Here is a 57,671-nt window from a genome sequence, read left to right as displayed (position 1 = left end):
CATGGCCGACCTGATCCCGCTCGCCGAGGCGTCCCGCGCCAAGGCGGAGGAAGAGGCCCAGCGGAAGGGCAAGGCGCTGGCCGCCCGCCTCGCCGCCTGAGCGCACGGCCCTCGCCGCCTGAGCGCACGGCCCTCGCCGCCTGAGCGCACGGCCCTCGCCGCCTGAGCGCACGGTCCCCGACGCCTGAGCGCACGGCCCCCGAGGCCCCCGAGCATCACATCGCCCACGCACACCACGCGCACAGCGCGCACCAAGGCATGCCTCCCATGGGAACCCCGCCCGCGGGAGGCATGTCTCACACGGTCCTCGACCGGCATGAAGCGGATGCGGATGGCGCGGCCGGTCGCACAGCCGATCTCCCCAGTGGCCCATGACACGAAAAGGTGCCTCTGACCAGTGACTTCCATCACTGGCCAGAGGCACCTTTCGTCGGTGCTTCTCTGTGCGCGAGGGGGGAGTTGAACCCCCACGCCCTTTCGGGCACTGGAACCTGAATCCAGCGCGTCTGCCTATTCCGCCACCCGCGCATTGGGTGTGTCGTTCGGTGCCTCACCTGCTGGTGTGTGCTCCTGGCGACATCGAGAAGATTAGCACGGTGCGGAGGGTGGGTTCACATCCGTTTGTTTCGACGACCCCGCCGCGGAACAGGGAACCGACAGCGGCCGCCCCCCATCCCCCTGAGTGCACCCCGGGTGCGGGACACTGGCGTCAGGCCGCCTCTACGATCCGTGTGAGAGGTGACACTCATCGACGGGGCAGACAAGGGGAACCAGCCGATTTCCCGACGCGTGGATACGATCAGTAAGCAGTACCAGGACGGCCACTACGGAGGAGGTGCCCCATGGGAGTCATGAAGCGTTTCGAACAGCGTCTCGAAGGTTTGGTCAATGGCACCTTCGCGAAGGTGTTCAAGTCCGAGGTCCAGCCCGTCGAGATCGCGGGTGCCCTCCAGCGCGAGTGCGACAACAACGCGACGATCTGGAACCGCGAGCGGACGGTCGTCCCCAATGACTTCATCGTGGAGCTGAGCACGCCCGACTACGAGCGTCTCAGCCCGTACTCGGGACAGCTCGGCGACGAGCTGTCCGGGCTCGTCCGCGACTACGCCAAGCAGCAGCGCTACACCTTCATGGGCCCGATCAAGGTCCATCTGGAGAAGGCCGAGGATCTCGACACCGGCCTGTACCGTGTCCGCAGCCGCACGCTGGCGTCGAGCACGTCCCAGGCGCCCGAGCGCGGTCCGGCGGGCCACGCGGGCCACCCGGTGCCCGCCTCCCCCCAGGGCGGCGGCGTGCCAGGGGGCGCTCGGGGCGGCTACGGGTACCCTCCTGCCGCCGTCCCCCCCATGCCGACGGCTCCGCCACCCGGCGGCGGCCACGCACCCGCGGCGCACCGGCCCCCGGCCCCCGGTCCCGGCGCGTCGTCACACGGCCAGGTGCGCCGCTGGATCGAGATCAACGGCACCCGCCACCAGATCTCCCGCGCGACGCTCGTCCTCGGCCGCAGCACCGACGCGGACGTACGGATCGACGACCCCGGTGTATCGCGCAGGCACTGCGAGATCCGGACCGGAACGCCCTCGACCATCCAGGACCTCGGGTCGACCAACGGCATCGTGGTAGACGGACAGCACACCACCCGCGCTACGCTCCGCGACGGCTCGCGGATCGTCGTGGGCAACACCACCATCGTTTACCGGCAAGCCGAAGGGTGAAGCGGGGGCAATGTCAGAGCTGACCCTGACGGTCATGCGGCTAGGTTTCCTGGCCGTTCTGTGGCTGTTCGTGATCGTGGCCGTACAGGTCATCCGCAGCGACCTGTTCGGAACACGCGTCACGCAGCGCGGCTCGCGCCGCAACGCCGACGCCAGATCACAGCAGGCACGCCAGTCACCGGCGCCGCCCCAGCAGCGCCAGCAGCAGCAACAGGGGGGCCGTCAGCGCCGAGGTGCCCCCACCAAGCTCGTCGTGTCCGAGGGCAGCCTCACCGGCACCACGGTGGCCCTCCAGGGGCAGACCATCACGCTGGGCCGCGCGCACGACTCGACGATCGTGCTGGACGACGACTACGCGTCCAGCAGGCATGCCAGGATCTACCCGGACCGCGACGGCCAGTGGATCGTCGAGGACCTCGGCTCCACCAATGGCACGTATCTCGACCGGACCCGGCTCACGACCCCGACACCGATCGCGCTTGGCGCTCCGATCCGCATCGGCAAGACCGTCATCGAGCTGCGGAAGTAGTACGACAATGAGCGAGCGGAGCGAGCGAGCCGCGGCGGTACCGACGGCGGACCGCGGCCGACTCCCGACCGGAGGGTGGGCAGTGTGGCTCGAGACCGGCTGGCGCGACAGTCGACCGGCGAGCCGACGGGCGAGGTGCGCATGAGTCTGTCTCTGCGCTTCGCCGCCGGATCGCACAAAGGCATGATCCGGGAGGGCAACGAGGACTCCGGTTACGCCGGTCCCCGGCTGCTGGCCATCGCCGACGGCATGGGCGGCCAGGCCGCGGGCGAGGTCGCCTCCTCCGAGGTGATCTCCACCCTCGTACAGCTCGACGACGACGTGCCGGGGTCGGACATCCTCACCTCGCTCGGCACGGCGGTGCAGCGCGCCAACGACCAGCTGCGCGTCATGGTCGAGGAGGACCCGCAGCTGGAGGGCATGGGCACCACGCTCACCGCTCTGCTCTGGACCGGCCAGCGCCTCGGCCTCGTCCATGTCGGCGACTCGCGCGCCTACCTCCTGCGCGACGGCGTACTGACCCAGATCACCCAGGACCACACCTGGGTGCAGCGGCTGGTCGACGAGGGCCGGATCACCGAGGAAGAGGCCACCACCCACCCGCAGCGCTCCCTGCTGATGCGCGCGCTGGGCAGCGGCGACCATGTGGAGCCCGATCTCTCCATCCGTGAAGTCCGGGCCGGTGACCGCTATCTGATCTGCTCCGACGGCCTCTCCGGCGTCGTCTCCCACCAGACGATGGAGGAGACGCTCGCCAGCTACCAGGGCCCTCAGGAGACCATCCAGGCGCTCATCCAGCTCGCGCTGCGCGGCGGCGGCCCCGACAACATCACCTGCATCGTGGCCGACGTCCTGGACGTCGAGTCCAACGACACCCTGGCCGGTCAGCTCAACGACACCCCGGTGGTGGTCGGGGCGGTCGCCGAGAACCAGCTCCCGCTCAGCTCCGCCGAGAACGCCGCCGCGATGCAGACCCCGGCGGGCCGCGCCGCGGGCCTCGGCCGTGCCGTACCGCCGCAGCCCGGCGGAGGCGGCTTCGGCCCGCCCGGCAGCGGCGACAGCGCCGGCTATGACGGAATGCCGCCCGGAGGCGGCTTCGGGGCCTACGACGACGAGGAGTTCGTCAAGCCCCGCCCGCGCCGCCGGTGGCTCAAGACGTCCTTCTACGCCATCCTCGCGCTCGCCGTCGCCGGCGGGGGCCTGTACGGCGGTTACTACTGGACGCAGACGCAGTACTACGTCGGCGCCAACAAGGACCACGTCGCGCTCTACCGGGGCATCAGCCAGGACCTCGGCTGGGTCTCCCTCTCGAAGATCGAGAAGGAAACCGACATCGAACTCAAGTACCTTCCGGACTACCAGCGCAAGCAGGTCGAGGCCACGATCGCGGAGAGCAGCCTCGCCGGTGGACGCGACAAGATCGATGAGCTCGCCGTCCAGGCATCGGCCTGCAAGAAGGACGAACAGCGCCGTCAGGCCGACCGCGAGGCCAATGTGATCACCGGCGAAGGAGAGGCCGGCGGCACGACCGGTACGAACACCTCCGCGGTGACCACCGACATCAAGCCGAAAGCAGCCGCTCCGAGTCCGGGCCCCAGCCTCTCGGAAGAGGAGCAGAAAGTGGCCTCGAACTGCGGTAAGCAGTAGGAGCCGGCCGTAGGGGGCCCTTCACCACCATGAGCGTAGTCACCAACACGACCACCATCGGCGCCATCGAAGCACCGAGCCGTCGCAACACCGAGCTTGCCCTGCTCGCCTTCGCCGTCGCCATCCCGGTGTTCGCCTACCTGAACGTCGGGCTCGCGATCGACGGCAAGGTGCCCACCGGCATGCTCGGTTACGGCCTCGGCCTCGGCCTGCTCGCCGGCGTCGCCCACCTCGTGGTGCGCAAATTCGCCCGCTACGCCGACCCGCTGCTGCTGCCGCTGGCGACGCTGCTCAACGGCCTCGGGCTGGTACTGATCTGGCGCCTCGACCAGTCACCCCGGCTCATCCGGCTCGCCGAGCTCAGCTTCGGCGCGTTCAGCCCGTCCGCGACGAAGCAGCTGATGTACTCGGCACTGGGCATCGCGCTCTTCGCGGCCGTCCTGCTGCTCCTCAAGGATCACCGCATCCTCCAGCGCTACACGTACATCTCGATGGCCGTCGCGCTGTTCCTGCTGATCCTGCCCATGTTCTTCCCCGCCAGGAACGGCGCCAAGATCTGGGTCAGCATCGCGGGCTTCAACGTCCAGCCCGGAGAGTTCGCGAAGATCATCATCGCGGTCTTCTTCTCCGGCTATCTGATGGTCAAGCGCGATGCCCTGGCCCTCGCCAGCCGCCGCTTCATGGGGCTCTACCTGCCCCGCGGCCGCGACCTCGGACCGATCCTCGGCATCTGGGCCCTCTCGATCCTCATCCTGGTGTTCGAGACCGACCTCGGTACCTCACTGCTCTTCTTCGGCCTCTTCGTGGTCATGCTCTACGTCGCCACCGAGCGGACCAGCTGGATCGTCTTCGGCCTGCTGATGTCGGTCGGCGGAGCCGTCGGTGTCGCCACCTTCGAACCGCACGTCCAGGCCCGCGTGAACGCCTGGCAGGATCCGTTCTCCTGTTACGCGACCGACGGCGCCTGCCAGCAGATCGGCGACGCCCTGCTGTCCTTCGGCTCGGGCGGCACGCTCGGCACGGGGCTCGGCCAGGGCAACTCCGACCTCATCGGCTTCGCCGCCAACGCCGACTTCATCCTCACCACCGTCGGCGAGGAGCTCGGCCTCGCCGGCACGATGGCGTTCCTGCTGCTGTACGGGCTGATCGTGGAGCGCGGCGTACGTACCGCCCTCGCCGCCCGCGACCCCTTCGGCAAGCTCCTCGCCATCGGCCTCTCCAGCGCCTTCGCCATCCAGGTCTTCGTGGTCGCCGGCGGCGTCATGGGGCTCATCCCGCTGACCGGTATGACCATGCCGTTCGTCGCGGCCGGCGGCTCCTCCGTACTCGCCAACTGGGCCCTGATCGGAATCCTGATCCGTATCAGCGACACCGCGCGCCGGCCCGCACCGGCTCCGGCTCCCTCACCCGACGCCGAGATGACCCAGGTGGTCCGACCGTGAACAAGCCCCTGCGCCGAATCGCGATCTTCTGCGGGCTGCTCGTCCTCGCGCTGCTCCTCCGGGACAACTGGCTCCAGTACGTCCGCGCGGACGAGCTGAACTCGCACAAGAACAACCGTCGCGTCCTGATCGAGCGGTACAGCAACGAGCGCGGCAACATCATCGTCGACGGCAAGCCGATCACCGGCTCCGTCAAGACGGACGACACCGACTTCGTCTACAAGCGCACCTACACCAACGGACCCATGTGGGCGCCCGTCACCGGCTACGCCTCGCAGGCCTTCGACGCCAACCAGATCGAGAAGATCGAGGACGGCATCCTCACCGGCAACGACGACCGGCTCTTCTTCGACCGCACCATGGGCATGTTCACCGGCAAGGAGAAGAAGGGCGGCAACGTCGTCACCACCCTCAGCGGCGCCGCCCAGAAGGCCGCCTTCGAGGGGTTGGGCGACAAGAAGGGCGCCGTCGCGGCGATCGACCCACAGACGGGCAGGATCCTGGCGCTGGCCTCCACCCCCAGCTACGACCCGGCCACGTTCGCCGGGAACAGCAGCAAGGACACCAAGGCCTGGGTCGGCCTGGACAAGAAGAACAACCCCGCCGACCCGATGCTCAACCGGGCGCTGCGCCAGACCTACCCGCCCGGCTCCACGTTCAAGGTGGTCACCGCGGCCGCCGCCCTGGAGCACGGCACGGTCACGGACATCGACGCGAACACGGAAACGCCGCTGCCGTGGATCATGCCCGGGACGACCACCCCGCTGAAGAACGAGGGCAACATCCCCTGCGAGAACGCCACGCTGCGCACCGCGCTGCGCGTCTCCTGCAACACCGTCTTCGGCAAGCTCGGCTCGGATCTCGGCAAGGACAAGATGCTGGAGACCGCGAAGAAGTTCGGCTTCAACCAGGAGCAGTTCATCCCGGTGCGCGCCGACGCCTCGATCTTCCCGGAGGAGCTGAACGAGTCCCAGACCGCGCTGTCCTCGATCGGCCAGTTCGACACCCGTACCACCCCGCTCCAGATGGCCATGGTCACCGCCGCGATCGCCAATGACGGCAAGCTGATGAAGCCGTACATGATCGACCGTCTTGAGTCGCCGGATCTGGACGTGCTCGACAAGACCGAGCCCGAGGAGCTGAGCCGCCCCCTCAGCCAGGAGAACGCGCAGAAGCTCCAGAGCATGATGGAGACGGTCGTCAACGACGGCACCGGCAAGAACGCGCGCATCCCGAACGTGACGGTCGGCGGCAAGACCGGTACCGCCCAGCACGGCGAGAACAACAGCAAGAACCCGTACGCCTGGTTCATCTCGTACGCCAAGGCGGACAACGGCTCCCCGGTCGCCGTCGCGGTCGTCGTCGAGGACAGCAACGCCAGCCGCGACGACATCTCCGGCGGCGGCCTGGCCGCCCCCATCGCGAAGAGCGTGATGAAGGCGGTTCTCGACAGCAAGAAGTGACGCCGGTCACGGCTCACGTCCATTCCTGCACATTGCGATACCGGTCGTATATCAGGTGACCGTTACGGGCCAACCGCATGCGGCGTGCCCGGTAGCGTAGGCGCGAACAGCACACCGCCGGACCACACACGGGTGCGGTCGGGACTGACGGAGAGGGCTGGAACGTTATGGAAGAGCCGCGTCGCCTCGGCGGCCGGTACGAGCTGGGCTCGGTGCTCGGCCGTGGTGGCATGGCGGAGGTCTACCTCGCGCATGACACCCGGCTCGGCCGCACCGTCGCCGTGAAGACGCTCCGGGCGGATCTCGCCCGCGATCCGTCTTTCCAGGCCCGGTTCCGCCGAGAGGCCCAGTCGGCCGCCTCGCTCAACCACCCGGCGATCGTCGCGGTCTATGACACCGGCGAGGACTACGTCGACGGGGTGTCCCTCCCGTACATCGTGATGGAGCACGTCGACGGCTCGACCCTGAGAGAGCTGCTGCACTCCGGGCGCAGACTCCTGCCTGAGCGCACGCTGGAGATGACGGTCGGCATCCTCCAGGCACTGGAGTACTCCCACCGCAACGGCATCGTCCACCGTGACATCAAGCCGGCCAACGTCATGCTGACGCGCACCGGCCAGGTCAAGGTCATGGACTTCGGCATCGCCCGCGCCATGGGCGACTCCGGGATGACGATGACGCAGACCTCCGCCGTCATCGGCACCGCCCAGTACCTCTCCCCCGAGCAGGCCAAGGGCGAGCAGGTCGACGCGCGGTCCGACCTCTACTCCACCGGCTGTCTGCTCTACGAACTGCTGACGGTCCGGCCGCCCTTCATCGGGGACTCCCCGGTCGCCGTCGCCTACCAGCACGTACGGGAAGAGCCGCAGACGCCCAGCGTCTTCGACCCGGAGATCACGCCCGAGATGGACGCGATCGTGCTGAAGGCCCTCGTCAAGGACCCCGACTACCGCTACCAGTCCGCCGACGAGATGCGCGCCGACATCGAGGCGTGCCTCGACGGCCAGCCCGTCGCCGCCACCGCGGCCATGGGCGCGGTCGGCTACGGAGGCGGCGGATACGGCGGCCCGCCGGACCAGCCGACGACGGCGATGCGCCAGGGCGACCCGGGCGGCCAGACGTCCATGCTCCCGCCCGTCGGCCCGGACGACGGCTACGGCGGCTACGACGACCGCCCGGCCAGGCGCCGGCAGAAGAAGTCCAACACCTCGACGATCCTGCTGGCGGTCGCGGGCGTCCTGGTACTGGTCGGCGCCATCCTGATCGGCAAGTCGGTCTTCGGCGACAACGGTGGCGGGACCAGCCGGCTGGACGTCCCCCAACTCGTTGGCAAGACGCTCACCGAGGCCCAGGAGCTCGCGGACAACGCGAGCGTGAAGGTCACGCAGTCAGGCTCGGAACGCTGCGACGTGCCCAAGGGCTCCATTTGCAGCCAGATCCCGGCCAGCGGCCAGATGGCCCAGGGCGAGACCATCCAGGTCGTCGTCTCGGAGGGTGCTCCGCAGGTCAAGGTCCCTGATGTCGTCGACAAGCAGAAGCAGAGCGCGACGGACATCCTGGAGGCCGAGAACTTCAAGGTCGACTACAAGCAGGAGGAGTCGGACGAGGATCCCGGGACGGTGCTCTCGCAGGACCCGGCGGGCGGCTCCATGGTCGAGAAGGCGTCGAAGATAACGCTGACGATCGCCACGCAGAGCCAGATTCCGGTCCCGGACGTGACCGGCCTGCTGGTGGACAACGGCGAGGCCCAGCTGAAGACGCTCGGATTCACGGTCGCACGCACCGACGTGGACTCGGCGCAGCCCCTGGGCACGGTTGTTGAGCAGAACCCGCAGGGCGGCACCAAGGCGGCCAAGGGCGAGCAGATCACACTGAAGGTCTCCAAGGGCCCGCAGCAGGAGAAGGTCACGATCCCCGGTGACATCCGCGGCAAGACCTTCGGAGAAGTCCAGGGCATCCTCCAGGGCCTGGCGCTCAATGTCGCGCTCGCGCCGAACTCGCCGAACGACCCCAACGCCGTGGTGATAAACAGCGATCCCCAGCCCGGCGCGCAGGTCAACAAGAACGACACCGTCACCCTGACCACCGTGGGCGGCCAGGGCAACAACAACGGCGGTGGCAACAACAACGGAGGCGGCTTCTTCGGCGGCCCGGCCGGCGCCAACTTCCGTAACGAGGGCTGACAGCAGAACAAGCGGAACCGCGAACAGCCCCGGCCCCCTCCGAGAGGGCGCCGGGGCTGTTCCGTATCTATCGTCCTTGGGCCGGTCTCAGCCGAGTTCGGGCGGCGGCGTGCGGTTCTTGTCGACCTTCTCCGTGCGCTCCAGCTCGGCCCAGACGATGTAGCGGTAGTCCGAGGTGTAGATCGGCGTGCAGGTCGTCAGGGTGAGATAGCGGCCGGCCTTCTTCTTCCCCGACTCCTTGGGGACCGGCTGGAGTACGTCCACGTTGTACTTCGAGGTCTTCGGGAGCTCCTTGAAGACCTTGTAGATGTACCAGGTGTCGCGAGTCTCGAAGACGATGGGATCACCGGTCTTGAGCTTGTGGATGTTGTGGAATCTCGCGCCGTGGCCGTCCCGGTGCGCGGCCAGCGTGAAGTTGCCCGTCTCGTCCCAGGGGAGAGCCGACTTGACGGGCTCGGTGTAGTAGCCGGCGATTCCGTCGTTCAGCGACGAGGTCGAGGTGCCCTTCTTGACCAGCACCTCGCGGCTGTCCATCGCCGGAACGTGCAGAAAGCCGACGCCGTCCTCGGAGTCGTAGGTCCGGGGCGTTCCGTCCGGCTTCTTCTCCTGCGCCCAGCCATGACGTACGTCGTCGCCCTGCTTGGCGGCCTCGCGATCGGCCAGGACGTTCGTCCACCACAGCGAGTAGACGACGAAGAGGCCGAGCACCAGGCCCGCGGTGATGAGCAGTTCGCCGAAGACGCTGACCGCGGACGCGAGCGGGCTCCTGGAGCGGCGGGCCCGTACCGGAGCCGAGGCGGTGGCCGCGTCCGGCGGCGGCGGCGGTGCGTCGGCCTGCTCGTCGTGCTCCGTACTGGCTGCCACCGCACCCGTCCCCAAAAGTCCCTGAAGTCTGTCCGCGCGCGGACCGGGCGTCAGCCGACGAGAGCGTCGGGCTTGCCCTTGCTGCGCGGCCGTTCGTCCACCATCTTGCCCCACACGATCAGCCGATAGGTACTGGTGAATTCCGGCGTGCACGTCGTCAGCGTGATGTAGCGACCGGGCTCCGTGAACCCCGAACCCGGCGGCACCGGACCGATCACGCTCACATTCGACGGCGCCGTCTGCGGCAGGATGCTGGCCATGTCGTACGTGTAGTACGCGTCGCGCGTCTCGACGATGATCTCGTCGCCGGGCTTCAACTGGTTGATGTAGCGGAAGGGTTCGCCATGGGTGTTGCGGTGGCCCGCCACCGCGAAGTTGCCCTGCTTGTCCGCGGGCATCGCCGTCTTGAGGCGGCCCTCCGCGTAATGGCCGACCATGCCACGGTCGAGGACCTGCGACTTGCTGATGCCCTCGGCGATCGGCACGACGACGTCCAGCTTCGGAATATGCATGATGGCGAAGCCCTGCCCCGGCTCGAAGGCGCCCGGCTGCCGGTCCTTCGTCCAGCTGTCCTGGATCTTGTTCGTCTCGTTGCCCGCGTACTGGTCGGCCCGCACGTTCGTCCACCACAGCTGGTACGTGACGAACAGCAGCATCAGGACGCCGAAGGTGATGAACAACTCGCCGACGGCCCGGCTGGCGATGACGGCGGGGCTCTCCTTGAGGGCACGCGCCGCACGCCGCGCCTCGACCCGGGAGAGCGGCCTGGCGGGCGCCTGCTCCTCGGAGGCGCCCCCGGCGCCGGTCCCGGGGGCTCCGGCGGGCTCTGCGCGTCGACGGCCCCGCCCACCGCCCTTGGCGGCCCTGCGCCGCTCGGCCCGGCCCCCCGTCACGGGCTCCGGCTCGACCGCCCGGCGCGTGTCCGCCGTCCGGAGTCCGACGGTCTGATCATCCAACCTGGGCTCGGGTACGGGTACGGGTCTGGACACCGGTATCCGGGCCGTGTCGGCCATCGGCGCCGTACCGTCCGCGTAGTACGAGGGGGTGCCGGACTCCGGTCCCCGGGGTGCCTCCGTCGCGTACTGGCGGTAGTAGTCACCGGACCACTCGGGCTCGGGGGCCGCGGCTTCCGGGACGGGCTCCGGCTGCCGGGGTCCCCGGTGCCGCCCCTGCTTCCGTACCGGCTGCTGTCCTTGCTCGTGGCCCTGGGTCTGTCCGCGTCCCTGGCCCCGCCCCCGCGCTTCTCCCGGGTGCCCCGATTGCCCCGATTGCCCCGGTCGTCCCGGGAGCGGATCCTTCAGCGGGTCCGCCGGACCGTCCACGGCCGCCTCGAACGCTCCGGAGACCTCGTACCCGCCCTGCTCGTACGAGGCTCCGTAACCCGCTTCGTGTTCGGGGCGGAGTGCCGTCACGCGAGCGCCTTGCCCACCACCGGCGCCAGCCCCGTCGACCGGCCCACCGCGCCCGGATCGCCGCACTGCGCCAGCCAGTTGGCCAGCATCAGATGCCCATGCTCGGTCAGGACCGACTCCGGGTGGAACTGCACACCCTCGACGGCCAGTTCACGATGGCGTACGCCCATGATGATGCCGTCCGCGGTGCGCGCGGTGACCTCCAACTCGGCCGGCAGCGTGGCGGGCTCCGCCGCGAGGGAGTGATACCGGGTCGCGGTGAACGGCGAAGGCAGCCCGGCGAAGACGCCCTTGCCCTCGTGCGTGACGAGGGACGTCTTGCCGTGCAGCAGCTCGGGGGCGCGGCCGACGACACCGCCGTACGCGACCGCCATCGACTGCATGCCGAGGCACACCCCGAAGACGGGCACCGCGGTCTCGGCGCAGTGACGCACCATCTCGACGCAGACACCGGCCTGTTCGGGTGTGCCGGGCCCGGGGGAGAGCAGAACGCCGTCGAAGCCGTCCTGGGCGTGAGCTGTCGTCACCTCGTCGTTGCGCAGCACCTCGCACTCGGCGCCGAGTTGATAGAGGTACTGGACGAGGTTGAAGACGAAGCTGTCGTAGTTGTCGACCACGAGAATGCGCGCACTCATCCGGCCGCCCCCGATCCCTCTCCGTCGACCGTCACATCATTGAACGGAAGCAGCGGCTCCGCCCAGGGGAAGACGTACTGGAACAGCACATAGACGACGGCGAGCGCCAGCAGGAGCGAGATCGCCGCCCGCAGCCACACGTTGCCCGGCAGATGCCGCCAGATCCAGCCGTACATGCTGTCCCTTCCGTCCGGTACCGCGCCAGGCGGTACGGCACCAGACTAAAGGGCTCCACCGACACTTGGGCGGTTCATCGGTCAGCTGCACAGAGGTTCGGGCTTGCTCTTCGTCACAGGAGGCACGGCACCCCGCTGCCCGCCCCTGGGACAGGCCCTAACCGACCGGCTTCGCGTAGTGCAGATCCACCGTGCCCGTGTAGCCCGGCAGCGTCTCCTTGTCGCGCTCGTCGACCTTCCAGCCCAGGCCGTACGCCTTGACGTACAGCTGGTAGTTCTGGACCGCCGGGGAGTCGGCGAGTGCCTCTCGGAGCTTGCCCTGGTCACCAACAGCGGTGATCTTGTAGGGCGGTGAGTAGACGCGGCCCTGGAGGATCAGCGTATTCCCCACGCACCGCACGGCGCTGGTGGAGATCAGCCGCTGGTCCATGACGCGGATGCCCTCCGCGCCGCCCTTCCACAGGGCGTTGACGACGGCCTGAAGATCCTGCTGGTGGATGACGAGGTCGTTGGGCTGCGGCTCGGGATAGCCGGGGTTGGCCGTGGCGTTCGGCGGCGCGTCGTCGAGCGTGACGGTGAGTGACCGGCCGGTGACCTTCTTGGTGCCCGCGCCCTCCTCCAGGGCGTTCAGCCTGTCCTCGTCGGCCGCGGTGGTGCCGTGGTCACGGCTGACGAGGGTGTCGATGTCATGCCGTACCGCCGCGTTGGCATCGCCCAGTTCGGCGTTCTTACGGTCGCGTTCGTGGATCAGATCGGAGAGCTTGAGCAGCGAGGTGTCGGTACGGATGTTGGTGCCCTTGGCCGTGTTGAAGCTGGTCACGAAGATCAGCCCGGCGAGGGCGAAGACGGCAGCCGTGAGCAGCCGGACGGGCCGCCTGTTCGGTCGGCGGACCGGCCCTGGGGGAGAGTCGGCGGAATTGCTCAACGTACCCTTATCTCCTTAGGCGCCACGGAAGCACTACGCTAACGGACGCCCGGGGGCGGCGGTGTTCCCCCTGCTCTCCGCCCCGGCAACACCGTTCAGTCCCCCTGCGCGGTCACGCAGCGCATCGACAGGAGAGTCCCTCGTGCCGAAGTCACGTATCCGCAAGAAGGCCGAGTTCACGCCGCCTCCGGCCGCGAAGCAGACGGTCAACCTCAAGCTGACCAACCGGAGCTGGGTGGCCCCGGTCATGTTGGCCTTGTTCCTGATCGGCCTGGCCTGGATCGTCGTCTTCTATGTGACCGAGGGCGATCTTCCGCTGCAGAGCTTCGGGAACTGGAACATCGTGGTCGGGTTCGGCTTCATCGCCGCCGGCTTCGGTGTCTCGACCCAGTGGAAGTAGCGGGTCCACCGCTCCGCCGTCAAGCCCTGCCCCCACTTATCCACAGCGTTGTCCACAGCAGGGGAAAAGGTCAGACGATCTGTGGATAACCCCACGGGACGTTGACGCCGGTGTGACTGCGTCCGCCATTCTGATGACGTGCCCGCCCCTTGTCGCTGCTGGTCAAACCCACATCAGCGACAAGGGGCACGCACGTTCCCCACAGGATGCACAAGATCCGCCACACACTGTGGACAACTGTGGAGTACGGGCCGTTCTCACAGGGTCACGCTCAGCTGAGCCGGGCAAGAAAGCCGAGCCGGGCGGGAAAGCCGAGCCGACCGAGTCCGACCGGTGGGACGAGCGAGCGAGCGAGACGGCTCAGGTGAGTGAGGCCGTTCTCGCCGCGATGAGCGCGACCGTCGCCACCAGCACCAGCGCACAGGTCCCGTACTGCACGAGAGCCCGCCGCTCGCGAGGCGCGTGCACCATCCCTATGGCGATCACCACACCGGCCACCAGCCCGCCGACATGCGCCTCCCAGGCGATGTTGGACCAGGTGAAGGTGAAGACCAGGTTCAGCGCCAGCAGGACGAGGACCGGCCGCATGTCGTAGTTGAGCCGCCGCATCAGTACGACGGTCGCGCCGAGCAGCCCGAAGATCGCGCCGGACGCGCCCAGCGAGGGCTGGTTCGGTGCGGCGAGAAGATACGTGAGGGCGCTGCCGGCCAGTCCGGAGAGCAGATAGAGCGCCAGAAAGCGGACGCGGCCCAGCGCCGCCTCCAGCGGCCCGCCGAGCCACCAGAGCCCGAGCATGTTGAAGGCGATGTGCCAGATCTCCTGGTGCAGGAACATGGCGGTGACCAGCCGGTACCACTCGCCGTCCGCGACGCCGACGACCCGGTTGAGGTCAGGGCTGAACGCATAGCCGATGAGGTCGAGGTCCTCGACGAGCCGGTGCCGGTCGCCCACCGCGAGAACGGCGACGAACAGCGCGACATTGATGCCCAGCAGGATCTTGGTGATCAGCCGGGGGTCGGCCGCGACCGTGCCGCCGGCGAGAGTGCGCGGCCGGTTCGCGGTCGCCCCGTGCCCCGTACCCGAACCCTGCCGGACGCATTGCGGGCACTGGAAGCCGACGGAGGCGCTGATCATGCACTCGGGGCAGATGGGGCGCTCGCAGCGGGTGCAGCGTATGCCCGTCTCCCGGTCAGGATGCCGGTAACAGCTGGGCAGGCCTTCGGTGACGGCAGGCTGATCCTGGCCTCCGTGGCCGCCTGGCGGGTGGTCCATCGGTCCCCTCGGTCCTCGTGACGGCGGACGGTGCCCGGTACGCCACAGCGCACCGCCCCGCCCGTCCGGTATGTAACCACTACGGACGGGCAGGGCGGGATGGTTCCCCGAACCGGGGAACCGGACACTGTGCGAGTGATCAGCGCGTCTCGATGACGACCGACTCGATCACGACGTCCTTCAGCGGGCGGTCGGTACGCGGGTTGGTCTGGGTACCGCCGATGGCGTCCACGACCTTCTTGCCGGCCTCGTTGGAGACCTCGCCGAAGATGGTGTGCTTCCGGTTCAGCCAGGACGTCGGCGCCAGGGTGATGAAGAACTGCGAGCCATTGGTCCCCGGGCCCGCGTTGGCCATCGCCAGCAGGTACGGCTTGTCGAAGCCGAGGTCCGGGTGGAACTCGTCCTCGAACTGGTAGCCGGGGCCACCGGTGCCGTTGCCCAGCGGGTCTCCGCCCTGGATCATGAAGCCGCTGATCACACGGTGGAAGACGGTGCCGTCGTACAGCCTGTCCGTGGTCTTCTGACCGGTCTCCGGGCTGACCCACTCCCGGTCGCCCTGCGCGAGCTCGACAAAGTTCTTGACCGTCTTCGGCGCGTGGTTCGGCAGGAGCCGGACCTCGATGTCGCCGTGGTTGGTCTTCAGGGTGGCGTAAAGCTGCTCGGCCACGATCTGCCTTCCGTAAGTCTTCTCTGACCCTCACGATCCTCGCACGGAAGGCGCGATCGCCGCCCGGCCGCTGCCCTCGAACGCGCTTTACGCCCGTCTTGGGGCGTTTTCGAGGCCGGATGGAGGCGCGAGAGAGACAAGGGAGGCGCCAGTTCAGGGCAGCCGAAAGCGAACATTCGCGGAGACGGCGGTGTGCTCACGCCGGAACCCGCGCATGCTGGAAGGAGGCATGACGTCGTCGTCGCCCGTCAGCGCGTACGGAACGCACGCGGAGGGCCGTGATGTACGGACATCACCCACGTCGTCTTCCATGACCCGGATGCCCGCAACGCATGCCGAGACCGAACCCAGCAGGCATGATCTCGAAAAGGGTGGATAGGCGAAATACGGAACGCCACCGAGGAGGATGATCCTGTGACCCGCATGGACAGCGTGCGCGCCGCTACCGGTTCGGCGAAGGAGAGCGTGCAGCACGCCGCGGTAGTGGTGGCCCCTTACGCCGGTACGGCCAGGGAACAGGCCGCTCTGGCCAAGGAACAGGCCGCGCTCTGCGCCCGTGAGGCGCGCGTACGGCTCGCGCCGACAGTATCGAAGGCCGCTCAGCAGGCTCGTGTTCAGTACAGCGCCCATGTGGCGCCCCGGGTACCCCCAAAGGTCGATGAAGCCGCTCACCGCGCCGCGGTGCGCACTCGTCAGGCCGCCCGTCAGGCGGCGGATTACACAGTGCCGCGAGTGAATCAGGCGGTGGCCACCGCACAGCCGATGGCCGAACAGGCAGCGGCACGTTCCGCGGCCGCCCTGGCCGCTCTGCGCGGACAGGTCACGGCGAAAGAGATCCAGAAGCTGGTGAGGAAGCATGAACGGCGGGCCAGGGCCGGCCGGTTGGCCAAGGGTCTGGCGATCCTCGGCGTGCTGGCGGGCGGGGCTTTCGCCGCCTGGAAATGGTGGGACAAGCAGGCGAATCCGGACTGGCTCGTGGAGCCGCCGGCCGCTACCGAGGTCTCGGAGCGTGGTCCGCTGACGTCCGTGGACGGCAGCCATGTGGTCGATCCGCTGGATCCGGAGGTCCAGGCGAAGCAGGCCGAGGCCGAGGCGTCGGAGAACGACCGGGACGACCGTCCCTGATCACAGGGCCGGCGCAGACCACGGCCATGAAGAGCGCCGACCGGGCGTGGCACTCGTACTCGCCGCGCCGCCTGTAGTCCGTGTCCCCTGTGCTCTTGTCGTCCGCGCGCTCGGCGACCGCGTTCGTGTCGACCGCGCTCTCGCTGTCCGCGTTCCTGCTGTCCGCGTGCTTGTTGCCCGCGTCCTTGTGTCCGTGTCGTCCTCGTCGCGCCACCGGCGTACGGGGGTCGGCGACGGGCGCACCTGAGGTGACGGGCGCCGGGAGACCACGGGGTTCCCGACGCCTCACGCCGCGACGAGTGCCGCGTCGGCGGCGTAGGCGTTCATGTGTGCCGCGCGGGCATCGGCCTCGCTCGGCGTGCTGTCCGGCAGATGACGGACCGAAGGTGACGAGCCGTGCGCCTCCGCGCGGATACGCTGCTTGATCGTGGGCGGCAGCGACCGGCCGCGTGGCAGCGACCTGGGTACGGTCGCCCTGGCCGGAGCGGCCTCGGTGACGTGGTCCGCGGCGGCGGGCGCCGGCGCGGGCTGCTCGGCCGGCTGCCGCACGGCGTTGCCGGCGGCCGCGGCCGGGGCGGTCAGCCCCAGGGAGGCGAGCACCGCGAAGAACGCGGTGATGAAGACAGTCCACATTTTCTTGACCTTGAAGGCGGCCATGACCCCTCGCTTTCGGGTTGAGCGGTTTACATACCTTCCTCATGATGTGGACGCATCTTGAAAATCCACGGAGCTACGCCGCCGTCCGACAGTTCTTCGGATGAACACCACTCGTACGGTCCAACCGGCCCCGCGGATCCGCGGCCGAATCGCGCCCGACGCCGTATCTGAAACAGCGCTCCCTTCTCGCCCACCGACGCGTAGCTGCGCACGTCAGCGCACGTCAGCGCCCCTCCGGCGGCTTCGCACCGCCTCTCCGCGTCGTCCGAGGCACGACTTGCGCTCCGCCGCCACTCGGCACGATCGCCCCCGGATGAGGCCTCACCACCTGCTCGGCCGCGCGGCGTCACCCGCCTGCCGCTCAGAGCGCGCCGTATCAGCACAAACCGGAAAAGCTGATGCTCGGCCCGCCCCTCCTGGCAGAAGAGAAAGAGAGAACGCCATGACGCTGCGCCCGTCCCGAAAGCTCATACGCTCGCGGCCCGTCGCCGCCCTCGCCTCTGTGTGCTCCGTGGCGGCGCTCACGGCGCCTGCCGTCGCCGACGGCGAATCCACCGGCTCGGGCGCCAAAGGCATAGCCAAGCCGACCGTGGTACTGGTGCATGGCGCGTTCGCCGACGCCTCCGGGTGGGACGGGGTGGTGGAACGGCTTCAGCGCGACGGCTACCCCGTCATAGCCCCCGCGAACCCGCTGCGCGGGCTCGCCAGTGACTCCGCCTACCTCGCCAGCGTCCTGAAGAGCCTCAAAGGCCCGCTCATCCTCGCCGGGCATTCCTACGGCGGTGCGCTGATCAGCGAGGCCGCGGCCGGCAACCCCAACGTCAAGGCGCTCGTCTACATCTCGGCGTTCATGCCCGCCAAAGGCGAGACACTGGGGGCGCTGGGCGCGAAGTTCGCCGGAAGCAGGCTCAACCCGGCGCTCAAACAGGTGCCGTTCCAAAGCGGCGACGGCATGACAGGCACCGATCTGTACATCAAGCCCGAGAAGTTCCATCAGGTCTTCGCCGCGGACCTCCCGGCCTCCACCGCCGCGCAGATGGCCGCCACTCAGCGCCCGATCAGCGCCGCGGCCTTCACCGAGAAGGCCGACGCCGCCGCCTGGAAGACCATCCCGTCCTGGTTCCTGGTCGCCACCAAGGACCGCGCGATAGCCCCGGATCTGGAGCGCTTCGAGGCCAAACGGGCGGGCTCCCACACGATCGAGGTGAACTCCTCGCACGTGGCGATGATCTCCCACCCCGGCACCGTCACCAGCCTGATCCTCGACGCCATTCGCACCGAGGCCTCCGGCACCCCGTCGCTGGCCACGACGGGCAGCTCAGCCTCGACCACGGGGCTGATCGGTCTCGTCGCGATCGCCGCGGGCGTGGGCCTGATCGTGGCCGTACGCAGACACCAGGCACGCGACCGCTGACCTCTGGCGCGCTGCCCCTGGCGCGCCGCCCCCTGGCTCCCCCTGGCGAGCGAGGACCGGAGTGAGAGCGGAACGAGAACCGGATCGAGAAGCGGATCGGGCGCGAGCGAGAGCGGGCCTGCCACAGGATCGGCAAGGTGGACTCACCCAGCCGAGTGGCAGGCCCCACTCATCCGGCTCAGCATGGGTGGAGGCACTGCCACGCACGCCGACGACGATGGAGGCCGCAGATGCCGACGCATACGCCAGCCATCCTCCTCGACCCGCTGCTCAATCGGGGGAGCGCCTTCACCCTGGAAGAACGTGACAGCCTCGGGCTGACGGGTCGCCTGCCCAGCGCCGTGCTGACCCTGGACCAACAGGCGCAGCGCGCGTACGAGCAGCTGCGGGAAGGGCCGACAGACCTGGCGAAGTTCATCTACCTCGAACAGCTCCACAACCACAACGAGGTGGTGTACTACCGGGTCCTGGCCGATCATCTGGCCGAACTGCTGCCGATCGTCTACGACCCCACCGTGGGCGAGGCCATCAAGCGGTACAGCCACGAGTACCGGCTCCCCCGCGGCATCTACCTCTCCATCGACCGGCCTCAGGACATCCGCCGCGCCTTCGAGTCGCTGAGGCTCCACCGCGACCAGGTGGACCTGGTGGTGGCCACCGACGCCGAGGAGATCCTGGGCATCGGCGACTGGGGTGTGCACGGGATCCAGATCTCGGTCGGCAAGCTCGCCGTGTACACCGCGGCGGCCGGCCTGCACCCCGGGCGCTGCGTGCCGGTGGTCCTGGACGTCGGCACCGACAACGAGAACCTGCTGAACGACCCGCTCTACCTGGGCATGCGTCACAGCCGGGTGCGGGGCAAGAAGTACGACGATTTCGTCGCGGCCTATCTGGAAACGGTCGCGGACCTGTATCCGAACGCGCTCCTGCACTTCGAGGACTTCGGGCCCGGCAACGCCCGCCGGCTCCTGGAGGAGTACAAGGACCGCTACCGGATGTTCAACGACGACATGCAGGGAACAGGAGCCATCACGCTGGCCGCGGTCATGTCCGCCCTGAAGGTCACCGGCGTCCCGTTCCGTGACCAGCGCGTCGTCGTATTCGGCGCCGGCACCGCGGGCGTGGGCATCGCCGACCAACTGCGCGACGCCATGGTCCGTGACGGCCTGGACATCACAGCCGCCACGCGCCAGGTATGGCTGGTCGACAAGCAGGGACTGCTCGTCGACGGCATGCCCGGCCTACGTGACTTCCAGGCCCCCTACGCCCGCCCCCGCGCCGAGGTACGGGACTGGGCGGACGGGCCGATCGACCTGCCCACGACCGTCCAGCACGTCCGGCCGACGATCCTGATCGGCACCTCCACCAGCCCCGGCACCTTCGACCGGCACGTCGTCACGGAGATGGCCCGGCACGTCGAGCGCCCCGTCATCCTGCCTCTCTCCAACCCGACCGAGAAGATCGAGGCCATGCCTTCGGACCTGCTCGCCTGGACCGATGGCAAGGTGCTGACGGCGACCGGAATCCCGGTCGACCCCGTGGACCACGGCGGCGTCCAGCACGTCATAGGACAGGCCAACAACGCATTGCTGTACCCCGGTCTCGGCCTGGGGACCATCCTGTCCGGTACGGACCGTCTCACCGCGTCGATGATCCTCGCCGCGGCGGAGGCCGTGGCCGGCCAGGTGGACCCCCGAGCGCCAGGCGCGCCCCTGCTGCCGCCGGTGTCGAACCTGCGTGCCTCCTCGGCGATCGTCGCCAAGGCCGTCATCCACGCGGCCGAGTCCCAAGCCGGCGCCCGCCACCCGGACGACCTCGTCCAGGCGGTGCAGGACGCGATGTGGCAACCCGCCTACGGGCCGCTGCCCAAGGAGCCGGGGGAGACCTCATGACCACCCGGCAGCGTGGCACAGGCTCCGATCACCCGCCGAAGGTACGGGACATATCAATCGGCATAGACGCGGTCGGCACCCGCCGCGAGACGGACTCGATGGGCACGGTGGACGTGCCGGCCGACCGCTACTGGGGCGCTCAGACCCAGCGTTCCCTGATCCACTTCTCCATCGGGGACGACCGTATGCCCAAGGCCGTCTACCACGCCTATGGCTACGTCAAGAAAGCGGCCGCCCGCGTCAACGCCGACGAAGGCCGCCTACCGCGCTGGAAGGCCGACCTCATCGCCCGGGTGGCCGACGAGGTGATCTCCGGTGCGCTGGACGACCACTTCCCCCTGTACGTCTGGCAGACGGGTTCCGGAACCCAGAGCAACATGAACGTCAACGAGGTGATCAGCAACCGCGCCATCCAACTGGTGGGCGGCGAGCTCGGTTCCAAGACGCCGGTCCATCCCAACGACCATGTCAACATGGGCCAGTCCTCCAACGACACCTTCCCCACGGCGATGCACATTGCCGCCGTCCAGGAGATCAACGGCCATCTCCTCCCCCGAGTAAGGCAACTCCAGGAGGCGATCGCGGCGAAGTCCCGCGCGTGGTCGGACATCGTCAAGATCGGACGCACTCACCTGGAAGACGCCGTTCCGCTGTCGCTCGGCGAGGAGTGGTCCGGCTACGCCGCCCAACTCGGCGACGCCATCGGCAGAGTCGAGGCCACCCTGCCCGACCTGTACCGGCTCGCCGTCGGCGGAACCGCCGTGGGTACGGGCCTCAACGCCCCCGAGGGCTTCGGCGCCCATGTCGCTGAGCGGATCGAGGCGCTGACCGGCTCTCCGTTCCGCAGCGCGGCCAACTCCTTCGCCGCCCAGGGCGGTCTGGACGCCATGGTCGCCGCCTCGGCCGGCCTGCGCGGCCTCGCCGTCCCCCTGATGAAGATCGCGAACGACATCCGCTGGCTCGCCTCCGGGCCCCGCTGCGGCCTCGGCGAGCTGACGCTCCCCGCGAACGAGCCCGGCAGTTCGATCATGCCCGGCAAGGTCAACCCAACCCAGTGCGAGGCCATGGTGATGGTCTGCATCCAGGTGCTGGCGGAGGACAGTGCCATCGCGTTCGCCGGGAGCCAGGGGAACTTCGAGCTGAACGCCATGCGCCCCGTCATCGTGAACAACTTCCTCCACTCCGCGCGCATCCTCGGCGACGCGTCGGAGAAGCTGCGCACGTACTGCGTCGAAGGGACGGAGCCGCACCGCGAGCAGATCGACGAATACCTCTCGCGCTCCCTGATGCTCGTCACCGCTCTCTCACCGGAGATCGGCTACGACAAGGCCAGCAGCATCGCCCACCGGGCCGACGGCGAGGGCACCACCCTCCGGGAGGCGGCGCTCGACAGCGGATACATCAGCGCCGAGGACTTCGACCGGATCGTCGACCCCAGGAAGATGGTCCATCTCCACCACTGAGGACCAAGAGCTCTCGCGACAATGCCCTCCGAACTGCGTTTCCGCAGGTCAGAGGGCATTTATAGGTGGAGCCTAGGGGAGTCGAACCCCTGACATCTGCCATGCAAAGACAGCGCTCTACCAACTGAGCTAAGGCCCCTCGGTGGGTTGGGTACGGCCGAGCCGCCGAGCAGCGCTCGTCCATCACCGGGACCAGAGTACCGGCTATCCCGAGCGATCCCGCAAAAGGATGGGGACTCCCCGTGCACGACCACGCTCCGTAAGATGCCCCACGAGGTTCGCAGCAGCGAAGCTGCCGCATTGGGGAAGCGATGGGGAGACGCGTATGGACGCCGCACAGCAGGAATCGACTGCCAGAGCCAGAGAACTTCAGCGGAGCTGGTACGGAGAGCCGTTGGGGGCGCTCTTCCGCCGACTCATAGATGACCTGGGCCTGAACCAGGCCCGGCTCGCGGCGGTCCTCGGACTCTCCGCACCGATGCTCTCCCAGTTGATGAGCGGTCAACGCGCGAAGATCGGCAATCCGGCCGTGGTCCAGCGGGTCCAGGCACTCCAGGATCTGGCCGGTCAGGTGGCCGACGGAAGCGTGAGCGCCGGGGAGGCCACGGACCGGATGGAGGAGATCAAGAAGTCCCAGGGGGGTTCCGTCCTCACCGGCACCAGCCAGACGACGAACAGTTCGGGCGCGCCGACCGTGCGCCGGGTGGTCCGCGAGATCCAGTCCCTGCTGCGCTCGGTCGCGGCGGCCGGCGACATCATCGATGCCGCCGACTCCCTCGCCCCGACCCAGCCCGAACTGGCAGAGTTCCTCAGGGTCTACGGCGCCGGGCGCACCGCGGAGGCGGTCGCCCATTACGAGGCGCACCAAAGCTGACGGCGTACGGGACGACGGGGAGCGAGCGCGGCGCATGGGTGAGGTCTTCGCGGGACGGTACGAGCTGATCGACCCGATCGGGCGTGGCGGTGTCGGTGCCGTCTGGCGTGCCTGGGACCACCGGCGCAGACGCTATGTGGCGGCGAAGGTCCTCCAGCAGAGCGACGCGCACACCCTGCTGCGGTTCGTACGGGAGCAGGCCCTGCGGATCGATCACCCGCATGTCCTCGCCCCGGCGAGCTGGGCCGCGGACGACGACAAGGTCCTGTTCACCATGGATCTGGTGAGCGGCGGCTCGCTGGCGCATGTCATCGGCGACTACGGGCCGCTGCCGCCGCGCCTGGTCTGCACCCTGCTCGACCAGTTGCTGGCCGGTCTGGCCGCGGTGCACGCGGAGGGGGTCGTGCACCGCGACATCAAACCGGCCAACATCCTGCTGGAGGCCACCGGAACGGGCAGACCGCATCTGCGGCTGTCCGACTTCGGTATCTCCATGCGCAAGGGCGAGCCACGCCTGACGGAGACCAACTACGTGGTGGGAACACCCGGTTACTTCGCACCCGAGCAGATGATGGGCGCCGAGCCGGACTTCCCCGCCGATCTCTTCGCGGTCGGTCTCGTGGCTCTCTATCTCCTCCAGGGTCAGAAGCCGGACGCCAAGGCCCTGGTCGAGCATTTCACCGCGCACGGCACCCCCGGGGCGCCCCAGGGCATCCCCGAGCCGCTGTGGCAGGTCCTGGCGGGGCTTCTACAGCCCGATCCGGACGCGAGGTTCCGTACGGCCACGGGCGCCCGCAAGGCGCTCACAACGGCCGTGGAGCTGCTGCCCGAGCCCGACCTCGACGACGAGATCGTCGAGGTCTTCGACCAGATCGGTCCGCTCCCCGCCGCCTTCGGCCCCGCCGGTCCCGTCGGCCAGGCCAGTACCGCAGGTACCGTCACGGATCCCCGGACCAGCGGCCACCCCTCCGCTCCGTACACCGAGGCCACCGGCGGCCCGTACACCGACCCGCGCACGGCTCAGCCGCCCACCGGACCGGCGACGGCATCGTCGTCCCTCACGCCGCCGCCCTCGACTCCGCCCTCGACGCCGCTCTCGCCGCCCCCCATGCCGGCGCCCGGGCCCGCCTCCATGCCGGAGACCGACGGTTTCCCTCTCCCCCCGCCGCCGAGCCGGGACCACGCTCCCCAGCAGGCACCGCAGGCTCAGCCCGCCCCCCAGCAGGCCTACGTCCCGCCGTATCCGGCCCAACACATCCCCCCTCACCACGACTACGCCACGCCGCCGCCCGACCTCTCCCAGGCCGAGACGGCGACGGTCCGGCACGAACAGGGCCACACCCGCGCGTACACCGCCCAGAGCCCGGGGGTCGCCTTTCAGCAGCCGGCGGTCCCCCATCCGCGGCCACCGGCGCACCGCGCCCCCGTCAAACGCGCGGGACCGCCCCCGAAGGTGACGGTCCCGGTCCTGCTGCTGGCGCTGGCCTGTTTCGCCGTGGGGATCTGGGCCCTCACCCAGATCCAGAACTGAACGTCCGGGCGCTCAGCCGGAGCTCACTTCCGCGCGCCGCCGCGCGAGCAGCGTCCATACTCCGAGGCCGAGCACGAGCATGGTGCCCGCGCCGATCCCCGCGGCCGCGACCCACTTCATCGCCTCGTTGTCCGCGGCGCCGGTTCGGGTCGCCCCGTCGCCGGTCGCCGACTGCCGGTCGTCCGGGTCCACGCTGAATTCGCCGGCGGGCCCCGCGTACGCCGGAGCGGCCTTCGGGTCGCCCTCGACGTCGATCCGCAGCGTCAGCCGGTACGGTCCGGGGCCGAACTTCTCGCCCACCTCGGGGTTGAGGCTGACGCGCAGGTAGTACCAGCCCGCGAACCTCATCTCCTTGTCGCCGGTCCGCGAGCCGAAGCGGTTCTCGTACGCCACCGGAGGCAGCGGATCGAGGGACGTCGTCTTCTGCTTGCCGGTGTACGAGAGCGAGTTGCTGGTGTCGACGAGCCCTCGCGCCGGGTTGTAGAGGGCCATGGAGAACGCGCCGCTCACGAACCCCGACCCGGACGCCGCGCTGCCCAGGTCCGCGGCGGCGAAGATCTGCTGCCCCCAGTCCACGGGCACCCGGTAGAAGAGCGAGGCGCCCGGCTCGATCTCCGACGTCCACTCGCCCTTCCCCAGCTCCGCCGCGTCATAGAAGCCGTTGCCGCCCGCCCGCGACCGCGGCTCACCGCCGACCGGGTCGGGCGAGGCGCTGGGCCACCCCGAAGGCGCCTCGGACGGTCCGGGGCCCGTGAGCCCCGGCTCGGAGACATGGCGGATCTCCAGCTCCCAGGGCTCAGGGGTGGAGGTGTCCTCGCCGTTCCGCTCGATGACGACGTAGTACGGGCCGGCCTCCTGGCAGGTGGACGCCCCCTCCTCGATCAGCCGGTAGGCGTAGGCGGCGAGCGGCCGGGGGAATTTGCTCGCGGCGCCGAATTGCGCGTCGTTGGAGTCGCAGTCGCTGCCCCGGCTGTTCTGCACCGAGATCTCGATCTTGTCCCCGTAGGCGACGGTCGCCCCCGGTCCGGGCACGGCGACCGCCGACACATAGGCGTTCGTCTCCGCGTCGAGGTTCAGCCGGTAGATGAGTGTGCCGCCGGGTTCGATCGAATCGCGGTACGTGCCGCCGGCGTCAAGCGGCTTCGCCCCGCTCGTGGTCGCCGCTCCGCTGATCTGCCGCGCGCCGGGATCGAAGGCGTACGGGCTCGGCTCACCGTCCGCCCTGGCCTGACCCGGCACCGCCGCCAGCAGACACACCGCCGCGCCCACCGCCACCGCCCTGGGGCCTCTCGCCGCCGCCCGCCCCCTGCCGCACTGCCACTTCACGCGCTTCCCCTCGCCCTCTCGGCCGGCCTGGCCCTGTCGGTCGGTCCATCCTGCCCCGGGGCTCCCTCCGCTGTCTGCGGGGTCACCAGGCTCAGCGGGATCACCGCCTGTCCACACACCCGACCTTCGCGTAAGCAAGTCAAAGATTCACGTGAGTGAATTCCATCGGAGCAGCGGGGCGCGCGGGCCCGGACAGCACGGGCCCGGACAGCACAGAGCCCCGACCGCTCGGCGGCCGGGGCTCGTATCTCGTATCAGGACTACTGCGTCTCACACACCCGAACCTGCGGGCACGGAGTCGGTCTCCTCCGTCCACAGATCCTGCTCGGCGCGGTCCGCCTGGATCTGGCGGTACACGAGGAGCCCGCCGATGGCGGCCAGTGCGACCAAGAGAAGCTTCTTCACCGCGCGACCTCGTCTTTCTTGACGTAGGGGACTTCTGGCGCCCGACTATACACACCGACCGATACCGATCGGTGACCTGCCCGCGAACGAGGCGGAGCTCCGGCCGAGCACAAAGGGACTTCAAAGAGCGACTGTCCGCGAAATACATCGGCCCGTACGGAGACGATCCGTACGGGCCGATTGTCGCGGTGGGGCTAACAGGATTTGAACCTGTGGCCTCATCCTTATCAGGGATGCGCTCTAACCAACTGAGCTATAGCCCCGCGCTGCCCCTGAAGATTAGCGCACTTCAGGGCCAGCCCCAAAATCGATACCCGGCCCTCACTCGTCCTCGGCGAGCGTGAGCTCAACACCGCCCACAAAGCCCGCGGACAGGTTGTAGATGAAGGCTCCGAGCGTCGCCAGCGCCGTCGCGAGCACCACATCGATCACCGCGATGACCGACGTGAAGATGATCACTCGCGGCAGCGACAGGAACGACTGAAGATCGAAGCCGTTGCTCTCGTTGGAGCCCGTGGCCTCACTGATCGTCCCGCCGACCGTCGAGAAGACGCCCATCGCGTCCATGACCATCCACAGCACGGCGGCCGCGACGATGGTGCACAGACCCAGCGCGATGGAGAGCAGGAAACTGACCTTCATCACCGACCACGGATCGGCTTTCGCCACCCGCAGTCGCGCCTTACGGGTGCGTGGAGTCGTCCGCGCGCCCGTCCGCGGCCGACGCACCGCGGAAGCGGCGGGAGCCCCCGAAGGACCCGCCCCACCGGGAACGGCAGAGGTCACGGGAGCCCCTTGCTGCATCTGCTGTCCGCCCTGGCTCGGCCCGCCGCCATGTGGCGAGGGATACGCCTGCGGCGGGTGGTACGGCTGAGCCGCCGGCTGCGGCTGCTCGGGGCCGTACTTCTCGTAAGGGGGCTTCTGCCCCCGGGTGTCGGTCACCGTTACCCCCTGGGAGTCCGTGGCAGGGCCACGGGCACCGTTCGCTCCGGAAGCGGCCGATCCGGCGCCCGTGGCTCCACTCACGCTCTACTCCTCGTGCTCCCCGGCCGAGGGCTGAGTGCCCTCGGCGACGACCTCGGCCGTACCAGCCTCTTCGGTCCCCGGGTCATCGGTCCCGTCGACCTCTTCGGCTTCACGTCCCGCCTCGGCGTTGCGCGCGATACCGACGACGGCATCCCGCTTGCCCAGGTTGATCAGTTGGACACCCATCGTGTCACGGCCGGTCTCCCTGACTTCGTTGACTCGCGTGCGAATCACACCGCCGCCGAGAGTGATGGCAAGGATCTCATCCGTTTCCTCGACCACCAAAGCACCGACGAGAGAACCCCGATCCTCCACAATCTTGGCGGCCTTGATACCGAGGCCGCCCCGACCCTGGACGCGATACTCATCAACAGCGGTCCGCTTCGCGTATCCGCCATCTGTAGCAGTGAAGACGAACGTACCGGGCCTGACGACATTCATCGAGAGCAGTTCGTCACCCTCGCGGAAGCTCATCCCCTTCACGCCCGACGTGGCACGCCCCATCGGGCGCAGCGCGTCGTCCGTCGCGGTGAAGCGGATCGACTGCGCCTTGCGGCTGATGAGTAGTAGATCGTCCTCCGCCGACACCAGCTCCGCGCCGATCAGCTCGTCGTCCGCGCCGTCGTCCGTCTCCCGGAGGTTGATCGCGATGACACCGCCCGAGCGAGGTGAGTCGTAGTCCTTGAGCGGGGTCTTCTTCACCAGACCCGCCTTCGTGGCCAGGACCAGATACGGCGCGGCCTCGTAGTCACGGATCGCCAGGATCTCGGCGATCTGCTCGTCCGGCTGGAAGGCGAGCAGATTGGCCACATGCTGACCCCGCGCGTCCCGCCCGGCGTCCGGCAGCTCGTACGCCTTCGCCCGGTAGACCCGGCCCTTGTTCGTGAAGAACAGCAGCCAGTGGTGCGTGGTCGAGACGAAGAAGTGGTCGACGATGTCGTCTTCCTTCAGCTTCGTACCGCGTACGCCCTTGCCGCCGCGCTTCTGCGAGCGGTAGTCGTCCGTCTTCGTACGCTTCACATAGCCGCCACGCGTGATCGTGACGACGATGTCCTCCTCGGCGATCAGGTCCTCGATGGACACGTCGCCGTCGAAGGGCACCAGCTTCGAACGCCGGTCGTCTCCGAACTTGTCGACCATGACGGCCAGTTCGTCGTGGACGATCTGCCGCTGCTTCTCCGGCGAGGCCAGGATCGCGTTGTACTCGTTGATCTTCTGCTGCAACTCGTCGTGTTCCGCGACGATCTTCCGCCGCTCCAGGGCCGCCAGCCGGCGCAGCTGCATCTCCAGGATCGCGTTCGCCTGGATCTCGTCGATCGTGAGCAGCCCCATCAGGCCCTCACGCGCGATCTCGACCGTGTCGCTGCGCCGGATCAGCGCGATGACCTCGTCGATCGCGTCGAGCGCCTTGAGCAGACCGCGCAGGATGTGCGCCCGCTCCTCGGCCTTGCGCAGCCGGAACTTCGTGCGCCGGACGATGACCTCGATCTGGTGCGTCACCCAGTGCCGGATGAACGCGTCCAGCGAGAGCGTGCGCGGCACGCCGTCCACCAGCGCCAGCATGTTCGCGCTGAAGTTGCTCTGCAGATCGGTGTGCTTGTACAGGTTGTTCAGAACGACCTTGGCGACCGCGTCCCGCTTCAGCACGACGACCAGCCGCTGACCCGTACGCGAGGACGTCTCGTCACGGACATCCGCGATGCCGCCGACCTTGCCGTCCTTGACCAGATCGGCAATCTTCTGCGCGAGATTGTCCGGGTTGGTCTGGTACGGCAGCTCGGTGACCACCAGGCACTGGCGGTTCTGGATCTCCTCGACCTCGACCACGGCGCGCATCGTGATCGAGCCGCGGCCCGTGCGGTACGCCTCCTCGATGCCCTTGCGCCCCACGACCAGCGCGCCGGTCGGGAAGTCAGGACCCTTGATCCGCTCGATCAGCGCGTCGAGCAGCTCCTCGTGACTCGCCTCGGGGTGCTCAAGCGCCCACATCGCACCGGCCGCGACCTCCCGCAGATTGTGCGGCGGGATATTCGTGGCCATACCGACGGCGATCCCGGCGGAACCGTTGATCAGCAGATTCGGGAACCGCGCCGGCAGCACCGTCGGCTCCTGGTTGCGGCCGTCGTAGTTGTCCGTGAAGTCGACGGTCTCCTCGTCGATGTCCCGGAGCATCTCCATCGACAGCGGCATCATCTTGCACTCGGTGTACCGCATGGCCGCGGCCGGGTCATTGCCCGGAGAACCGAAGTTGCCGTTGGAGTCCACCAGCGGCATCCGCATCGACCACGGCTGCGCGAGCCGGACCAGCGCGTCATAGATCGAGGAGTCGCCGTGCGGGTGGTACGTACCCATGACGTCACCGACGACGCGGGCGCACTTGTAGAAGCCCTTCTCGGGCCGGTAGCCGCCGTCGTACATCGCGTACAGCACACGCCGGTGGACGGGCTTGAGACCGTCCCGTACGTCCGGGAGCGCGCGCGACACGATGACGGACATCGCGTAGTCGAGATACGAGCGCTGCATCTCCGTTTCGAGCCCGACCGGCTCTACGCGCATCGCCAGCCCCTCAACGGCCTCCGCAGCCACGACGGCCTCCTGGACCACAGGGGTACCAGGGGCGCCGGGGGCGCCGGAGTTCTCGGGGGTGTCAGGGGTATCAGGGGTGTTCTCGTCGGCCATTGCTGGTCAGTGTTCCTTTCGGCCTTGTCGAATCCGTCAGCTGAGACCGACTCAGATGTCGAGGAAGCGGACGTCCTTGGCATTGCGCTGGATGAACGACCGCCGTGCCTCGACGTCCTCGCCCATCAGCACCGAGAACAGATCGTCGGCCTGGGCCGCGTCGTCCAGCGTGACCTGGCCGAGCACCCGGTGGTCGATGTCCATCGTGGTGACCCGCAGTTCCTCGGCGTTCATCTCGCCCAGGCCCTTGAAGCGCTGGATCGAGTCCTCGCGGATGCGCTTGCCGTTCTGCTTGCCCAGCTCCACCAGGGCGTCGCGCTCCCGGTCGGAGTAGGCGTACTCGAAGTCGTCACGGCCCCACTTGATCTTGTAGAGCGGCGGACGCGACAGATAGACGTGCCCCGCCTCGACCAGGGGCCGCATGAAACGGAAGAGGAACGTCAGGAGCAGCGTGTTGATGTGCTGTCCGTCGACATCGGCGTCCGCCATCAGGATGATCTTGTGATAGCGGAGCTTCTCGATGTCGAAGTCCTCGTGCACACCGGTGCCGAACGCCGAGATCAGCGCCTGCACCTCGGTGTTCTGGAGGATCTTGTCGATCCGCGCCTTCTCGACGTTCAGGATCTTGCCCCGGATCGGCAGGATCGCCTGGTACATCGGGTTGCGGCCCGACTTCGCGGAACCACCGGCGGAGTCACCCTCGACGATGAAGATCTCGCACTTCGACGGATCGTTGGACTGGCAGTCGCTCAGCTTGCCCGGCAGCGACGCGCTCTCCAGCAGCCCCTTGCGCCGGGTGAGATCCCGCGCCTTACGGGCGGCGACCCGGGCCGTGGCGGCCTGGATCGACTTGCGGATGATGTCCGCCGCCTCATTCGGGTTGCGGTCGAACCAGTCCGTGAGGTGCTCGTGCACGATCTTCTGGACGAAGGTCTTCGCCTCGGTGTTGCCGAGCTTCGTCTTCGTCTGGCCCTCGAACTGCGGCTCGCCCAGCTTCACCGAGATGATCGCGGTCAGACCCTCGCGGATGTCCTCGCCCGCCAGATTGTCGTCCTTCTCACGCAGGAACTTCTTCTCGCGCGCGTAGCGGTTGACCAGACCGGTCATCGCCGCGCGGAAGCCCTCCTCGTGCGTACCGCCCTCATGCGTGTGGATCGTGTTCGCGAACGAGTACACACCCTCGCTGTACTGCGCGTTCCACTGCATCGCGATCTCGACCGAGAGCAGCCGCTCCTTGTCCTCGGCCTCGATGTCGATGACCGTCGGATGGATCAGCTCGCCCTTGCGCGAGTTGAGGTACTTCACGAAGTCGACGATGCCGCCCTCGTAGAAGTACGTGACCGTACGGGACGGCTCCTCGCTCGTGCCCTCCGTCACGTCCGTGCCCGCGACATCGGCGCCCACGACGGCCTTCGCCGACTCGCGCTCGTCGGTCAGCGTCAGGGTCAGGCCCTTGTTGAGGAAGGCCATCTCCTGGAAGCGCCGGGACAGCGTCTCGAAGGAGTACTCCGTCGTCTCGAAGATGTCCGGGTCGGCCCAGAACACCACCGTCGTACCGGATTCCGACGTCGCCTCGTTGCGGAGCAGCGGAGCCGTCGGCACACCGAGCTTGTAGTCCTGCGTCCAGCGGTAGCCGTCCGTCTTGACCTCGACCGCGACCTTCGACGACAGGGCGTTGACCACCGAGACGCCGACGCCGTGCAGACCACCGGAGACGGCATAGCCGCCGCCGCCGAACTTGCCGCCCGCGTGCAGGACCGTCAGCACGACCTCGACGGCCGGCTTGTTCTCGGACGGAACGATGCCCACCGGGATACCGCGACCGTTGTCGACCACGCGCACCCCGCCATCGGCCAGGATCGTCACGTCGATGGTGTCCGCGTGCCCGGCCAGGGCCTCGTCGACGGAGTTGTCGACGACCTCGTACACCAAGTGATGCAGCCCACGCTCACCGGTGGAGCCGATGTACATGCCGGGCCGCTTGCGGACCGCGTCCAAGCCCTCAAGCACGGTGATGGCACTGGCGTCGTACGAGGCGGTGACCTCGCCGTTCTCTCCAGTGGCGGTGGACGGAGTCTTCTCAATGGGGTTGCCGGAATCGGCCACGAAGCGCCCTTTCTGGCACAGCACAGGCCGTTCTCCGGCAAGCGGGAGCGGCTGCGTCGTTCGGCTTGTATCGACGGGTCCCGCAAGCACAGCGGGATTTTCCACCAGTCTACCGGTAGCGCCGACCCGAATGGGGGTTTGCCGGTACCTGAGTCCGCATGTGCCGCCCTGAATGAGCGCCCGCCGACTCCCTATATTCGGGAAGGGGCTCCAAGAGGCTCACACCCGCGTTGAGCGCTTCGGCCTGTCAACCTTCCACTACGGTGAGGGACACCTCAGTCTCCCCAGGCGTCCCGCCAGGACATCCCGGGGGCGGAGGGTGGGCCGGAGCAGCACGGCGAGCGGCGCGCGAGGGACCCCACGACCCCATCCCGGACCCGCCGCCGGACAGCGGACAGCGGACGGCAGCCGGGTCCCGACGAAGCTGAAATCCCTGGTCAGAGCCCTCTTCCGGGTGTCAAGGCGGAACCGGCGCCATCAGCCGTATGTGTCACCCGGGCCCTTGCTGCCCGGCGCCCGCAACCGGCCGAACCGCTGCGGCGGACCACCCGGGCCCAGCACCTTGATCAGCCGTACGGTGCCCTGCCCCAGGTCCTCGTTCAGCCGCGCCACCAGCCGAGGCGCCAGCAGCCGCAGCTGCGTCGCCCACGCCGTCGAGTCGCACTGCACCGTCAGCACCCGCTCGTCGTCACCGTCGTCGTACCGCTGCGGCACACAGTGCTTCGCCACGTCCTCACCGACGATCTGCGGCCATCGGCCCATGACCCCGCCCACGGCCGCAGGCGTCTCCCAGCCCCGCTCCGTGATCAGCCGGTTGATCGCCGCACCCAGCGGCAGCGGATCACGGCCGTCGGCACGAGCCCCCGAACGCAGCCCGCCGCCCCGCCGCGCCTGCTTCTTCTGCTGTACGGCGGCGCCCCGCGCCCGCGCCTGCTCCTTCGCCGCGCGCAGCGCGACCCGCGCCAGATCCACCCCCGACGACTCCGGGATCCCCGGCGCACCGAGCCCCCCGGGGGCCGTGGAGGCACCCGGCGGCTCGGCGGGCCCTCCGAATCCGTCGGCCGCGGCCGCCCCGGACGGCCCCCGAGAAGTACTCATGCGCGCTCCACCATGCCGTCGGCCACCGCGAACCGCGCCCCGGCCAGCACCCCCGGCACATCGTCGTCGACTGCCGCCGTCACCAACACCTGCTCGCCCGGAGCCACCAGCTCCGCGAGCCGCTCCCGCCGCCGCGCGTCCAGCTCGGCGAACACGTCGTCCAGCACCAGCACCGGCTCATTGCCCTCGGCGCGCAGCAGATCGTACGAGGCCAGCCGCAGCGCCAGCGCGAACGACCAGCACTCGCCGTGGCTGGCGTACCCCTTCGCGGGCAGCCGGCCCAGCCTCAGCACCAGGTCGTCGCGGTGCGGACCGACCAGCGTCACCCCCCGCTCGATCTCCTGCTTGCGCACCCCGGCCAGGGCCGCGAGCAGATGCGCGTACAACTCGTCGCGCGACGCCACGCCCGAGGCCACGAGCCCGTCCCCGCCCCCGGTCCCGGTTCCCGAAGCGGCGGCGCCGGAAGCATCGGGCGCTCCCGAAACACCGGAACCACCGGAACCACGGGAACCATCGGAATCGCCGGGATCACCGGCGGAGGAACGGTACTCCAGCGCCACCGGACCGCCCCCGGGCGCCAGTTGCTCATACGCCTTGTCCGCCAGCGGCTGGAGCGTCGCGATCAGATCGACCCGCTGCGCCAGCAACTCGGCCCCGGCGCGCGCCAGATGCTGGTCCCACACATCCAGCGTCGACAGATCCATGCCACGCCCGCCGTGCCGCCGCGCCATCGCCGCCGACTTCAGCAGCGTATTGCGCTGTCTGAGCACCCGGTCGTAGTCCGACCGCACCCCGGCCATCCGGGGCGACCGCGCCGTGATCAGCTCGTCCAGGAACCGGCGCCGCTCACCCGGATCGCCCTTCACCAGCGCCAGATCCTCCGGCGCGAACAGCACCGTCCGTACGATCCCGAGCACATCACGCGGTCTGACCTGCGAGGACCGGTTGATACGCGCCCTGTTCGCACGGCCGGGATTGAGTTCGAGCTCCACCAGTTGCGAACGTTCGCCCTGGGTGACCGCGGCCCGGATCACCGCACGGTCCGCGCCCATCCGCACCAGCGGGGCGTCCGACGAGACCCGGTGACTGCCGAGGCTCGCGAGATAGCCGACCGCCTCGACCAGATTGGTCTTCCCCTGCCCGTTCGCCCCCACGAACGCGGTGACGCCCGGATCGAGCGGTACCTCGACCCGGGCGTAGGACCGGAAGTCGGCCAGCGACAGATGCGTGACGTGCATGGATGTACGCGGGCCTCCCCCGGCTACGGGCTCTACTTCTTCGGCTTGTTCGGCTCGACCGCGTGGCCGCCGAACTGATTGCGCAGCGCCGAGACCATCTTCATCTGCGGCGAATCGTCCTGCCGGGACGCGAAGCGCGCGAACAGCGACGCGGTGATCGCGGGCAGCGGCACCGCGTGGTTGATGGCCGCCTCGACCGTCCACCGGCCCTCGCCGGAGTCCTCCGCGTAGCCCTTCAGCCGCTCCAGGTGCTCGTCCTCGTCCAGGGCGTTCACCGCCAGATCCAGCAGCCAGGAACGGATGACCGTGCCCTCCTGCCAGGAGCGGAAGACCTCACGAACATCGGTGACCGAGTCGACGCTCTCCAGCAGCTCCCAGCCCTCGGCATAGGCCTGCATCATGGCGTACTCGATGCCGTTGTGGACCATCTTGGCGAAGTGGCCCGCGCCGACCTTGCCCGCGTGCACGGCCCCGAAGTCGCCCTCGGGCTTGAGCGCGTCGAAGATCGGCTGCACCTGCGCCACATGCTCGGGGGTACCGCCGTACATCAGCGCATAGCCGTTCTCCAGGCCCCAGACGCCGCCGGAGACACCGCAGTCGACGAAGCCGATGCCCTTGATGCCCAACTCGACCGCGTGCTTCTCGTCGTCCGTCCAGCGGGAATTCCCGCCGTCCACGACCACGTCGCCGGGCGACAGCAGCGCGGCCAGCTCGTCGATCGTGGCCTGCGTCGCGGCACCGGCCGGAACCATCACCCACACCACTCGCGGACCCTTGAGCTTGCTCACCAGCTCCTGGAGGCTGTGGACATCGGCGAGGTCCGGATTGCGGTCATATCCGATGACGGTGTGGCCTGCGCGGCGGATACGCTCGCGCATATTGCCACCCATCTTGCCGAGACCGACGAGACCGAGCTCCATCAGGCGTTCCTTAAGCGTTGAGGCGATTCGTACCCGGGTTTGTACCCGGATCCGAGCCTACGCCCGGACCCGGCCACTCACCTGTGGGGTCAGCCGCTCAGGCGTACCGGCATGATCAGGTACTTGTACGCCTCGTCCGCCTCCGCGTCGACGGCCGGCCGGCCGCTGAGCAGAGCCGGCTTCGTGGACGTCGTGAAGGAGAGCTGGGCCACCGGCGAATCGATCGCGCTGAGCCCGTCGAGCAGGAAGGTCGGGTTGAAGGCGATCGAGATGTCATCGCCCTCCAACTGCGCGTCGACGCGCTCCACAGCCTGTGCGTCGTCGCTGGAACCGGCCTCCAGGATCAGCACACCCTGCTCGAAGCTCAGCCGCACCGGGGTGTTCCGCTCGGCGACCAGCGCCACACGCTTGACGGCCTCGACGAACGGGGCGGTCTCGATCACCGCGACCGAGTTGAACTCGGTCGGGAAGAGCGTGCGGTACTTCGGCAGATCACCTTCGAGCAGCCGGGTGGTGGTACGTCGCCCGGCGCCCTCGAAACCGATCAGCCCCTCGCCGGCGCCCGCCCCGGAGAGCGCCAGGGTGACCGTGTCACCGCTGGTGAGGGCCTTGGCGGTGTCCAGCAGCGTCTTGGCCGGCACCAACGCGACGGCGGACACATCGGAGGCTTCCGGCTTCCACAGGAACTCACGGACCGCGAAGCGGTAGCGGTCGGTCGAGGCCAGGGTGACCGTGTCGCCCTCGATCTCGATCCGTACGCCGGTCAGCACCGGCAGCGTGTCGTCACGGCCCGCGGCGATGGCGACCTGGGAGGCGGCCGACGCGAAGACCTCACCGGGAACGGTGCCCGTCGCGGTCGGCATCTGCGGCAGCGCCGGATACTCGTCCACCGGAAGGGTGTGGAGCGTGAAGCGCGACGAGCCACAGACCACGGTCGCCCGTACACCGTCTGTGGAAATCTCCACCGGCCGGTTCGGCAGCGCGCGGCAGATGTCGGCGAGGAGCCGGCCGGAGACGAGGACGGTGCCGTCCTCCTCGACCTCGGCGTCCACCGAGACCCGCGCCGAGACCTCGTAGTCGAAGCTGGAGAAGCTGAGAGCGCCGTCCTCGGCCTTCAGCAGAAGGCCCGCGAGTACGGGCGCCGGCGGACGGGCCGGAAGGCTACGGGCCACCCAGGCCACCGCCTCCGCGAGTACATCGCGCTCCACCCGGATCTTCACCGGAACCGCCTCCTGCTGTTGCTGGCTCGCCCTGCTGGCCTTCGTCGTCGGCTGTGATGCCGGGGACCAGTCTGACGTACGGCACCGACAGTCGGTGCGGCTGCGGGTCAAGTCGGCGCAGCAGGTGCCGAGGGCTCCGGGGCCGAGTTGTGCACAGGGCCTTCTTCGAAGCGGATTCCTCGTTAACTCTGAGTGGGAGTAGTAGTAGGGCCTGTGGAAACCGTGGATAACGTCATTCGCGCAGGTCAGACCCGTTTTTTTGTCCACCGACCCTGTGGGCGCCGTCCGTGGACAACCCGGTCGTTCTGTGGACGGGCGAAAGTTCTGCACAACCGATGCACAGGACACAGGGACTTCTCCCCAGCCACGTCCCCAGCTTTACCCACGTTCCCCACAGCTCAATCGACCTCCTTGGTGTGACGCCTTTCACTCGACTCAGCGATGCCGGGCGTTTCGTTGCCGAACAGTGGACAGGGGTGTGGAGAAGCTGTGGGAAAGAGCGGCCCGCCTGTGGGCCGCCGGTGGACAGCAGCGTCGGCGCCCTGTGGAGGAATTTTCCGTCCACAGTCTGTGGAGCGGCGGCGGCCACAAATCCACAGGCCTCTGACCTGCCCCGATGGCTTCCCGTCGACTCTGCCTGTGGATGCGATCTGGACAACTTCTGGGTCCCCAGGCTGTGGACGGAAGATCGCGACCCGATCTGTGGAGAAGGACCGTCCACCGTCAGGTATTCGAACAGCGAGGGCTCCGCGGCGACACGCGGACCCGGCCGCCGCGGCGTCCGCGCGAGGTCCACAGAGCGCGAAAAGGCGCCCAGGGACCGTCCCGGACGGTGTCCCTGAGCGCCTCGGCAGCGGGCGGAGAGCCGGCTGTCAGCCGTTCTTGATGCGGTTGGTGAGCTCCGTGACCTGGTTGTAGATCGATCGCCGCTCGGCCATCAGCGCGCGGATCTTCCGGTCCGCGTGCATCACGGTCGTATGGTCCCTGCCGCCGAAATGCCCGCCGATCTTGGGCAGGGAGAGATCGGTCAGCTCACGGCAGAGGTACATCGCGATCTGGCGGGCCGTCACCAGCACCCGGCTCCTCGACGATCCGCAGAGATCCTCCACCGTCAGCCCGAAGTAGTCGGCGGTCGCCGCCATGATGGCGCTCGCGGTGATCTCCGGGGCCGAGTCCTCTCCGCCCGGGATCAGATCCTTGAGCACGATCTCGGTGAGGCCGAGGTCCACCGGCTGCCGGTTGAGCGAGGCGAACGCCGTCACCCGGATCAGCGCGCCCTCCAGCTCGCGGATGTTCCGCGAGATACGGGAGGCGATGAACTCCAGCACCTCGGGCGGAGCGTTGAGCTGCTCCTGCACCGCCTTCTTACGGAGGATCGCGATTCGCGTCTCCAGCTCCGGGGGCTGGACGTCCGTGGTCAGGCCCCACTCGAAGCGATTGCGGAGCCGGTCCTCCAGGGTGATCAGCTGCTTGGGCGGCCGGTCCGAGGAGAGCACGATCTGCTTGTTGGCGTTGTGCAGCGTGTTGAAGGTGTGGAAGAACTCCTCCTGCGTCGACTCCTTGCTCGCCAGGAACTGGATGTCGTCGACCAGCAGGATGTCGACGTCCCGGTACCGCTTGCGGAAGGTGTCCCCCTTGCCGTCGCGGATCGAGTTGATGAACTCGTTCGTGAACTCCTCGGAGCTCACATAGCGCACGCGCGTGCCGGGGTAGAGGCTGCGCGCGTAGTGCCCGATGGCGTGGAGCAGATGCGTCTTGCCGAGCCCGGACTCCCCGTAGATGAAGAGCGGGTTGTACGCCTTCGCCGGGGCCTCGGCGACCGCGACCGCGGCCGCGTGCGCGAACCGGTTGGACGCCCCGATCACAAAGGTGTCGAAGAGGTACTTGGGATTCAGCCGGGCATGCGGCTCGCCAGGCCCCGGCGCCGGAGCGGGCTGGGCGCCCAGCGGTCCCAGCGATCCGCCGTGCGTACCCCCGTGGCCGGCACCGGGCCCCGCGCCATGGCGCGGGGAGGGCGGCTCCTGGAGTTCGCGCCGGTCGGGGCGCTGCTCGTACGGGGAGTGCTCGGGCCCCTGCGGCTGCCGGTAGTCGTGCTGCGGCTGCTGCTGGTGAGCGGTGGCGTACGGATCGCGATCCTGGTATCCGCCGAGCCGTGGCTGCTGCCAGGACAGGTCCTCCTGGGTACGCGGCCAGGCGCCGGGGTCGGGGCGCTGCTGCTGGTAGTCCGGGTACGCGGGCCGTACCGACGGCATGCCGTCGTCCGACGGACGGTGCCCGTAGCCGTCGTATGTATCGCCCTGCCGCTGTTCGTCATGGGGCGGCCCCTGGTAGCGGTGCTGCTGTGGCACGGGCGGGGCCGGCGGGGTGGGCTCGGCGGCCGAGTCGTCGACGGTGATGGCGATCCGGATGGGGCGGCCGCACTCGTGGCTCAGCGTCTCGCTGATGAGCGGGGCGAGCCGGCCCTCCAGGACGCGCTTGCCCCATTCATTGGGGACGGCGAGCAGCGCGGTGTCGGCGACCAGTGCGAGAGGCTGACAGCGCTCGATCCACTGTTTGTCCTTGGGCTCGACGCCCTGCTGGCCCTCCCTGAGGAGCTGCTCCAGCACTCGTGGCCACACTGCGGCAAGATCGGCAGGTACATCAGCCACAAGGCACGCTCTCTCGCAGGTCCGGATCCCACGAATGCGTGGTTCTCGGGACGGGATGGGAAGACCGGCAGGAATTGAAGCCGGAGTTCAGCCACGGTAGTCAGGGCGGCCCGCGCGGTTCAAGTTGTTGTCCACAGCCTGTGCACAATGGAGCCGGGCATGGAGCGGGTTTGACCGGATGGCGTAGCCGCGCGTACCGTGACCAGGTCGAGTTGTCGATGGCTGCTGCCGCCTGCCTCCGATGGGCAAAGATCACGATCTGTGGTTGTGAAGCGGTGCACTCGGGCGTGATCGCGAGCTTCTCAGCTTCTCGTGGGCGCACGGTGACAGCCAGGCGATGTCCCGCCATCCACACATCATTTTCTGGAGCCCCCGAGTGAGCAAGCGCACCTTCCAGCCGAACAACCGTCGTCGCGCCAAGACCCACGGGTTCCGGCTGCGGATGCGTACCCGTGCCGGCCGCGCGATTCTCGCGACCCGCCGTGGCAAGGGTCGCGCCCGTCTGTCCGCCTGATCGCCTGATCGCCAACAGGTCATGACGTGCTGCCTACCGAGAATCGGCTGAGGCGGCGCGAGGACTTCGCGACCGCGGTACGCCGGGGACGCCGGGCCGGACGCCCGCTTCTCGTCGTCCATCTACGCAGCGGTGCAACGGACCCGCACGCGCCTGGGGAGAGCGCCTCCCCGACGCGTGCGGGTTTCGTCGTGAGCAAGGCCGTGGGTGGAGCCGTCGTACGAAACCAGGTGAAGCGGCGACTGCGTCATCTGATACGCGAACGACTGTCCGAGCTGCCCCCCGGTAGCCTGGTTGTCGTACGGGCGCTGCCGGGTGCGGGCGACGCCGAATATGGACACCTGGCCCGAGACCTGGACGCCGCCTTTCAGCGGCTGCTGGGAGGGGGCACACGATGAAGTACCCGCTGCTGGCTCTGATCAAGCTGTACCAGTGGACGATCAGCCCGCTTCTCGGGCCCGTCTGCCGGTACTACCCGTCGTGTTCGCACTACGGATACACGGCCATCGACCGACATGGCGCGGTGAAGGGCACGGCGCTGACCGCCTGGCGCATTCTGCGGTGCAATCCGTGGTCGCCGGGTGGTGTGGACCATGTCCCACCGCGCAAACGCCCGCGCTGGCATGAATCGCTGCGCAATGCCTGGCGCGGCCGTAAGGGCGGCCACTCCGCCGCTGGCGTGCCTTCCGGGGGATTGGCCCCCGACACCCCGAGTCCGGCCGCAGAGACCTCGCCCAAAGCTCAAGGAGCCTGATTAGTGGACACGATTGCCAGTCTCTTCAGTTTTATCACCACACCTGTTTCATGGGTCATCGTCCAGTTCCACTCGCTGTACGGGATGATTTTCGGCCCCGACACGGGCTGGGCCTGGGGACTGTCCATCGTGTCCCTGGTGGTACTGATCCGGATCTGTCTGATCCCGCTGTTCGTCAAGCAGATCAAGTCGACCCGGAACATGCAGGTGCTCCAGCCCAAGATGAAGGCGATCCAGGAGCGCTACAAGAACGACAAACAGCGTCAGTCCGAAGAGATGATGAAGCTGTACAAGGAGACGGGTACCAACCCGCTCTCCTCCTGTCTTCCCATCCTGGCGCAGTCGCCGTTCTTCTTTGCCCTTTATCACGTGCTCTCCAGCATCGCGAGCGGCAAGACCATCGGGGTCATCGACCAGGGGCTGCTCGACAGTGCCCGCCAGGCGCATATCTTCGGCGCCCCGCTGGCCGCCAAGTTCATGGACAGCAGCGAGAAGGTCGCGTCCCTGAACGCCTCGCTGACCGATGTGCGGGTCGTCACCGCGATCATGATCGTGCTGATGTCGGCGTCGCAGTTCTACACGCAGCGCCAGCTGATGACGAAGAACGTCGACCTGACGGTCAAGACGCCGTACATGCAGCAGCAGAAGATGCTCATGTACATCTTCCCGGTGATCTTCGCCGTCACGGGTGTCAACTTCCCCGTCGGTGTGCTCGTCTACTGGCTGACCACCAACGTGTGGACCATGGGCCAGCAGATGTATGTGATCAACCAGAACCCGACCCCGGGCAGCAAGGCGCAGGACCAGTACTTGCAGCGTCTGCTGAAGAACATCACCGCGCACAGCGAGGTGCGGTCCCGTCGTAAGCGCTCCATCGTCCAGGCGATCGTGGCCAAGGGCCCGGACCGCAATGACAACGAGCGCAAGTTCTTCACGAGCCTGGCCAAGGCGGGGCTCGCCGCGCAGCCCGACGGAACGGTGATCAAGAGCGACACCGCCGCTGCCGAGGCCGAGTCCGGTGGTGCCGGCAGGCGGCAGCAGCCGAAGCGCCAGACGAAGGCGCAGCGGCAGGCCGCCGCCCAGGCGGGTACGGACAAGCCGGACCAGCCCAAGGACTCCGAGGCCGCAGGCGAGTCGGCGAAGACTTCGTTGCAGAAGGGCGAGCCGCAGGACACCAAGTCCAAGCCGACGGGCAAACCCGCCGCCGGTTCCGCACGCCAAGCCAAGTCGGGGCAGCGTAAGGGCCAGCAGCGGCCCAAGCACCCGTCCAAGAAGTAAGAAGGAGTCCATCCGTGACGGAAGGCACCATTTCCGCCGACGAGTCCGCCGACGAGGGAGGCGACACCCTGACCCGCCTGGAGCAGGAGGGGGAGATCGCGGCCGACTACCTCGAAGGTCTGCTCGATATCGCTGATCTCGACGGCGATATCGACATGGACGTCGAGGCCGACCGGGCCGCGGTCTCGATCATCAGTGACTCGGCGCGGGATCTGCAGAAGCTTGTCGGACGCGACGGTGAGGTGCTGGAGGCGCTTCAGGAGCTGACTCGGCTCGCCGTGCACCGGGAGACCGGTGACCGCAGTCGGCTGATGCTGGACATCGCCGGCTTCCGGGCCAAGAAGCGTACCGAGCTGGCCGAGCTGGGAGCCAAGGCCGCGGACGAGGTGAAGAGCACCGGTGAGCCGGTGAAGCTGAACCCGATGACGCCCTTCGAGCGGAAGGTCGTGCATGACGCGGTCGCCGCGGCGGGTCTGCGCAGTGAGTCCGAGGGCGAGGAGCCGCAGCGCTTCGTCGTGGTGCTCCCTGCCTGAGCGGTCCATTCTTTTCGGCCCCGTCTGTTGCGCAGACGGGGCCGATCTTTGTCAGCCTGATAGTCAGCCACCGGTCGGTGGTTCGGTATGGAAGGACGGTTCCCGTGACGGAGGCAGCAGAGCTTCCCCCCGCACCGGACGAGGCGCGCACTGTTTTCGGTGAGTTCTTTCCGGAGGCTGTCCGCTACGCGGAACTGCTCGCGGACGCGGGGGTCAAGCGTGGCCTGATCGGCCCGCGCGAGGTCCCACGGCTCTGGGAGCGGCACCTGCTGAACTGCGCGGTGCTCTCCGAGGTCGTACCCGAGGGCGTGACGGTCTGCGATGTCGGTTCGGGCGCGGGGCTCCCGGGGATCCCGCTGGCGCTGGTACGGCCCGATCTGAAGATCACGCTGCTGGAACCTCTGCTGCGGCGGACGAACTTTCTTCAGGAAGTCGTCGAGCTGCTCGGCCTGGACCATGTGACGGTGGTGCGTGGCCGCGCCGAAGAGGTCCTCGGCACGCTGCAACCGGTGCATGTGGTGACGGCGCGCGCGGTGGCTCCGCTGGACCGGCTGGCGGGCTGGGGGGTGCCCCTGCTGCGGCCGTACGGAGAGATGCTGGCACTCAAGGGCGACACCGCAGAGGAGGAGATCAACGGGGCCCGCGCCGCACTGAGCAGGCTCGGTGTGATCGAGACCTCAGTCCTCCATGTCGGCGAGGGCATCGTCGACCCCCTGGCCACCGTGGTGCGAGTGGAGGCCGGGGAGAGTCCCGGCGGTGTGCGATTCGCCACGAAGAGGGCCAAGGCCGCACGGGCCGGCCGTGCGCGGCGGCGCCGTTGAGCCGTACAGTCCGTACTGCCTATCAGTGATGCTCCATACAAGCTGCCATACCTATGCAATGCGGAGTGTCGTGACGGTGTAACTCTGCGGCCCGTGCATCGTGTTTCACGTGAAACGTCGCTCACTGCTGCAGGGAATCATCGGCCGTGGCCGCGCTGCTGCTACACCGCGCGGCCGAAAGCCCCTCGTAAGAGGGACGGGGTTGTCCACAGAGGCGGATTCGTCCACAGAACCACGGGCCTCGCTGGTTCACGACCCCGAAAGCATGGCAGGCTCTGTCCATTGCGAGTCTGAAGTCGAGGAGGGTGAATCCTTGCGGTCCGACGCCAACATCGCGGGACCGATGACCGATCCGGTCCCCGGTCCCCGCACCGAGTCGGCGGGGGAGGATGTTTCACGTGAAACACCGCCCCCGATGGACGACACCCCCATTGGCCGTGCGGCCCAGCTGGCGGTGGAGGCACTGGGCCGCGCCGGCGAGGGTCTGCCCCGCCCAGAGCAGACGCGTGTCATCGTCGTCGCCAACCAGAAGGGCGGCGTAGGGAAGACCACCACCACGGTCAATCTCGCCGCCTCGCTCGCGCTCCATGGCGCGCGTGTGCTGGTGGTCGACCTCGATCCCCAGGGCAACGCCTCCACGGCGCTCGGGATCGACCATCACGCCGAAGTTCCCTCGATCTATGACGTTCTGGTGGAGAGCAAGCCACTCTCGGAAGTGGTTCAGCCTGTCCCCGACGTCGAAGGTCTCTTCTGTGCCCCAGCCACCATCGATCTCGCCGGTGCGGAGATCGAGTTGGTCTCGCTGGTGGCACGGGAGAGCCGACTACAGCGGGCCATCGAAGCGTACGAGCAGCCGTTGGACTACATCCTTATCGACTGCCCGCCCTCGCTCGGCCTGCTGACCGTCAATGCGATGGTCGCCGGCGCGGAGGTGCTGATCCCCATCCAGTGCGAGTACTACGCGCTGGAGGGGCTGGGCCAGCTGCTGCGGAACGTCGACCTGGTGCGGGGGCATCTCAACCCCGCACTGCATGTCTCGACCATCCTGCTCACCATGTACGACGGCAGGACACGGCTCGCCTCGCAGGTGGCGGACGAGGTACGGAGCCACTTCGGCAAGGAGGTGCTGCGGACGAGCATCCCTCGGTCCGTACGGATCTCCGAGGCGCCGAGCTATGGGCAGACGGTGCTGACCTACGATCCGGGGTCCAGCGGATCGCTGTCGTATCTCGAAGCCGCCCGTGAGATCGCTCTACGGGGGGTCGGGGTGCACTACGACGCCCAGCAGGCCCATGTGGGCAGTCAGAACACTCAGCAGAGTTTGTCGGAGGGGATCCAGTGAGCGAGCGACGCAGGGGTTTGGGACGTGGGCTCGGTGCGCTGATCCCTGCCGCTCCACAGGAGAAGCAAGTGGCCTCTTCAGGAGCGTCCACTGCCACTCCGGGGGCGGCTCCCGTACTGACCGCGGAGCGGGGTGTGGCGGCCGCGAAGGTGACTTCACTCCCGCAGGCCCCCGTGGTGCCGGAAGTGGAGACGGTCGCGCCGGAGTTCGAAGCGGCGCCCGAGCCGACGCAGACGGCGGGGGCGCACTTCGCCGAAGTACCGATCGACTCCATTACGCCGAACCCGCGCCAGCCGCGTGAGGTCTTCGACGAGGACGCCCTCGCCGAACTGATCACTTCCATCAAGGAAGTCGGTCTCCTCCAGCCCGTGGTCGTACGGCAGGTGGGATCCGAGCGCTACGAGCTCATCATGGGCGAGCGGCGCTGGCGGGCTTGCCGGGAAGCCGGTCTGGAACGCATTCCGGCGATCGTCCGCGCGACCGACGACGAGAAGCTGCTGCTCGACGCTCTGCTGGAGAACCTGCACCGTGCCCAGCTGAATCCGCTGGAAGAGGCCGCGGCCTACGATCAGCTGCTCAAGGACTTCAACTGCACGCATGACCAGCTGGCCGACCGGATCGGACGCTCACGTCCACAGGTCTCCAACACGCTGCGGTTGCTGCGTCTCTCTCCCCCGGTGCAACGCAGGGTCGCCGCCGGTGTGCTCTCGGCAGGTCATGCACGGGCGCTGCTCGCGCTGGACGACTCCGAGGAGCAGGACCGGCTGGCACATCGCATCGTGGCCGAGGGGCTTTCGGTGCGCGCGGTCGAGGAGATCGTGACCCTGATGGGTTCGCGCCCGCAGAACTCCACCAAGTCGAAGGGACCCCGGGCCGGGGCCCGGCTGTCGCCGGCGCTCACCGATCTGGCGTCGCGTCTCTCGGATCGCTTCGAGACCCGGGTGAAGGTCGACCTGGGGCAGAAGAAGGGAAAGATCGTCGTCGAGTTCGCTTCAATAGACGATCTGGACCGAATTCTCGGCACCCTCGCGCCTGGTGAGGGGCGTGTCCTGGACAAGAGCCTCGCCGAGGAAGCAGAGCAGGACGACGAGAGCTGAGGCTCCTGAACAGCCCCAGGGCGGGCCGTGTTCCACGCTTACCGGAACACGGCCCGCCCTTTGCTGTCTCGCGGTGTGCCGGACATCTGCGGGTGGATACGATGCGTTCTGGTATGGCGCATCCACCTTGATTCATCCCAGAAGGAGAGCGGGGGCCATGCGATCGGTGAGCCGCAGTCGGCTGTTATCGGCCGGACTGGGTCTTGGAGTGCTCGGCGGTTTCGTCGGCAGCCTGCTCCGGGAACGGAGCGCGCTGACGGCCGCCCGTGGCGCGGCAGGCGAAGGAAGTGAGGAACAGCCTCCATGGGGCGTCGGCTCGTACCGCTCACGCTGGACAACCTTCCCGACCTCCCCAAGCGCTGCCGAGCGTGTGTCTTCTGGGAGCTCGATCCGGTCAGTGGGGAAGCAGCGGTAAGGGCAGGAAGGGCCGAGGCCGAGAAGGAAGCCTGGATCTCGGCCGTTCTGCTGGAATGGGGATCCTGCGGCCGCATCGTCTATATCGACGATATGCCGGTCGGCTTCGTGCTGTACGCGCCTCCGGCGTATGTGCCGCGGTCCATGGCCTTCCCGACGAGCCCGGTCTCCTCGGACGCCGTCCAGCTGATGACCGCTTGGATCATGCCGGGGTATCAGGGGCAGGGACTGGGCCGGGTGATGGTGCAGACCGTGGTGAAGGATCTGCTCCGGCGGGAGTTCAAGGCGATCGAAGCCTTCGGCAATGCCCGCTGGAGTGAGCCGGCCTGTGTGCTCCCCGCGGAACACCTGCTCGCGGTGGGCTTCAAGACCGTACGCCCGCATCCCACGTATCCACGGCTGAGGCTTGAGCTGCGGACCACGCTCTCCTGGAAGGAAGACGTGGAGATGGCGCTGGACCGGCTGCTGGGCGCCGTCAAGAAGGAACCCGCGCTTCGGCCGCTCTGAGCCGGGCAGGGGATGCGGACAACGGAACGGGCCGACTCCCCCAGAGGGGAGTCGGCCCGTTTCACGTGAAACATCGAGAGCCGGGGGCGCCGACTTACTCGCCGATGAAGTCCTCAAGGTCCCTTACGAGCGCGGCCTTGGGCTTGGCGCCGACGATGGTCTTGGCGACCTCGCCCTTGTGGTACACGTTCAGCGTCGGGATGGACATGACGCCGTACTTGGCTGCCGTGGCCGGGTTCTCGTCGATGTTGAGCTTGACGACCTCGATCTTGTCGCCGTGCTCGGCCGCGATCGCCTCAAGCGACGGGGCGATCTGGCGGCACGGTCCGCACCAGGCGGCCCAGAAGTCCACCAGTACGGGCTTGTCGCTCTTGAGTACGTCCTCGTCGAACGAGGCGTCGGTTACATGCTTCAGGTCGCCGGCCACGGCGGCCTCCTTAAATTCGCGGGTTGGGGTCGGTACAGCTGGTCAGACGGCGGCGGTCTTCTCCGCCGCGGCGTTCTCGCTGTCGCTGAGCGCGGCGAGGAAACGCTCCGCGTCGAGAGCGGCGGAGCAACCGGTGCCCGCAGCGGTGATCGCCTGGCGGTAGGTGTGGTCGACTACATCACCGGCGCCGAAGACACCGGACAGGTTCGTCCGCGTCGACGGAGCGGCGACGGTGAGGTAGCCCTCGGCGTCCAGATCGAGCTGGCCCTTGAACAGCTCGGTCCGCGGGTCGTGGCCCACCGCGATGAACAGACCGGTCACGGGGAGCGAGGAGGTCTCGCCGGTCTTGGTGTTGCGCAGGGTCAGACCGGAGAGCTTCTGCTCGCCGTGGATCTCGGCGACCTCGCTGTCCCAGGCGAACTTGATCTTGGGGTCTGCGAAGGCGCGGTCCTGCATGGCCTTGGAGGCACGCAGCGTGTTCCGGCGGTGGACGATCGTGACGGACTTGGCGAAGCGCGACAGGAAGGTGGCTTCCTCCATCGCGGTGTCGCCGCCACCGACCACGGCGATGTCCTGGTCCTTGAAGAAGAAACCGTCGCAGGTCGCGCACCAGGAGACGCCACGCCCCGAGAGGGCGTCCTCGTTGGCCAGGCCGAGCTTGCGGTGCTGGGAGCCGGTTGTGACGATCACGGCTCTGGCCTGGTGCACCGTGCCGGCCGTGTCGGTGACCGTCTTGATGTCACCGCTGAGGTCGACCGCGACGACATCGTCCGGGACAAGCTCGGCGCCGAAGCGCTCGGCCTGCGCCCGCATGTTGTCCATGAGGTCCGGGCCCATGATGCCGTCGCGGAAGCCCGGGAAGTTCTCCACATCGGTCGTGTTCATCAGCGCACCACCGGCGGTGACGGCGCCCTCGAATACCAGCGGCTTCAGCGATGCACGCGCGGTGTACAGCGCGGCCGTATAGCCGGCGGGCCCGGAGCCGATGATGATCACATTACGGACGTCGCTCACGGGTTCTTCCTCGTCTCTGCAGACTGCCTACTGGGGCCGGATCAACGACTTTCACCCCATCCAACGGATCCTACGGGTCCCGCATTCCCGAGGTGTCCCGGCTCCACGAAGGAGGGCGTCAGCGGCGGAGGTAGGTCTGCTTGAGGAGGACTTTCCCCTTGCCCGAGGGATCGCTGTCGACGCAGGCCGCATCGATCACATAGGCCTGGACCCGGGTGCTGTCGGTAGCGTCCGGCAGAACGACGAGATAGGCGCTGCTGCCCTGGTAGGTGCCCGGCTCGGCGGCGAGCGCGGGTGTGGCGTTGCCCGTGCCCTGCCGGACGCAGGGCGGCACCTCGGGCTCGGGCTGGAGCAGCGGCGAATTAGCCGTACTCCGGTCCCCTCCGGTAGCGCGAGGCTCCTCAGCCTTGGGACCCTTGGACTCCTTGGCCGTGGCGCCCGGGGCCAGCAAGGCGTCCACGCGGTTCTGGAGCTGGGCCTCCGAGAACTCTGTACTGCCGCTCTGCGGGGCGCTGGCCGCGGTGTCGGTCTGACCGCTGTTGTTGCCGTCCGACGCCCCGAGCGACTGGAACAGGAGAACGCTGACACCTACGGCCGCTGTTCCGAAGACGGCTCCCAGGACGGCATTGCGGCGGCGGCGACGGGTCTGCCCAGCACGCCCGGGGCCGGTGGCTGCCCTCGGACGGCCGGCGGGCCGGTCGGTCCGTACCGTCTCCGCCACCGTGGACCCCGCGGGACTCGGCGGGCCGGTCGGTGTGGTGACGGCCGGCGCCGTGAGGAGCGGGGCTGCGGGCTTCCGGGATGCGGGCGATGTTTCACGTGAAACATTCGCGCTCTCGTCGGGGACGGTGGCGTTGAGAAGCGCCTCCGCCGCCAGCGCCGCATCGATACGGCCGGCGACATCGGCCGGCATCCGCGGTGGTCCGGGCAGCGTGCCGAGAAGTCCCCTGATCTCTTCGAGCGAGTCATGGACATCCGCGCACAGAGCGCAGCCATCGAGGTGGCGCCGTACATCGGTGGTACGGGACGGTGAGAGCAGTCCCTCCGTGAGATCGGAGATCTCCGAGACATCCGGGTGCTGATCCGTGTCGGTCGTGGATGTCACGCGCGCCCACCTCCGCCCTTCACTCCAGCAGGATCATTCGGTCCTGGGTCTCTTGGTTCCGATGCCGGTGGGACGGATGCCCCCGGCGTCCGGTTCCTTCCCCTGCCGAGACCGCTGTTATCCCTGGTGGCCCCGCGTAGATGCGTGAGCATGGGCAGCAATCTGGCCCGGCCGCGCGCACAGCGGCTCTTCACCGTTCCGGTGGGTACGCCCAGCACCGCGGCGGCCTCGGCCACGGGGTAGCCCTGCATATCGACGAGGACCAAGGCGGCCCGCTGCTCGGCGGGGAGCTTGGCCAGCGCCGCCAGCAGCTCTCGGTGGAGATCCTTGCGCTCAACGGGGGCCTCCGCCGACTCATGGGGCTCAAGGAGCTGCTCCAGCCGCTCGGTGTCGTCCACGGGGGAGGTCCTGCGTGAGGCGGCCTTGCGGGCGCGGTCGAGGCAGGCATTGACGGTGATGCGGTGCAGCCAGGTGGTCACGGCCGACTGCCCGCGGAAGGTATGGGCCGCCCGGAAGGCGGAGACCAGTGCGTCCTGGACCGCGTCCGCGGCTTCCTCCCGGTCTCCCAGCGTCCGGAGGGCCACCGCCCAGAGCCGGTCCCGATGGCGCCGTACCAACTCACCAAAAGCGTGAGGGTGGCCCGCGACATGAGCGCTCAGAAGGTCCTGGTCGCTTGAGTCGCCGAGCGCGGCGTCGTCCAACAGTGAGCCCCCCTCCCCTGATCCCTCAGCCCGTGAACGTGATCTCGGAGATTCCCCCGCGGAAGCGGTCGGCGGACCCGTCCTGCGGCAGTTCGGTGATGTGGATCAATACGTACCGGGTTCGCACGGGCTTGTCGAGAGTGGTTTTGAGAGTACGGCCCACCGTCTCCAGCTTGGTGAGGCGCTGAGAGAAGTCCGCGAGCGCCGACGGGTCCGACGCGTCCGCACCGGCCGCGAGTACCTCTGCCTTCTGGCCCTTGCGGTACATATCGATATCGATACCGGACACGTCCTTCACGCTGCCCAGATCGACGATGATTCCGGAGCCCTGCTTCCGGTCCGGCAGATTCCCGAAGTTCGGGTAGTTCTGGTACTGGAGCGTGATCCATGCCGTGCCGGGCTTGCCATCGATGGCGTTCGGTACGAGGGCCGGCTTTATCCCGGACCCGCTGGGCATGAACTCGGCGGCGTCGGCGATCCGGAGCGGCTTGAGGGGCTTGGGCGCCTTGTCGTCGTCGGTGACCGGCTGGGTGGGCGTGGTGTCGCTCTCGTTGCTCTGATCGAGAAGGCGGTCGGCGACCTGCCAGCTGCCGAGACCCAGCGCGGCGATGAGAAGCGCGGCGACGGTCCACTTCAGCGCCTTGCCGGTACGGCTCTGGAGCGGGGGTGGCGGGGGCGCCACCGGGGGGAGCGGCGGCGCTCCGAGGCCCGGCTGGGAGCGTCCATAGGTGCCCTGCTGGTAGGTGGTGCGCTGATACTCCGGCGGGGCGGTGAACGTGGGCTCGGGCGGACGGATGCGCGGCATCTCCGCGACGGCCGCGGCGAGCTCATCGGGGGTCGTGCACGGCGGTTCCTGGCGGGAGGCGTGGGCGCCGTCATTGATCAGGGCGCGCATGGCGAGCTCGGAGAGGCCACGGTGGACTCCGGCCCGGACCTGGTCGGGGGCGATGAGCCCGACGCCCTTGGGGAGGCCGGAGAGCCCGTACGCATCGGTCTCGTAGGGCCAGCGCTGGGTCAGTGCCGCGTAGAGGAGCGCGCCGATCGCCTCGGTGTCGGTGCGCTGCGGCCGGTCCGCGCTGATCCCGCGCAGAGCGGCGTTCACAGCGAGGCCACGGATGCGGTACTGACCGGTGGACGTACGCAGCACAGCTCCGGGCGTCAGCCGCAGATGGGCGAGTCCTTCACGGTGAGCCGCCGCCATGGCCTGGGAGACCTGGCTGACGAGCTGGTACGCCTCGTGGGCCTCCAGCGGCCCCGAGGCGAGCAGCGCGGTCAGCTCGACGGCGTCGGGCAGCCACTCGTGAACGACGTAGACGAGGTCGTTCTCCTCGACGGCGTCCAGGACCTGCACGAAGCGAGGATCGCCGAGGAGGGCGGAGGACCGGGCCGCCGCCAGCACGGACCGGGCCCGTGGATGGTCGGCCGGCAGCAGATGTACGCCGACAGCGCGGCGCAGCTTCTCGTCGACCGCTCGCCAGCTGCTGAAACCGTCCAGACGGGTGACACACTCCTCCAGGCGGTAGCGTCTGGCGAGTTTGTGGCCGCTGTGCAGCTCGGGCGTCGACATGCCCGGCTCGGTGTTCCGCCGTTCGCTGCCCGTGCCCGGTGCGGACTTGTCCGCCTCGTCCTGGGCTTTCGCCAACCCGTCGGTCGTGGCCTTGCCCGCCTTGGCGGCCAGCGGTTCATCACCGCTGTTGTCGGCCACGTCGACGGCAGCCGTGCTACGTTCCGCCACCGTCGCTCCTGCCTCCCCATCCGTTGCGCACTATCCAACAGCCAAGCCAATTGTGCCCACAGTTGGACGCTATGCACGACACGCGGCAGCCGACGATGGTTGTGCTGGACCGTGCCGCGGTTACCTTCCGAGGCGGCCGCGCACCATGCCGACCATGGCGTTCATCTCTTCGATCCGCATCTTCTTCGCCGCGACGAAGAAGAGGGCCAGCAGGGCGAGACCGCCGCCCACCAGGGCCGCCAGCGAGCTGAGGGCGCTGCTGCCCAGAGCGTTCAGGACGGCGTAGGCGATCGCGCCGGCCGCGAGGGCCCCGGGGACGGCCGCCAGGCAGAGCCGGGCATACGTACGCAGGACCCTGCCGCCGTCCAGATCGCCGCCCAGCCGGTTCCGCAGCCTGCGCCAGGCGACACCGACGCCTACCGCGTAGGCGAGGCCGTAGGAGGCGGCCATGCCGACGACGGCCCAGCGGGAGGGCAGGACCAGATACGAGACGCCGGAGGCGGCGGCGTTGACCGCGGCGACGATGACCGTGTTGTAGAAGGGGGTCCTGGTGTCCTCGTAGGCGTAGAAGCCGCGCAGGACGACGTACTGCACGGAGTACGGGATGAGTCCGAGGGCGAATGCCATCAGGATGAAGCCCATGGAGCGTGCCGATTCGAGGCCGCTGGACGAGAACATCAGGATCGACAGCGGGACACCCAGCGCGAGGAACCCGAAGGCGATCGGAACGATCGCGACCGCCGAGTTGCGCAGGCCCTGGGAGATGTCGTCCCGTACCGCGCCCGGGTCGCCGTCGTGGGCGGCACGGGAGATCCTGGGCAGCAGGGCGGCCATGACGGAAACGGTGATGATGGCCTGCGGCATGCCCCAGATCAGCTGTGCGTTGCTGTAGGCGAGGATGCCGGTGCCGTCCTTGCCGGAGGCGACGCCGGCGGCGGTGGCGAGCTGGGTGACGACCAGGACACCGGCCTGGTTGGCGAGGACGAACAGGACCGTCCACTTGGCCAGCTTGACCGTCTTGCCGAGGCCGTGGCCCTTCCAGTCGAAGCGCGGACGGAACCGGAAGCCGGTCTCGCGGAGGTAGGGGATCATCGCGAGCGCCTGGACGATCAGACCGAGCAGCGTACCGATGCCCAGCAGCCGCACGCCGTCCGGCGGGATCGTCTGCACGGTCATACCCGAGTCCGCGGCGGTGCCGTACACCCAGATGAACAGACCGAACGTGGTGATCATGACGATGTTGTTGAGGACCGGAGTCCACATCATCGCGCCGAACTTCCCGCGCGCGTTGAGAATCTGGCCCATCACCACATGCACACCCATGAAGAAGATCGTGGGCAGGCAGTAGCGGGCGAAGGTGACGGCGACGTTGTTGGCGGCCGCGTCACTGGCGATCGGGTCCGACATCAGACGCACCAGCCACGGCGCCCCGAACACGGCGAGGGCCACGATCGCGCCGAGCGCCACCATGACGAGGGTCAGCAGCCGGTTGGCGTAGGCGACGCCACCGTCGTCGTCGTTCTTCATCGCCCGCACGAGCTGCGGGACGAACACGGAGTTGAGACCGCCCCCGACGGTGAGGATGTAGATCATCGTCGGCAGCGTGTACGCCACGGTGAAGGAGTCACCGAGCAGGGCCGCGCCCAGCGCGGCGGTGATCACCAGGCTGCGTACGAAGCCGGTGAGCCGGGAGACCAGCGTGCCCGCGGCCATCAGGGCACTGGACTTGAGCAGACCGGCGGCCTTGCCTCCCGACTTCTTGGGGGGCGGCGGTGCGGACGGGGGTTCGGGCTCCGGCGCGGTCAGCACCTGGCCCGAGCCCTGCTGGTCGCGGTAGAGATGAGCGAACGCGTCCGGCTGCGAGTCCTCGTCGCCGGCCCGGGAGACCAGGTCGTCGAGGCCGGTGAACTGGGTGGTCCTCGCGTTCTCTCCGTACGGGAGATGGCGCATCGGTCCTGAGGGCTCGGGCGGCGGGGTCTGGGCCCAGACCCGGGGATCGGGCGCGTTCTGCGGAGTGGGCGGCTGCTGGTAGAGCTGATGGGCCTCCGGATAGGTGCCGGGAGGCGGCGGCGGATGCGAGGCGCGGTCGTACAGCGCCTCCGTCACCGGATCCTGGGCGGAAAGGTCCTGTGACCAGTAGGGGTCCCGGTTGTAGGCATCCTGGACATAGGGATCCTGGGCGGACGGCGGAGTGGGCGTGGGCGGAATCTGGCCCGCCGGGTCGCCACCCGCGCCTTGCCCACGGTCACCGTCGTACGGCGCGTTCATGGTTACCCCACCTCATCGTCCCCGGCCGACCGGCCACGACATCGCTCAACGGTCCACTTTCTCACCCGGGCCCGACGCGTCCGCGCTTTCCGGACCGGTGTCCGGTGTCGGGTCACTCGGGTGCCCGGGATCTGGGTCCTCAGCGGCCCGCGCGCCGTCCGTGCTCTGCGTGTCCCGCGCGCTCCCGTCCGCGCCGGTGCCCTCTGCGCCGCTGTCTCCGCCGTCCGTGTCCTCCGCGGCGGCCTTACGAGCCACCGCGCGCTTGCGCTGGCTGTACATCTTGACCCCTGCGAGGACAAGAAGCAGCACACCGCCGGCGATGACGAGCATCACGGTGGGCGTGATCTCGGAGACCTTGACCTGGAACGTCATCGGGCTGCCGTACGGCGTGCCGTCCACCGTGTACAGCTGGGCGGTCACCTGCACCGGCCCGTTGGCGTTGCCCGCGCCGGTGAACTTCACCGACTGGCTGTGCCCGCCGTCGATCTTGATCGGCTGCTCGGCGACCGCCCGGTCGCCGTCCAGCTTGAGACGCGTCGGGTTGTCGGACTTCAGGCGCAGCACCAGATTCTGGACGCCCTGCAGCAGCTGGTTCTGGACGGTCACCGGGATCGTCGCGCTGCGCCCCGACAGCGTGAGCACGGACTTCGGGATGAGCTGCACCTCGGTGGTGAGGCCCACCAGATAGTCCTCCACCGTGCCGCGGTACTGCTGGGCCGTCTCGGGCGCCCCGCGCCACGAGGTCGACATCGCCCGGCCGATCGCGTTACCGAAGGGCGCGGCCACCCGGTCCGGAGCGCTGAGGATGGCCTGGAAGTTGTCGAGCCGCTCCTGTGTCTCCCTGATGTCCAGGAAGACCTCGGCCGGCAGCTCCTGGTCCCGCAGCTTCTCCGGGTAACGCGAAGACCCGGGGACCTTGGTGGTGGCGTCCGCGTCGGGTGTGGCCGAGGCCGCCGCGATCAGATCGGACGCCTCGGTCCAGCGCTCGGGGTCCAGGCCGCGCAGCGCGCGCGCCATCGACTGTGCCTGGGCGGCGCTCGGCATCCGCTGGGGAGCGACGACGATGCTGCGCTGATTCTCCGGGTCCTGGAGCGTCACGGCCAGCGACTGGGCGAGGAACTTCTGCACCGCGAGAGTGGACGCGCCCGCCTGCGACATATCCCCCTGGAAGGCGGTGGAGAGCCGGGTGTCGGCGACGACGGCTGTCGTCCCGCCGCCGATCGGCCGTGCCGCGGTGGGGGTGTACGGCAGATTGTCCTGGAGGCTGTCGCTGCGGGTGATGACCTTATGAGCGCCCGCTGAGGTGGCCACATCGACGATCGAGGGGTCGATCGCCCCGTCCACCGGCCAGGCGAAGTCGACGGACGGCTTCACATGGAGGATGGTTTCCACGGTCTTTCCCGCCACATCCGTGGCGGGCTGCAGATGGCTGAGCGCACCGGACACGTCTTTGCCGCGGTGGGCCAGCGACGCCAGGTCCGGATCGGCGAACGGCAACGCGACGACCTTGCGGCCCTGCACCGCCTTCTCCAGGGCGTTGAGCCACTTGGTCGCCACGGCCTGGTTCTTGCCGGGGACAGTGGTGTCACCGCTTCTGACCTGGTAGTTCTTGGTCATTGCGTCGGCGGTGGCGAGCAGGTCGGGGTCGATCACCCAGGTGACGGGAAGCTGGTTACCGAGCGAGACCAGCTGCTCCAGCCGCCCGCCGGGAGCAAGCTCCTCCGCCAGGTCGTCGTTCTCGAAGACCGGGGTCTGCTGGTCGTCCGAGCCGGTCTCCGCGGACAGCCGCGTCGACGAGATCAGCGGCCAGAGGACAGTGAGCTGTGTCTTCTCCTCCGTCGCGTCCGGCTGCCAGGGCAGGAAGGTGCGCTGGATACCGAGCACGTGGTCGTACTGCGCGGACGAGGTCTGCCCGGTCAGTGAGACGCCGAGCTGATAGACGCCGTCCTGGCCGAGTCCGAGCTTGCTGACCGGTACCGAGAGGGCGAAGTCCTGGGGGATGCCGACGGCGAGCTTCGGGATGGTGACCTTGTACTTGCCGCCGATCGGAGCCACATCACCGGAGGTGCTGGTGCGCTCGGCGGCGTCGTCGATGGCCGTCCTGCCGTACATCCGCGGGCCGACCCGCAGATCGACCTGGGCGTCGGTGATGGTGCTCTTGCCCTCGTTGGTGACCGTCCCGGAGACGGTGAGCGTGTCGCCCTTCACAGGCGCGCTGGGGGCCAGTGTGTCGAGCGACACACGGACCGTATGGGAGCCAGTGGCCGTCGGAGCGGCCTGGGCCGCGGGCGCGGCCGTCCCGGCCAGCAACCCCGCCAGAAGCGGCGCTCCGGCTAGCACAGAGGCTGTGCGCCGCAGCCACCGGCGGGCAGGAGAATGACCCATCCCCTGGAAGTCTGCCGCCTCCGCCACGCGCTCGCCCGTCCCTTGTCATCGTCGGTTGCCGTTGGTGGTTGTCAATTGCCGCGTCCACGCATGGTAACGATGTGCGCTGTGGCGAAGTGCTGGGAACCGCTCCACATGATCGGAAGAATCTCATGAGCCACCGGAAACCTCCGCATCGAGGCGGGGCGGCCCGAAACCGGGGCGCCCGTGGGGGCCACGGCACGTACCCTTTTCTGTTGTGCCGAATGCCAATGAAGACAATCCCCGTGCCCTCAGTCAGGTGCAGCGCCGTGCGGTCAGTGAACTGCTGCGGGTGTCCCCCGTCGCGGACGATCTCGCGCGTCGGTTCCAGGAGGCCGGATTCACACTCGCCCTGGTCGGCGGCTCGGTCAGGGACGCCCTTCTCGGTCGGCTCGGCAATGACCTGGATTTCACGACCGATGCCCGGCCCGAGGACGTTCTGAAGATCGTCAGGCCTTGGGCGGATTCGGTGTGGGAAGTGGGGATCGCCTTCGGCACCGTCGGTGTCCAGAAGGACGCCCGTGTCGGAGACGTGGATCAGCGCTTCCAGATCGAGGTGACGACGTACCGCTCGGAGGCCTACGACCGGACATCACGCAAACCTGAGGTGTCCTACGGCGACTCCATCGAGGAAGACCTCGTGCGCCGGGACTTCACGGTGAACGCGATGGCCGTCGCGCTGCCGCAGAAAGAGTTCATCGATCCCCACGGCGGGCTGGAAGATCTCTCCGCTCAGGTGCTGCGTACCCCCGGCACCCCTCAGGAGTCCTTCTCCGACGATCCCCTGCGGATGCTGCGGGCCGCGCGGTTCGCCGCGCAACTGGACTTCGAGGTGGCCCCGGGTGTGGTCGAGGCCATGAAGGACATGTCCGGCCGGATCGACATCGTCTCCGCGGAACGCGTACGGGACGAGCTGAACAAGCTGATCCTCGCTGCCCACCCGCGCAAGGGCCTGGCACTGCTCGTCGACACCGGGCTCGCCGAGCGGGTGCTGCCCGAGCTGCCGGCGCTGCGACTGGAGAGCGATGAGCATCACCGGCACAAGGATGTCTACGAGCACTCGCTGACCGTCCTGGAGCAGGCCATCGACTTGGAGGAGGACGGGCCGGACCTGGTGCTACGGCTGGCCGCCCTGCTGCACGACATCGGCAAGCCCCGGACGCGCCGCTTCGAGAAGGACGGCCGGGTCTCCTTCCATCACCATGAGGTGGTGGGCGCGAAGCTGACCAAGAAGCGGATGACCGCGCTCAAGTACTCCAACGACATGGTGAGGGATGTTGCCCGGCTGGTGGAGCTGCACCTGCGCTTCCATGGCTACGGAACGGGCGAGTGGACCGACTCGGCGGTACGGCGCTATGTACGTGATGCCGGGCCCCTGCTCGACAGGCTCCACAAGCTGACCCGCTCGGACTGCACGACGCGCAACAAGCGCAAGGCGAGCGCTCTCTCGCGGGCCTACGACGGCCTGGAGGAGCGGATCATCCAGCTTCAGGAGAAGGAGGAGCTGGATGCCATCAGGCCCGATCTGGACGGCAACCAGATCATGGAGATCCTGGGTGTCGGCCCCGGACCGGTGATCGGCGCCGCGTACACGTTCCTGTTGGAGCTGCGACTGGAGAACGGGCCGGTGGAGCACGACGCAGCCGTCGCCGCCCTCAAGGAGTGGTGGGCCGCGCAGAGCTGACGCCTAGGTCCTGTCCGGACAGGACCTAGGGCCTGTATCGCCCTGATGCCGAACCGCGGGTCATGTTTCACCGGGTAAAGGGAGCGCGGGTGGGTGGTTGTGGGGGGTTGTGGGTGGGG

At 68.4% G+C, this 57,671-nt stretch carries 49 protein-coding genes and 3 tRNA genes (1 of these 52 running past the window's edge); 24 read left to right on the top strand and 28 right to left on the bottom strand.

What is annotated here, in order from left to right; translation table 11 throughout:
* Positions 1 to 100, top strand: the 3' portion of a protein-coding gene (locus ABTZ59_RS26125; protein ID WP_351416883.1) for an FMN-dependent NADH-azoreductase. It extends 518 nt beyond the left edge of the window; only the last 100 of its 618 coding nucleotides appear in the window; its start codon lies beyond the left edge, outside the window; the stop codon is at positions 98 to 100.
* Between the two features lie 344 nt (positions 101 to 444).
* Here ABTZ59_RS26125 and ABTZ59_RS26120 read toward each other — a convergent pair.
* Positions 445 to 528 (bottom strand) — tRNA-Leu (locus tag ABTZ59_RS26120).
* Positions 529 to 842: 314 nt separating this feature from the next.
* Between ABTZ59_RS26120 and ABTZ59_RS26115 the strand changes: the two genes are divergently transcribed.
* From ABTZ59_RS26115 to pknB, 6 genes are all read left to right on the top strand, one after another.
* Positions 843 to 1,715, top strand: coding sequence for an FHA domain-containing protein (locus tag ABTZ59_RS26115; RefSeq protein WP_351416878.1), 873 nt, complete (start codon positions 843 to 845; stop codon positions 1,713 to 1,715).
* 10 nt (positions 1,716 to 1,725) lie between these two features.
* On the top strand, positions 1,726 to 2,244 hold the full coding sequence (locus ABTZ59_RS26110; protein ID WP_351416873.1) for an FHA domain-containing protein FhaB/FipA: 519 nt from the start codon (positions 1,726 to 1,728) through the stop codon (positions 2,242 to 2,244).
* 141 nt (positions 2,245 to 2,385) lie between these two features.
* Entirely contained in the window at positions 2,386 to 3,891 is a 1,506-nt protein-coding gene (locus tag ABTZ59_RS26105) for a Stp1/IreP family PP2C-type Ser/Thr phosphatase (RefSeq protein WP_351416868.1), read from the top strand.
* 29 nt (positions 3,892 to 3,920) lie between these two features.
* Positions 3,921 to 5,333, top strand: a complete 1,413-nt coding sequence (locus tag ABTZ59_RS26100) for an FtsW/RodA/SpoVE family cell cycle protein (RefSeq protein WP_351416862.1) — start codon at positions 3,921 to 3,923, stop codon at positions 5,331 to 5,333.
* Entirely contained in the window at positions 5,330 to 6,796 is a 1,467-nt protein-coding gene (locus ABTZ59_RS26095) for a peptidoglycan D,D-transpeptidase FtsI family protein (protein ID WP_351416858.1), read from the top strand. The genes ABTZ59_RS26100 and ABTZ59_RS26095 overlap by 4 nt, the downstream gene beginning before the upstream one ends.
* A gap of 167 nt (positions 6,797 to 6,963) precedes the next feature.
* Positions 6,964 to 8,979, top strand: a complete 2,016-nt coding sequence (gene pknB, locus ABTZ59_RS26090; protein WP_351416853.1) for a Stk1 family PASTA domain-containing Ser/Thr kinase — start codon at positions 6,964 to 6,966, stop codon at positions 8,977 to 8,979.
* A gap of 87 nt (positions 8,980 to 9,066) precedes the next feature.
* Here pknB and ABTZ59_RS26085 read toward each other — a convergent pair whose 3' ends face one another.
* The 5 genes from ABTZ59_RS26085 to ABTZ59_RS26065 form a co-directional block, all read right to left on the bottom strand.
* Positions 9,067 to 9,843 (bottom strand): class E sortase, encoded by a 777-nt coding sequence (locus ABTZ59_RS26085; RefSeq protein WP_351416847.1) that lies wholly within the window; start codon positions 9,841 to 9,843, stop codon positions 9,067 to 9,069.
* A gap of 50 nt (positions 9,844 to 9,893) precedes the next feature.
* Positions 9,894 to 11,255, bottom strand: a complete 1,362-nt coding sequence (locus ABTZ59_RS26080) for a class E sortase (RefSeq protein WP_351416842.1) — start codon at positions 11,253 to 11,255, stop codon at positions 9,894 to 9,896.
* Positions 11,252 to 11,890: an aminodeoxychorismate/anthranilate synthase component II gene (locus tag ABTZ59_RS26075; RefSeq protein ID WP_249951439.1), complete on the bottom strand. Its 639-nt coding sequence runs from the start codon at positions 11,888 to 11,890 to the stop codon at positions 11,252 to 11,254. Before ABTZ59_RS26075 ends, ABTZ59_RS26080 begins: the two co-directional genes overlap by 4 nt.
* The gene (locus ABTZ59_RS26070; RefSeq protein WP_249951440.1) at positions 11,887 to 12,066 is read right to left on the bottom strand and encodes a hypothetical protein; all 180 of its coding nucleotides are present in this window, start codon (positions 12,064 to 12,066) and stop codon (positions 11,887 to 11,889) included. Before ABTZ59_RS26070 ends, ABTZ59_RS26075 begins: the two co-directional genes overlap by 4 nt.
* 157 nt (positions 12,067 to 12,223) lie before the next feature.
* Complete coding sequence (locus ABTZ59_RS26065; RefSeq protein WP_351416830.1) at positions 12,224 to 12,991, bottom strand: DUF881 domain-containing protein; 768 nt, start codon at positions 12,989 to 12,991, stop codon at positions 12,224 to 12,226.
* A gap of 142 nt (positions 12,992 to 13,133) precedes the next feature.
* On the opposite strand from ABTZ59_RS26065, the gene crgA reads away from it, so the two are divergent.
* A complete protein-coding gene (gene crgA, locus ABTZ59_RS26060; RefSeq protein ID WP_030350948.1) occupies positions 13,134 to 13,391 on the top strand; it encodes a cell division protein CrgA in 258 nt (85 codons plus the stop codon).
* Between the two features lie 360 nt (positions 13,392 to 13,751).
* Here crgA and ABTZ59_RS26055 read toward each other — a convergent pair whose 3' ends face one another.
* Together ABTZ59_RS26055 and ABTZ59_RS26050 are read right to left on the bottom strand one after the other, a co-directional pair.
* Positions 13,752 to 14,663 (bottom strand): rhomboid family intramembrane serine protease, encoded by a 912-nt coding sequence (locus ABTZ59_RS26055; RefSeq protein WP_351416823.1) that lies wholly within the window; start codon positions 14,661 to 14,663, stop codon positions 13,752 to 13,754.
* Between the two features lie 139 nt (positions 14,664 to 14,802).
* Positions 14,803 to 15,330 carry a peptidylprolyl isomerase gene (locus ABTZ59_RS26050; protein ID WP_351416819.1) on the bottom strand — a complete coding sequence of 176 codons (528 nt, stop codon included), beginning with the start codon at positions 15,328 to 15,330 and terminating at the stop codon, positions 14,803 to 14,805.
* A 414-nt stretch (positions 15,331 to 15,744) separates the two neighbouring features.
* On the opposite strand from ABTZ59_RS26050, the gene ABTZ59_RS26045 reads away from it, so the two are divergent.
* The gene (locus ABTZ59_RS26045; protein WP_351416814.1) at positions 15,745 to 16,455 is read left to right on the top strand and encodes a DUF5324 family protein; all 711 of its coding nucleotides are present in this window, start codon (positions 15,745 to 15,747) and stop codon (positions 16,453 to 16,455) included.
* Between the two features lie 285 nt (positions 16,456 to 16,740).
* Here the strand turns inward: ABTZ59_RS26045 and ABTZ59_RS26040 are convergent, their stop codons facing one another.
* Positions 16,741 to 17,112 (bottom strand): DUF6344 domain-containing protein, encoded by a 372-nt coding sequence (locus ABTZ59_RS26040; RefSeq protein ID WP_351416809.1) that lies wholly within the window; start codon positions 17,110 to 17,112, stop codon positions 16,741 to 16,743.
* A gap of 442 nt (positions 17,113 to 17,554) precedes the next feature.
* Between ABTZ59_RS26040 and ABTZ59_RS26035 the strand changes: the two genes are divergently transcribed.
* The 3 genes from ABTZ59_RS26035 (at position 17,555) to fumC (ending at position 21,881) form a co-directional block, all read left to right on the top strand.
* The gene (locus tag ABTZ59_RS26035) at positions 17,555 to 18,526 is read left to right on the top strand and encodes an alpha/beta fold hydrolase (RefSeq protein ID WP_351416804.1); all 972 of its coding nucleotides are present in this window, start codon (positions 17,555 to 17,557) and stop codon (positions 18,524 to 18,526) included.
* A 230-nt stretch (positions 18,527 to 18,756) separates the two neighbouring features.
* Positions 18,757 to 20,418 carry an NAD-dependent malic enzyme gene (locus tag ABTZ59_RS26030; RefSeq protein WP_351416797.1) on the top strand — a complete coding sequence of 554 codons (1,662 nt, stop codon included), beginning with the start codon at positions 18,757 to 18,759 and terminating at the stop codon, positions 20,416 to 20,418.
* Positions 20,415 to 21,881 carry a class II fumarate hydratase gene (fumC, locus tag ABTZ59_RS26025; protein ID WP_351416787.1) on the top strand — a complete coding sequence of 489 codons (1,467 nt, stop codon included), beginning with the start codon at positions 20,415 to 20,417 and terminating at the stop codon, positions 21,879 to 21,881. The genes ABTZ59_RS26030 and fumC overlap by 4 nt, the downstream gene beginning before the upstream one ends.
* Before the next feature lie 66 nt (positions 21,882 to 21,947).
* Here fumC and ABTZ59_RS26020 read toward each other — a convergent pair.
* Positions 21,948 to 22,020: transfer RNA gene (locus ABTZ59_RS26020), tRNA-Ala, on the bottom strand.
* A 186-nt stretch (positions 22,021 to 22,206) separates the two neighbouring features.
* On the opposite strand from ABTZ59_RS26020, the gene ABTZ59_RS26015 reads away from it, so the two are divergent.
* Together ABTZ59_RS26015 and ABTZ59_RS26010 are read left to right on the top strand one after the other, a co-directional pair.
* Positions 22,207 to 22,755: a helix-turn-helix domain-containing protein gene (locus ABTZ59_RS26015; protein WP_030354386.1), complete on the top strand. Its 549-nt coding sequence runs from the start codon at positions 22,207 to 22,209 to the stop codon at positions 22,753 to 22,755.
* Positions 22,756 to 22,789: 34 nt separating this feature from the next.
* A complete protein-coding gene (locus ABTZ59_RS26010; protein ID WP_351416779.1) occupies positions 22,790 to 24,286 on the top strand; it encodes a serine/threonine-protein kinase in 1,497 nt (498 codons plus the stop codon).
* 12 nt (positions 24,287 to 24,298) lie between these two features.
* Here ABTZ59_RS26010 and ABTZ59_RS26005 read toward each other — a convergent pair whose 3' ends face one another.
* The 11 genes from ABTZ59_RS26005 to dnaA form a co-directional block, all read right to left on the bottom strand.
* On the bottom strand, positions 24,299 to 25,612 hold the full coding sequence (locus tag ABTZ59_RS26005; RefSeq protein WP_351416774.1) for a hypothetical protein: 1,314 nt from the start codon (positions 25,610 to 25,612) through the stop codon (positions 24,299 to 24,301).
* 270 nt (positions 25,613 to 25,882) lie between these two features.
* On the bottom strand, positions 25,883 to 26,017 hold the full coding sequence (locus tag ABTZ59_RS26000) for a DLW-39 family protein (protein WP_211266759.1): 135 nt from the start codon (positions 26,015 to 26,017) through the stop codon (positions 25,883 to 25,885).
* Positions 26,018 to 26,206: 189 nt separating this feature from the next.
* A tRNA-Ile gene (locus ABTZ59_RS25995) sits at positions 26,207 to 26,280 on the bottom strand.
* A 58-nt stretch (positions 26,281 to 26,338) separates the two neighbouring features.
* The gene (locus ABTZ59_RS25990; RefSeq protein WP_351417029.1) at positions 26,339 to 26,959 is read right to left on the bottom strand and encodes a DUF3566 domain-containing protein; all 621 of its coding nucleotides are present in this window, start codon (positions 26,957 to 26,959) and stop codon (positions 26,339 to 26,341) included.
* 87 nt (positions 26,960 to 27,046) lie between these two features.
* The gene (gene gyrA / locus ABTZ59_RS25985) at positions 27,047 to 29,722 is read right to left on the bottom strand and encodes a DNA gyrase subunit A (RefSeq protein WP_351416769.1); all 2,676 of its coding nucleotides are present in this window, start codon (positions 29,720 to 29,722) and stop codon (positions 27,047 to 27,049) included.
* Positions 29,723 to 29,773: 51 nt separating this feature from the next.
* Complete coding sequence (gene gyrB, locus ABTZ59_RS25980; RefSeq protein ID WP_351416764.1) at positions 29,774 to 31,852, bottom strand: DNA topoisomerase (ATP-hydrolyzing) subunit B; 2,079 nt, start codon at positions 31,850 to 31,852, stop codon at positions 29,774 to 29,776.
* Between the two features lie 453 nt (positions 31,853 to 32,305).
* The gene (locus ABTZ59_RS25975) at positions 32,306 to 32,926 is read right to left on the bottom strand and encodes a DciA family protein (protein ID WP_351416758.1); all 621 of its coding nucleotides are present in this window, start codon (positions 32,924 to 32,926) and stop codon (positions 32,306 to 32,308) included.
* Positions 32,923 to 34,164 (bottom strand): DNA replication/repair protein RecF, encoded by a 1,242-nt coding sequence (gene recF, locus ABTZ59_RS25970; RefSeq protein WP_351416753.1) that lies wholly within the window; start codon positions 34,162 to 34,164, stop codon positions 32,923 to 32,925. Before recF ends, ABTZ59_RS25975 begins: the two co-directional genes overlap by 4 nt.
* 32 nt (positions 34,165 to 34,196) lie before the next feature.
* Positions 34,197 to 35,084 carry a phosphogluconate dehydrogenase (NAD(+)-dependent, decarboxylating) gene (gene gnd / locus ABTZ59_RS25965; RefSeq protein WP_351416748.1) on the bottom strand — a complete coding sequence of 296 codons (888 nt, stop codon included), beginning with the start codon at positions 35,082 to 35,084 and terminating at the stop codon, positions 34,197 to 34,199.
* 89 nt (positions 35,085 to 35,173) lie between these two features.
* Positions 35,174 to 36,304 carry a DNA polymerase III subunit beta gene (dnaN, locus tag ABTZ59_RS25960; RefSeq protein ID WP_249951456.1) on the bottom strand — a complete coding sequence of 377 codons (1,131 nt, stop codon included), beginning with the start codon at positions 36,302 to 36,304 and terminating at the stop codon, positions 35,174 to 35,176.
* A gap of 872 nt (positions 36,305 to 37,176) precedes the next feature.
* Positions 37,177 to 38,952 (bottom strand): chromosomal replication initiator protein DnaA, encoded by a 1,776-nt coding sequence (dnaA, locus tag ABTZ59_RS25955; protein ID WP_351416734.1) that lies wholly within the window; start codon positions 38,950 to 38,952, stop codon positions 37,177 to 37,179.
* Between the two features lie 376 nt (positions 38,953 to 39,328).
* Here dnaA and rpmH point away from each other — a divergent pair, with 376 nt between their 5' ends.
* The 9 genes from rpmH to ABTZ59_RS25910 all read left to right on the top strand — a co-directional run bounded on the left by rpmH (position 39,329) and on the right by ABTZ59_RS25910 (position 46,212).
* A complete protein-coding gene (gene rpmH, locus ABTZ59_RS25950; protein ID WP_030354375.1) occupies positions 39,329 to 39,466 on the top strand; it encodes a 50S ribosomal protein L34 in 138 nt (45 codons plus the stop codon).
* A 26-nt stretch (positions 39,467 to 39,492) separates the two neighbouring features.
* Positions 39,493 to 39,864: a ribonuclease P protein component gene (rnpA, locus tag ABTZ59_RS25945; RefSeq protein ID WP_249951458.1), complete on the top strand. Its 372-nt coding sequence runs from the start codon at positions 39,493 to 39,495 to the stop codon at positions 39,862 to 39,864.
* Positions 39,861 to 40,220: a membrane protein insertion efficiency factor YidD gene (yidD, locus tag ABTZ59_RS25940; protein WP_249951459.1), complete on the top strand. Its 360-nt coding sequence runs from the start codon at positions 39,861 to 39,863 to the stop codon at positions 40,218 to 40,220. Before rnpA ends, yidD begins: the two co-directional genes overlap by 4 nt.
* A gap of 3 nt (positions 40,221 to 40,223) precedes the next feature.
* Positions 40,224 to 41,498, top strand: a complete 1,275-nt coding sequence (gene yidC / locus ABTZ59_RS25935) for a membrane protein insertase YidC (RefSeq protein ID WP_351416716.1) — start codon at positions 40,224 to 40,226, stop codon at positions 41,496 to 41,498.
* A gap of 14 nt (positions 41,499 to 41,512) precedes the next feature.
* Positions 41,513 to 42,031: a Jag family protein gene (locus ABTZ59_RS25930; protein WP_351416711.1), complete on the top strand. Its 519-nt coding sequence runs from the start codon at positions 41,513 to 41,515 to the stop codon at positions 42,029 to 42,031.
* Positions 42,032 to 42,135: 104 nt separating this feature from the next.
* Complete coding sequence (rsmG, locus tag ABTZ59_RS25925; protein ID WP_351416706.1) at positions 42,136 to 42,852, top strand: 16S rRNA (guanine(527)-N(7))-methyltransferase RsmG; 717 nt, start codon at positions 42,136 to 42,138, stop codon at positions 42,850 to 42,852.
* Between the two features lie 265 nt (positions 42,853 to 43,117).
* Entirely contained in the window at positions 43,118 to 44,194 is a 1,077-nt protein-coding gene (locus ABTZ59_RS25920) for a ParA family protein (protein WP_249951463.1), read from the top strand.
* A complete protein-coding gene (locus tag ABTZ59_RS25915) occupies positions 44,191 to 45,291 on the top strand; it encodes a ParB/RepB/Spo0J family partition protein (protein ID WP_351416694.1) in 1,101 nt (366 codons plus the stop codon). The genes ABTZ59_RS25920 and ABTZ59_RS25915 overlap by 4 nt, the downstream gene beginning before the upstream one ends.
* Before the next feature lie 303 nt (positions 45,292 to 45,594).
* Positions 45,595 to 46,212, top strand: a complete 618-nt coding sequence (locus ABTZ59_RS25910; RefSeq protein WP_351416689.1) for a GNAT family N-acetyltransferase — start codon at positions 45,595 to 45,597, stop codon at positions 46,210 to 46,212.
* A gap of 94 nt (positions 46,213 to 46,306) precedes the next feature.
* Here ABTZ59_RS25910 and trxA read toward each other — a convergent pair whose 3' ends face one another.
* The 7 genes from trxA to ABTZ59_RS25875 form a co-directional block, all read right to left on the bottom strand.
* Complete coding sequence (gene trxA / locus ABTZ59_RS25905) at positions 46,307 to 46,639, bottom strand: thioredoxin (RefSeq protein ID WP_249951466.1); 333 nt, start codon at positions 46,637 to 46,639, stop codon at positions 46,307 to 46,309.
* A 42-nt stretch (positions 46,640 to 46,681) separates the two neighbouring features.
* A complete protein-coding gene (gene trxB, locus ABTZ59_RS25900) occupies positions 46,682 to 47,653 on the bottom strand; it encodes a thioredoxin-disulfide reductase (protein ID WP_351416681.1) in 972 nt (323 codons plus the stop codon).
* Positions 47,654 to 47,771: 118 nt separating this feature from the next.
* Entirely contained in the window at positions 47,772 to 48,758 is a 987-nt protein-coding gene (locus tag ABTZ59_RS25895) for an RsmA family anti-sigma factor (RefSeq protein WP_351416677.1), read from the bottom strand.
* Positions 48,755 to 49,459 (bottom strand): RNA polymerase sigma factor SigM, encoded by a 705-nt coding sequence (sigM, locus tag ABTZ59_RS25890; protein WP_351416674.1) that lies wholly within the window; start codon positions 49,457 to 49,459, stop codon positions 48,755 to 48,757. Before sigM ends, ABTZ59_RS25895 begins: the two co-directional genes overlap by 4 nt.
* Positions 49,460 to 49,484: 25 nt before the next feature.
* Positions 49,485 to 51,194 carry a protein kinase family protein gene (locus tag ABTZ59_RS25885; protein ID WP_351416667.1) on the bottom strand — a complete coding sequence of 570 codons (1,710 nt, stop codon included), beginning with the start codon at positions 51,192 to 51,194 and terminating at the stop codon, positions 49,485 to 49,487.
* 120 nt (positions 51,195 to 51,314) lie between these two features.
* Positions 51,315 to 53,462 carry a murein biosynthesis integral membrane protein MurJ gene (gene murJ, locus ABTZ59_RS25880; RefSeq protein ID WP_351416660.1) on the bottom strand — a complete coding sequence of 716 codons (2,148 nt, stop codon included), beginning with the start codon at positions 53,460 to 53,462 and terminating at the stop codon, positions 51,315 to 51,317.
* Between the two features lie 45 nt (positions 53,463 to 53,507).
* Positions 53,508 to 55,874 (bottom strand): DUF6049 family protein, encoded by a 2,367-nt coding sequence (locus tag ABTZ59_RS25875; RefSeq protein ID WP_351416655.1) that lies wholly within the window; start codon positions 55,872 to 55,874, stop codon positions 53,508 to 53,510.
* Between the two features lie 211 nt (positions 55,875 to 56,085).
* Between ABTZ59_RS25875 and ABTZ59_RS25870 the strand changes: the two genes are divergently transcribed.
* Complete coding sequence (locus ABTZ59_RS25870) at positions 56,086 to 57,552, top strand: CCA tRNA nucleotidyltransferase (protein WP_351416651.1); 1,467 nt, start codon at positions 56,086 to 56,088, stop codon at positions 57,550 to 57,552.
* Positions 57,553 to 57,671: the final 119 nt, after the last annotated feature.

This window comes from Streptomyces sp. NPDC094034 (assembly GCF_040303865.1).
Taxonomy (GTDB): domain Bacteria; phylum Actinomycetota; class Actinomycetes; order Streptomycetales; family Streptomycetaceae; genus Streptomyces.
This window is presented reverse-complemented; position numbering and strand designations above follow the sequence as displayed.

What these genes read in the sequence shown, in the direction of transcription:
- ABTZ59_RS26115 (WP_351416878.1), top strand. Translation starts at nt 843, where the DNA reads ATGGGAGTCATGAAGCGTTTCGAACAGCGTCTCGAAGGTTTGGTCAAT.
- ABTZ59_RS26110 (WP_351416873.1), top strand. Translation starts at nt 1,726, where the DNA reads ATGTCAGAGCTGACCCTGACGGTCATGCGGCTAGGTTTCCTGGCCGTT.
- ABTZ59_RS26105 (WP_351416868.1), top strand. Translation starts at nt 2,386, where the DNA reads ATGAGTCTGTCTCTGCGCTTCGCCGCCGGATCGCACAAAGGCATGATC.
- ABTZ59_RS26100 (WP_351416862.1), top strand. Translation starts at nt 3,921, where the DNA reads ATGAGCGTAGTCACCAACACGACCACCATCGGCGCCATCGAAGCACCG.
- pknB (WP_351416853.1), top strand. Translation starts at nt 6,964, where the DNA reads ATGGAAGAGCCGCGTCGCCTCGGCGGCCGGTACGAGCTGGGCTCGGTG.
- ABTZ59_RS26075 (WP_249951439.1), bottom strand. Translation starts at nt 11,890, where the DNA reads ATGAGTGCGCGCATTCTCGTGGTCGACAACTACGACAGCTTCGTCTTC.
- ABTZ59_RS26070 (WP_249951440.1), bottom strand. Translation starts at nt 12,066, where the DNA reads ATGTACGGCTGGATCTGGCGGCATCTGCCGGGCAACGTGTGGCTGCGG.
- ABTZ59_RS26055 (WP_351416823.1), bottom strand. Translation starts at nt 14,663, where the DNA reads ATGGACCACCCGCCAGGCGGCCACGGAGGCCAGGATCAGCCTGCCGTC.
- ABTZ59_RS26040 (WP_351416809.1), bottom strand. Translation starts at nt 17,112, where the DNA reads ATGGCCGCCTTCAAGGTCAAGAAAATGTGGACTGTCTTCATCACCGCG.
- ABTZ59_RS26035 (WP_351416804.1), top strand. Translation starts at nt 17,555, where the DNA reads ATGACGCTGCGCCCGTCCCGAAAGCTCATACGCTCGCGGCCCGTCGCC.
- ABTZ59_RS26030 (WP_351416797.1), top strand. Translation starts at nt 18,757, where the DNA reads ATGCCGACGCATACGCCAGCCATCCTCCTCGACCCGCTGCTCAATCGG.
- fumC (WP_351416787.1), top strand. Translation starts at nt 20,415, where the DNA reads ATGACCACCCGGCAGCGTGGCACAGGCTCCGATCACCCGCCGAAGGTA.
- ABTZ59_RS26015 (WP_030354386.1), top strand. Translation starts at nt 22,207, where the DNA reads ATGGACGCCGCACAGCAGGAATCGACTGCCAGAGCCAGAGAACTTCAG.
- ABTZ59_RS26010 (WP_351416779.1), top strand. Translation starts at nt 22,790, where the DNA reads ATGGGTGAGGTCTTCGCGGGACGGTACGAGCTGATCGACCCGATCGGG.
- gyrA (WP_351416769.1), bottom strand. Translation starts at nt 29,722, where the DNA reads ATGGCCGACGAGAACACCCCTGATACCCCTGACACCCCCGAGAACTCC.
- ABTZ59_RS25975 (WP_351416758.1), bottom strand. Translation starts at nt 32,926, where the DNA reads ATGAGTACTTCTCGGGGGCCGTCCGGGGCGGCCGCGGCCGACGGATTC.
- recF (WP_351416753.1), bottom strand. Translation starts at nt 34,164, where the DNA reads ATGCACGTCACGCATCTGTCGCTGGCCGACTTCCGGTCCTACGCCCGG.
- gnd (WP_351416748.1), bottom strand. Translation starts at nt 35,084, where the DNA reads ATGGAGCTCGGTCTCGTCGGTCTCGGCAAGATGGGTGGCAATATGCGC.
- yidD (WP_249951459.1), top strand. Translation starts at nt 39,861, where the DNA reads ATGAAGTACCCGCTGCTGGCTCTGATCAAGCTGTACCAGTGGACGATC.
- ABTZ59_RS25920 (WP_249951463.1), top strand. Translation starts at nt 43,118, where the DNA reads ATGGCAGGCTCTGTCCATTGCGAGTCTGAAGTCGAGGAGGGTGAATCC.
- ABTZ59_RS25910 (WP_351416689.1), top strand. Translation starts at nt 45,595, where the DNA reads ATGGGGCGTCGGCTCGTACCGCTCACGCTGGACAACCTTCCCGACCTC.
- murJ (WP_351416660.1), bottom strand. Translation starts at nt 53,462, where the DNA reads ATGAACGCGCCGTACGACGGTGACCGTGGGCAAGGCGCGGGTGGCGAC.